The sequence below is a fragment of the Caulobacter sp. FWC26 genome, from assembly GCF_002742645.2.
Classification (GTDB): Bacteria; Pseudomonadota; Alphaproteobacteria; order Caulobacterales; family Caulobacteraceae; genus Caulobacter.
Genome location: NZ_CP033875.1, coordinates 3,485,047 through 3,540,998 on the forward strand (window position 1 = coordinate 3,485,047; position 55,952 = coordinate 3,540,998).

At 67.5% G+C, this 55,952-nt stretch carries 53 protein-coding genes, 2 tRNA genes and 1 pseudogene (2 of these 56 only partly in view); 26 read left to right on the forward strand and 30 right to left on the reverse strand.

Annotation, left to right across the window (positions count from 1 at the left end; genetic code table 11):
- Positions 1-42: the 3' portion of a tryptophan halogenase family protein gene (locus CSW63_RS18155; RefSeq protein WP_062093974.1), read on the forward strand. 1,470 nt of this gene lie to the left of the window's left edge; 42 of the gene's 1,512 nt are visible here — the last part of the coding sequence; its start codon lies off the left edge, out of view; it ends in the stop codon at positions 40-42.
- 154 nt (positions 43-196) lie between these two features.
- Here CSW63_RS18155 and CSW63_RS18160 read toward each other — a convergent pair whose 3' ends face one another.
- Together CSW63_RS18160 and CSW63_RS18165 are read right to left on the reverse strand one after the other, a co-directional pair.
- Positions 197-1,513, reverse strand: coding sequence for an amidohydrolase (locus tag CSW63_RS18160; RefSeq protein WP_062093975.1), 1,317 nt, complete (start codon positions 1,511-1,513; stop codon positions 197-199).
- A gap of 144 nt (positions 1,514-1,657) precedes the next feature.
- Entirely contained in the window at positions 1,658-2,947 is a 1,290-nt protein-coding gene (locus tag CSW63_RS18165) for a Xaa-Pro dipeptidase (protein ID WP_062093976.1), read from the reverse strand.
- 125 nt (positions 2,948-3,072) lie between these two features.
- Here CSW63_RS18165 and CSW63_RS18170 point away from each other — a divergent pair.
- Together CSW63_RS18170 and CSW63_RS18175 are read left to right on the forward strand one after the other, a co-directional pair.
- Positions 3,073-3,157, forward strand: a tRNA-Leu gene (locus CSW63_RS18170).
- A gap of 168 nt (positions 3,158-3,325) precedes the next feature.
- Entirely contained in the window at positions 3,326-3,724 is a 399-nt protein-coding gene (locus tag CSW63_RS18175) for a helix-turn-helix domain-containing protein (protein ID WP_082749346.1), read from the forward strand.
- Between the two features lie 2 nt (positions 3,725-3,726).
- On the opposite strand, the gene CSW63_RS18180 is transcribed toward CSW63_RS18175, so the two are convergent.
- On the reverse strand, positions 3,727-4,497 hold the full coding sequence (locus CSW63_RS18180; RefSeq protein ID WP_062093978.1) for a competence/damage-inducible protein A: 771 nt from the start codon (positions 4,495-4,497) through the stop codon (positions 3,727-3,729).
- Between the two features lie 53 nt (positions 4,498-4,550).
- Between CSW63_RS18180 and sfsA the strand changes: the two genes are divergently transcribed.
- From sfsA to CSW63_RS18210, 6 genes are all read left to right on the forward strand, one after another.
- A complete protein-coding gene (gene sfsA / locus CSW63_RS18185; RefSeq protein WP_062093979.1) occupies positions 4,551-5,270 on the forward strand; it encodes a DNA/RNA nuclease SfsA in 720 nt (239 codons plus the stop codon).
- Between the two features lie 71 nt (positions 5,271-5,341).
- Positions 5,342-5,731, forward strand: coding sequence for a hypothetical protein (locus CSW63_RS18190; RefSeq protein ID WP_062093980.1), 390 nt, complete (start codon positions 5,342-5,344; stop codon positions 5,729-5,731).
- 333 nt (positions 5,732-6,064) lie between these two features.
- A complete protein-coding gene (gene map / locus CSW63_RS18195; RefSeq protein WP_062093981.1) occupies positions 6,065-6,895 on the forward strand; it encodes a type I methionyl aminopeptidase in 831 nt (276 codons plus the stop codon).
- A 60-nt stretch (positions 6,896-6,955) separates the two neighbouring features.
- Positions 6,956-7,222 carry a hypothetical protein gene (locus CSW63_RS18200; RefSeq protein ID WP_062093982.1) on the forward strand — a complete coding sequence of 89 codons (267 nt, stop codon included), beginning with the start codon at positions 6,956-6,958 and terminating at the stop codon, positions 7,220-7,222.
- Positions 7,223-7,410: 188 nt separating this feature from the next.
- The gene (radC, locus tag CSW63_RS18205; RefSeq protein WP_099503109.1) at positions 7,411-8,184 is read left to right on the forward strand and encodes a DNA repair protein RadC; all 774 of its coding nucleotides are present in this window, start codon (positions 7,411-7,413) and stop codon (positions 8,182-8,184) included.
- Positions 8,185-8,257: 73 nt separating this feature from the next.
- Positions 8,258-9,505, forward strand: a complete 1,248-nt coding sequence (locus CSW63_RS18210; RefSeq protein ID WP_062093425.1) for a dipeptidase — start codon at positions 8,258-8,260, stop codon at positions 9,503-9,505.
- 102 nt (positions 9,506-9,607) lie between these two features.
- Here the strand turns inward: CSW63_RS18210 and msrQ are convergent, their stop codons facing one another.
- From msrQ to CSW63_RS18245, 7 genes are all read right to left on the reverse strand, one after another.
- Positions 9,608-10,240, reverse strand: coding sequence for a protein-methionine-sulfoxide reductase heme-binding subunit MsrQ (msrQ, locus tag CSW63_RS18215; protein WP_062093424.1), 633 nt, complete (start codon positions 10,238-10,240; stop codon positions 9,608-9,610).
- Between the two features lie 159 nt (positions 10,241-10,399).
- On the reverse strand, positions 10,400-11,320 hold the full coding sequence (gene msrP / locus CSW63_RS18220; protein WP_062093423.1) for a protein-methionine-sulfoxide reductase catalytic subunit MsrP: 921 nt from the start codon (positions 11,318-11,320) through the stop codon (positions 10,400-10,402).
- A 71-nt stretch (positions 11,321-11,391) separates the two neighbouring features.
- The gene (locus CSW63_RS18225; RefSeq protein ID WP_062093422.1) at positions 11,392-12,087 is read right to left on the reverse strand and encodes a periplasmic heavy metal sensor; all 696 of its coding nucleotides are present in this window, start codon (positions 12,085-12,087) and stop codon (positions 11,392-11,394) included.
- Positions 12,084-12,536 carry a hypothetical protein gene (locus CSW63_RS18230; protein ID WP_062093421.1) on the reverse strand — a complete coding sequence of 151 codons (453 nt, stop codon included), beginning with the start codon at positions 12,534-12,536 and terminating at the stop codon, positions 12,084-12,086. Before CSW63_RS18230 ends, CSW63_RS18225 begins: the two co-directional genes overlap by 4 nt.
- Positions 12,537-12,549: 13 nt before the next feature.
- Entirely contained in the window at positions 12,550-13,113 is a 564-nt protein-coding gene (locus CSW63_RS18235) for an RNA polymerase sigma factor (protein WP_062093420.1), read from the reverse strand.
- Positions 13,114-13,139: 26 nt separating this feature from the next.
- Positions 13,140-13,547 (reverse strand): EF-hand domain-containing protein, encoded by a 408-nt coding sequence (locus CSW63_RS18240; protein ID WP_062093419.1) that lies wholly within the window; start codon positions 13,545-13,547, stop codon positions 13,140-13,142.
- Between the two features lie 227 nt (positions 13,548-13,774).
- Positions 13,775-16,651, reverse strand: coding sequence for a bifunctional [glutamine synthetase] adenylyltransferase/[glutamine synthetase]-adenylyl-L-tyrosine phosphorylase (locus CSW63_RS18245; protein ID WP_168193689.1), 2,877 nt, complete (start codon positions 16,649-16,651; stop codon positions 13,775-13,777).
- 117 nt (positions 16,652-16,768) lie between these two features.
- On the opposite strand from CSW63_RS18245, the gene CSW63_RS18250 reads away from it, so the two are divergent.
- Complete coding sequence (locus CSW63_RS18250; protein WP_062093417.1) at positions 16,769-17,656, forward strand: M56 family metallopeptidase; 888 nt, start codon at positions 16,769-16,771, stop codon at positions 17,654-17,656.
- A gap of 9 nt (positions 17,657-17,665) precedes the next feature.
- Here the strand turns inward: CSW63_RS18250 and CSW63_RS18255 are convergent, their stop codons facing one another.
- The 5 genes from CSW63_RS18255 to CSW63_RS18275 form a co-directional block, all read right to left on the reverse strand.
- Positions 17,666-18,100 (reverse strand): nuclear transport factor 2 family protein, encoded by a 435-nt coding sequence (locus tag CSW63_RS18255; protein WP_082749285.1) that lies wholly within the window; start codon positions 18,098-18,100, stop codon positions 17,666-17,668.
- Positions 18,101-18,126: 26 nt separating this feature from the next.
- A complete protein-coding gene (locus tag CSW63_RS18260) occupies positions 18,127-18,513 on the reverse strand; it encodes a nuclear transport factor 2 family protein (protein WP_062093416.1) in 387 nt (128 codons plus the stop codon).
- A gap of 9 nt (positions 18,514-18,522) precedes the next feature.
- Positions 18,523-19,281, reverse strand: a complete 759-nt coding sequence (locus CSW63_RS18265) for an SDR family oxidoreductase (RefSeq protein ID WP_062093415.1) — start codon at positions 19,279-19,281, stop codon at positions 18,523-18,525.
- A gap of 180 nt (positions 19,282-19,461) precedes the next feature.
- Positions 19,462-21,411, reverse strand: coding sequence for an ATP-binding protein (locus tag CSW63_RS18270; RefSeq protein WP_062093414.1), 1,950 nt, complete (start codon positions 21,409-21,411; stop codon positions 19,462-19,464).
- 105 nt (positions 21,412-21,516) lie between these two features.
- The gene (locus CSW63_RS18275) at positions 21,517-23,061 is read right to left on the reverse strand and encodes a globin-coupled sensor protein (RefSeq protein ID WP_082749284.1); all 1,545 of its coding nucleotides are present in this window, start codon (positions 23,059-23,061) and stop codon (positions 21,517-21,519) included.
- Between the two features lie 226 nt (positions 23,062-23,287).
- On the opposite strand from CSW63_RS18275, the gene CSW63_RS18280 reads away from it, so the two are divergent.
- Positions 23,288-23,965: a response regulator transcription factor gene (locus CSW63_RS18280; protein WP_099503105.1), complete on the forward strand. Its 678-nt coding sequence runs from the start codon at positions 23,288-23,290 to the stop codon at positions 23,963-23,965.
- Between the two features lie 69 nt (positions 23,966-24,034).
- On the opposite strand, the gene CSW63_RS18285 is transcribed toward CSW63_RS18280, so the two are convergent.
- From CSW63_RS18285 to CSW63_RS18295, 3 genes are all read right to left on the reverse strand, one after another.
- The gene (locus CSW63_RS18285; RefSeq protein ID WP_062093411.1) at positions 24,035-25,585 is read right to left on the reverse strand and encodes a tryptophan halogenase family protein; all 1,551 of its coding nucleotides are present in this window, start codon (positions 25,583-25,585) and stop codon (positions 24,035-24,037) included.
- Positions 25,586-25,594: 9 nt separating this feature from the next.
- A complete protein-coding gene (locus tag CSW63_RS18290) occupies positions 25,595-27,127 on the reverse strand; it encodes a tryptophan halogenase family protein (protein WP_062093410.1) in 1,533 nt (510 codons plus the stop codon).
- 178 nt (positions 27,128-27,305) lie between these two features.
- Entirely contained in the window at positions 27,306-30,419 is a 3,114-nt protein-coding gene (locus CSW63_RS18295) for a TonB-dependent receptor (RefSeq protein WP_099503103.1), read from the reverse strand.
- A gap of 649 nt (positions 30,420-31,068) precedes the next feature.
- Here CSW63_RS18295 and CSW63_RS18300 point away from each other — a divergent pair.
- The 3 genes from CSW63_RS18300 to CSW63_RS18310 all read left to right on the forward strand — a co-directional run bounded on the left by CSW63_RS18300 (position 31,069) and on the right by CSW63_RS18310 (position 35,544).
- Positions 31,069-32,112: a LacI family DNA-binding transcriptional regulator gene (locus tag CSW63_RS18300; protein WP_062095845.1), complete on the forward strand. Its 1,044-nt coding sequence runs from the start codon at positions 31,069-31,071 to the stop codon at positions 32,110-32,112.
- Positions 32,113-32,172: 60 nt separating this feature from the next.
- On the forward strand, positions 32,173-34,449 hold the full coding sequence (locus tag CSW63_RS18305) for a glycoside hydrolase family 3 protein (RefSeq protein WP_062095843.1): 2,277 nt from the start codon (positions 32,173-32,175) through the stop codon (positions 34,447-34,449).
- Positions 34,450-34,620: 171 nt separating this feature from the next.
- Entirely contained in the window at positions 34,621-35,544 is a 924-nt protein-coding gene (locus CSW63_RS18310) for a Gfo/Idh/MocA family protein (protein WP_062095841.1), read from the forward strand.
- 132 nt (positions 35,545-35,676) lie between these two features.
- On the opposite strand, the gene CSW63_RS18315 is transcribed toward CSW63_RS18310, so the two are convergent.
- A complete protein-coding gene (locus CSW63_RS18315) occupies positions 35,677-37,269 on the reverse strand; it encodes a fatty acid--CoA ligase (RefSeq protein ID WP_062095075.1) in 1,593 nt (530 codons plus the stop codon).
- 120 nt (positions 37,270-37,389) lie between these two features.
- Between CSW63_RS18315 and CSW63_RS23875 the strand changes: the two are divergent.
- Positions 37,390-37,480 (forward strand): annotated as a pseudogene (locus tag CSW63_RS23875) (hypothetical protein); the annotation flags it as partial.
- Positions 37,481-37,545: 65 nt separating this feature from the next.
- Here CSW63_RS23875 and CSW63_RS18320 read toward each other — a convergent pair.
- Together CSW63_RS18320 and CSW63_RS18325 are read right to left on the reverse strand one after the other, a co-directional pair.
- Positions 37,546-38,484: a copper resistance protein B gene (locus CSW63_RS18320; protein WP_062095072.1), complete on the reverse strand. Its 939-nt coding sequence runs from the start codon at positions 38,482-38,484 to the stop codon at positions 37,546-37,548.
- Entirely contained in the window at positions 38,481-40,166 is a 1,686-nt protein-coding gene (locus CSW63_RS18325) for a copper resistance system multicopper oxidase (RefSeq protein ID WP_099503957.1), read from the reverse strand. Before CSW63_RS18325 ends, CSW63_RS18320 begins: the two co-directional genes overlap by 4 nt.
- Positions 40,167-40,211: 45 nt before the next feature.
- Between CSW63_RS18325 and ybaK the strand changes: the two genes are divergently transcribed.
- The 3 genes from ybaK to CSW63_RS18340 all read left to right on the forward strand — a co-directional run bounded on the left by ybaK (position 40,212) and on the right by CSW63_RS18340 (position 41,756).
- On the forward strand, positions 40,212-40,688 hold the full coding sequence (ybaK, locus tag CSW63_RS18330; RefSeq protein WP_062095077.1) for a Cys-tRNA(Pro) deacylase: 477 nt from the start codon (positions 40,212-40,214) through the stop codon (positions 40,686-40,688).
- 263 nt (positions 40,689-40,951) lie between these two features.
- A tRNA-Met gene (locus CSW63_RS18335) sits at positions 40,952-41,028 on the forward strand.
- A 242-nt stretch (positions 41,029-41,270) separates the two neighbouring features.
- Positions 41,271-41,756 carry a YbjN domain-containing protein gene (locus tag CSW63_RS18340; RefSeq protein ID WP_082749307.1) on the forward strand — a complete coding sequence of 162 codons (486 nt, stop codon included), beginning with the start codon at positions 41,271-41,273 and terminating at the stop codon, positions 41,754-41,756.
- Positions 41,757-41,903: 147 nt separating this feature from the next.
- Here CSW63_RS18340 and CSW63_RS18345 read toward each other — a convergent pair whose 3' ends face one another.
- The 3 genes from CSW63_RS18345 to CSW63_RS18355 all read right to left on the reverse strand — a co-directional run bounded on the left by CSW63_RS18345 (position 41,904) and on the right by CSW63_RS18355 (position 45,225).
- On the reverse strand, positions 41,904-43,010 hold the full coding sequence (locus tag CSW63_RS18345) for a hypothetical protein (RefSeq protein WP_062093587.1): 1,107 nt from the start codon (positions 43,008-43,010) through the stop codon (positions 41,904-41,906).
- 119 nt (positions 43,011-43,129) lie between these two features.
- On the reverse strand, positions 43,130-43,849 hold the full coding sequence (hutC, locus tag CSW63_RS18350) for a histidine utilization repressor (protein WP_062093586.1): 720 nt from the start codon (positions 43,847-43,849) through the stop codon (positions 43,130-43,132).
- Complete coding sequence (locus CSW63_RS18355) at positions 43,846-45,225, reverse strand: formimidoylglutamate deiminase (RefSeq protein WP_062093585.1); 1,380 nt, start codon at positions 45,223-45,225, stop codon at positions 43,846-43,848. The genes hutC and CSW63_RS18355 overlap by 4 nt, the downstream gene beginning before the upstream one ends.
- An 84-nt stretch (positions 45,226-45,309) precedes the next feature.
- Between CSW63_RS18355 and hutI the strand changes: the two genes are divergently transcribed.
- From hutI to CSW63_RS18380, 5 genes are all read left to right on the forward strand, one after another.
- Entirely contained in the window at positions 45,310-46,515 is a 1,206-nt protein-coding gene (gene hutI / locus CSW63_RS18360) for an imidazolonepropionase (RefSeq protein WP_062093584.1), read from the forward strand.
- Entirely contained in the window at positions 46,500-48,053 is a 1,554-nt protein-coding gene (hutH, locus tag CSW63_RS18365) for a histidine ammonia-lyase (RefSeq protein ID WP_082749306.1), read from the forward strand. The genes hutI and hutH overlap by 16 nt, the downstream gene beginning before the upstream one ends.
- Positions 48,054-48,206: 153 nt before the next feature.
- On the forward strand, positions 48,207-49,022 hold the full coding sequence (gene hutG / locus CSW63_RS18370; protein WP_062093582.1) for an N-formylglutamate deformylase: 816 nt from the start codon (positions 48,207-48,209) through the stop codon (positions 49,020-49,022).
- Positions 49,019-50,683, forward strand: a complete 1,665-nt coding sequence (gene hutU / locus CSW63_RS18375; protein ID WP_062093581.1) for a urocanate hydratase — start codon at positions 49,019-49,021, stop codon at positions 50,681-50,683. Before hutG ends, hutU begins: the two co-directional genes overlap by 4 nt.
- A 134-nt stretch (positions 50,684-50,817) precedes the next feature.
- The gene (locus CSW63_RS18380) at positions 50,818-50,985 is read left to right on the forward strand and encodes a hypothetical protein (protein WP_127846994.1); all 168 of its coding nucleotides are present in this window, start codon (positions 50,818-50,820) and stop codon (positions 50,983-50,985) included.
- 104 nt (positions 50,986-51,089) lie between these two features.
- On the opposite strand, the gene fliE is transcribed toward CSW63_RS18380, so the two are convergent.
- Genes fliE through flgB form a run of 3 tightly spaced genes read right to left on the reverse strand, consistent with a single transcriptional unit; the run spans position 51,090 to position 52,287 of the window.
- A complete protein-coding gene (fliE, locus tag CSW63_RS18385; RefSeq protein WP_062093579.1) occupies positions 51,090-51,401 on the reverse strand; it encodes a flagellar hook-basal body complex protein FliE in 312 nt (103 codons plus the stop codon).
- 10 nt (positions 51,402-51,411) lie between these two features.
- Positions 51,412-51,831, reverse strand: a complete 420-nt coding sequence (flgC, locus tag CSW63_RS18390) for a flagellar basal body rod protein FlgC (protein ID WP_062093578.1) — start codon at positions 51,829-51,831, stop codon at positions 51,412-51,414.
- A gap of 12 nt (positions 51,832-51,843) precedes the next feature.
- Entirely contained in the window at positions 51,844-52,287 is a 444-nt protein-coding gene (gene flgB / locus CSW63_RS18395) for a flagellar basal body rod protein FlgB (protein WP_062093577.1), read from the reverse strand.
- Positions 52,288-52,402: 115 nt separating this feature from the next.
- Between flgB and CSW63_RS18400 the strand changes: the two genes are divergently transcribed.
- The 3 genes from CSW63_RS18400 to CSW63_RS18410 are packed head-to-tail and all read left to right on the forward strand — an operon-like array spanning position 52,403 to position 54,457.
- A complete protein-coding gene (locus CSW63_RS18400; RefSeq protein WP_062093576.1) occupies positions 52,403-52,723 on the forward strand; it encodes a flagellar biosynthetic protein FliO in 321 nt (106 codons plus the stop codon).
- Entirely contained in the window at positions 52,723-53,523 is an 801-nt protein-coding gene (gene fliP, locus CSW63_RS18405) for a flagellar type III secretion system pore protein FliP (RefSeq protein WP_062093575.1), read from the forward strand. The genes CSW63_RS18400 and fliP overlap by 1 nt, the downstream gene beginning before the upstream one ends.
- Positions 53,524-53,545: 22 nt before the next feature.
- Positions 53,546-54,457: a ribokinase gene (locus tag CSW63_RS18410; protein WP_062093574.1), complete on the forward strand. Its 912-nt coding sequence runs from the start codon at positions 53,546-53,548 to the stop codon at positions 54,455-54,457.
- Positions 54,458-54,666: 209 nt separating this feature from the next.
- Here CSW63_RS18410 and CSW63_RS18420 read toward each other — a convergent pair whose 3' ends face one another.
- The 3 genes from CSW63_RS18420 to CSW63_RS18430 all read right to left on the reverse strand — a co-directional run.
- Positions 54,667-54,963, reverse strand: a complete 297-nt coding sequence (locus CSW63_RS18420; RefSeq protein WP_062093676.1) for a hypothetical protein — start codon at positions 54,961-54,963, stop codon at positions 54,667-54,669.
- A gap of 100 nt (positions 54,964-55,063) precedes the next feature.
- Positions 55,064-55,561 (reverse strand): PAS domain-containing protein, encoded by a 498-nt coding sequence (locus CSW63_RS18425; RefSeq protein WP_082749318.1) that lies wholly within the window; start codon positions 55,559-55,561, stop codon positions 55,064-55,066.
- A 197-nt stretch (positions 55,562-55,758) separates the two neighbouring features.
- Positions 55,759-55,952, reverse strand: partial view of a MucR family transcriptional regulator gene (locus tag CSW63_RS18430; RefSeq protein ID WP_062093674.1) — the final stretch only. It continues 226 nt past the right edge of the window; 194 of the gene's 420 nt are visible here — the last part of the coding sequence; its start codon lies beyond the right edge, outside the window; it ends in the stop codon at positions 55,759-55,761.

Sequence of the window (55,952 nt, forward strand, 5' to 3'; positions counted from 1 at the left end):
CACATGGATTTCATCCGGGAGAACTGTGCGGCGGAGGGGTGAGGGATAACCCCGTAGAAGGGTCCCAAAAAACCGTGTCATCCCGGACGGCCCGGAGGGCCGATCCGGGACCCAGGGGTGAAGAAACGCTGCGCCCGCCGCCCCTGGGTCCCGGCGCTCCGCGCGTCGCGCTCCGGCCGGGATGACAAATGGGTGGCTACTTCCCCACCACATTCAGCACCGCCAGGGTCATCGCCTCTACCCCCGTGCGGATCGTCGGCTCGGCCACCGGCGCGAAGTACGGCGAGTGGTTGACCGGCAGGGCGCGGCCCTCGGCCTTGGCCTTGGCGACCTCGGCGGGGTCGGCGCCGCCGATGGCGAAGTAGACCGACGGCACGCCCGCCAGCACGAATTCCGAATAGTCCTCGGACGCCGAGCCCGGCTTGTCCTGCGCCACGGCGCGGGCCCCGAAGGCGGCCTTGAACACCGCCGCCATGCGGTCGGTCAGGGCCTGGTCGTTGACCACCATCTTGCCGCCAGAGGTCAGTTTCAGGTCGGCGGGCGGCGCGCCGGCCATGTCGGTCACCGCCTTCACCGTGCGGCGCACGCCGTCGAGGATCTTCTCACGCACCGCGTTATCCTGAGTGCGGATCGTGCCGCGCACCCGGGCCTTGTCGGGGATGATGTTGCCGGCGCTGCCCGCCTGGATCGAGCCGACCGTCACCACGCCGAACGCGGACGGGTCCTTCTCGCGGCTGATCACGCTCTGAACGTCGACGGTGAAGCGGGCGGCCATCAGCACCGGATCGATGGTCGCGTTCGGCATCGAGCCGTGCCCGCCCCGGCCGTAGAAGGTGATGTCGAGGCCGTCCGAGGTCGAGGTCAGGACGCCGGCCTTGTAATAAACCTCGCCGGCCGGGCCCGAGCCGACGTGCAGCGCAAAGCCGTAGTCGGGCTTGCCGCCGATCTTGTCCCACAGGCCGTCGGCCAGCATCGCGCGGGCCCCGCTGACGGTTTCCTCCGAGGGCTGGGCCACGAAAACCAGCGTGCCCTTCCACCTGGACTTCATCGCCACCAGCTGCCGGGCCGCGCCGACCCAGGCGGCCATGTGGATGTCGTGGCCGCACGAATGGGCGACAAAGACCTTCTCGCCGTTCCAGGTGGCCGTCGCCTGGCTGGCCCAGGGCAGGCCCGACTTTTCCTGCATCGGCAGGCCGTCCAGCTCGGTGCGGATCAGCACCTTGGGGCCCTCGCCGTTCTTGAGCACCGCCACGACGCCGGTCTTGCCCACGCCCTCGGTGACGGTGAAGCCCAGGGCCCGCATCTGCGCGGCCAGCTTCTTGGCCGTCTCGACCTCCTGGAAGCCCAGTTCGGGGTGAGCGTGGATGTCCTTGTACAGCGCCTCCAGCGCCGGATAGTCGCGGTCGAGCTGGGCGCCGATCGCCTTCTGCGTGGCGGGCACGTTGAGCGGCCCCGCCTGGGCGGCGGCGGCGATCAGCAGGGCCAGGGCGGAGGCGGCGAACAGGGGCTTCATCGGGGATCTCGGCGTGTCAGGTCGCAGGTTCGACGCACGGCCGCCGACGATCCGCCAGCCGTGGTCGGAAAAACACCCGGGTCGTCCCGGCCCGCGCAAGGCGCGGCGCGCCGGGATGAACACAAGGTGCGGCGCGCCGCCGTCCTACGGCGTCTTCACCACCGCGCCGCCCTTCATCACGAAGACCGGCTTTTCCAGCGTGGTGACGTCCGCCAGCGGATCGCCGGCCACCGCGATCATGTCGCCATAGCGGCCCACCGCCACCTGACCGACATCCTTGCTGCGGCCCAGGGCCTCGGCAGCGGTCACGGTCGCCGCCTGGATCGCCTGCAGGGGCGTCGCGCCATAGCGGACCATGACGGCGAACTGCTTGGCGTTGTCGCCGTGCGGATAGATGCCGGCGTCGGTGCCGTAGACCATCTTGACCCCGGCCTTCAGCGCCTTGCGGAAGTTCTCGCGCTGGATCTCGCCGATGTCGCGGTCCTTGCGGAGGTTGTCCTCCAGCACGCCGTTCTTCTTGCCCTCGGCCTGGGTGTAGTCGGTGTTGTAGATGTCCATCGAGAAGTAGGCGCCCTTCTGGACCGCCAGCTTGATGCCCTCGTCGTCCACGAGGCTGGCGTGCTCGATCGTGTCGACCCCGGCCCGCACCGCCTCGCGGATGCCCGAGGCGCCGTGGGCGTGGGCGGCGACCTTGATGCCGGCCATGTGCGCCTCGTCGACGACCGCCTTCATCTCATCATAGGTCAGCTGCTGCTGGCCCGGCTCGTTGCCGCGCGAGAAGACGCCGCCCGTGGCGCAGATCTTGATCACCTGGGCGCCGTACTTCTTCAGCGTCCGCACCGCCTTGCGCGCCTCGTCGGGGCTGTCGCTGTTGAAGGGGCTCTTCTGGTCCATCGACGGCGGGAAGAAGGTCGAATCGCAGTGACCGCCCGTCGCGCCGAACGAGATGGCGGCGGTGACGATGCGCGGACCGGGCACATAGCCCGCGTCGATCGCCTCGCGCAGGCCTACGTCGTCAAAATCGGCCGCGCCAACGTTGCGCACGGTCGTAAAGCCCGCCTCGAGCGTCTTCTTGGCGTTGGCGGTCTGCACAACGCTCCAGAAGCGGTCGCTGTATTCCAGGCTGTTGTAGCCGCCGATCTCGGCCAGGCTGTCGAGGTGCACGTGCATGTCGATCAGACCCGGCAGCAGGGTCGCGCCGGGCAGGTCGACCACCTTGGCGCCGGCCGGAACCGCGTCGCCTTTCCTGCCAATGCTGGTGATCCGGCCATCGGTGACGATCACCAGGGGATTGTCGACATACTTGCCGCTGGCCACGTCCAGCAGGCGCGCGGCGCTGACCGCCTTGACCTCGGCCGCGCCGGCCGCCCCGGCCACCGCCAGCCCCACCGCCGCGCTCGCCATCAGCGTCGCGATCTTGATGCCCTTACCCATCTGACTAACCCCATGAAACTTGAGCGGCGGACGCTAGCACGCGGATCGGCGCCGTCGAGTCCCGTCGTCCGGACGCAAAGCCGGCCTCGACCCGATCGCGACGATCGCCTAAGGGATCAGGCTGCGGGGACGTGGCGGAATCGGTAGACGCGCCGGACTTAAAATCCGTTGGAGCAATCCGTGTGGGTTCGAGTCCCACCGTCCCTACCAGCCAACCCTCGGAGGAGCCCCAAGCTTGGGTTCTCGCCTTGGGTGAATAAGCACTGAAAATCCGAATATTCGTTTCGGCTCGACTCGACTCCGGTCAAGATGACGCTGGTGGAACCGCGCGCGACCACCAAGCTTCGCTTTCCCACTGTTGCGTATCGAGTCTCGAGCATGGCTGAAGACAAGTCTCCCGATCCCGTCGACATCCATGTCGGACGCCGCCTGCGCATGCGCCGCAAGGACCTCGGGCACTCGCAGCAGGCGCTCGCCGACGCCCTGGGCCTGACCTTTCAGCAGGTGCAGAAGTATGAGGGCGGCTCCAACCGGATCAGCGCCAGCAAGCTGCACGCCGCCGCCATGTTCCTGAAGACCCCGGTGGCCTTCTTCTTCGAAGGGCTGGAAGATCCGGGGAGCGTCGACACGACCGCCGCCGAGCTGGCCAACGAAATGGCCGCCTTCTGGTCACTGCCGGGCGGCCCGGATCTGGCCCGCGCCTTCGCGGCGATCGACTCGGCGGGCATGCGCAAGCATCTGCTGGACCTGGCCCGCGCCATCGCCGGCCAGGAATAGGGTCAGACCGCGTCGGCCAGCAGTTCGATGTTGTTGGCGCCGGCCTCGCCCAGCGCCGCCATCAGTTCGCCCACGGCCGCTTCCAGCTCGGCGGCGTCGCGGCCGCGCAGCACCAGGTTGGCGCCATAGACGTCCGGCGGGCTGAAGAACGGATAGCTGCCCAGCGACATGTCCGGATGGGCCTTGGCGACGGCTTCCAGCGGCGCGGCGATCACGCCCTCGCCCGTGCCGGTGACGCGCACCGTCTTGCTCAGCACCACCGCCCCGGTCCGCAGGCGCGGGCCCACGTCCTCGAGCATGCCGCGCATGATCGACGGGACCCCGGCCAGGACAAAGACGTTCTCCTTCTGGAAGCCGGGCGGGCCCTGCACAGGGTTCTTCACCAGGCTGCCGCCTTCGGGCACGTGGGCCATGCGGCGGCGGGCGGCGTTCGGTTCGCCCCAGCGCTCGCGCAGCATGGCCATGATCTCGGGATGCTCGGGCGCGGTCACGCCGAAGGCCTTGGCGATCGAGTCGGCGGTGATGTCGTCGTGGGTCGGACCGATGCCGCCGGTGGTGATGACATAGTCGTACTTGGTGCGCAGGGCGTTCACCGCGTCGATGATCTCCTGCTCGACGTCGGGCACCACCCGCGCCTCACACAGATCCACGCCATAGGTCGCCAGATACTTGGCGATCGCCGCGAGATTGGTGTCCTGGGTGCGACCCGACAAGATCTCGTCGCCGATGATCATCACCGCGGCCGTGACGCGCGCGCTTTTGGTGGCTGTCATCGCCTCGATCCCCTATCTGCCCTGCTGTTCTCACCTTCCGACTTAGGCCTCGCATGCTGCTGCCGCAACCGCTGATCCATGGCCGTCTGGTGAGCCGCTACAAGCGGTTCTTCGCCGACCTCGTACTGGACGACGGCCAGGTGATCACCGCCCACTGCCCCAATCCGGGGGCGATGCTGGGCGTGAAGGACGCAGGCCAAGGCGCCTGGGTGTCGTGGTCTGACGATCCCAAGCGCAAGCTGGCCTACACCCTGCAGCTGGTCGAGCAGGGAAACGCTCTGGTGGGAATCAACACCCTGCTGCCCAACCGGCTGGTCGCCGAGGCCCTGGCGGCCGACGCCATCCCCGAGCTTTCCGGCTATGCGACGATCAAGCCCGAGGTGAAGTACGCGCAGGCCAGCCGGGTCGACTTCCTGCTGACCCACTCGGACCGCCCGCCGTGCTGGCTGGAGGTGAAGAACTGCCACTTCTCCCGCACGCCGGGCCTGGCGGAGTTTCCCGACTGCAAGGCCGAGCGCTCGACCCGCCACCTGGAAGACCTCGCCGCCCAGGTCCGCGAGGGCCACCGGGCCGTGGTGCTGTTCGTGGTCCAGCGCGAGGACTGCGAGACCTTCAGCGCCTGCGCCGAGCTTGATCCGAAGTTCGCCGCGGGCCTCGACGCGGCGGCGCGGGCGGGGGTGGAGGTGCTGGTCTATGCCTGCGCGATGAGCACACAGGCGGTGGGGATCGATCGCCGCATCGTGTGGAGCAACGCCCGTCTAACAGCGATTTAAGCTGCATTCCCCGCGCCTTCGGCTACTTCTTCCCACGCTCGCGCGAGAGGGGCGCGAACATGGGGGAGCGTATGAAGCGGACCATCCTGGCGCCGGCCATCCTGGCCTTGGTTCTGTCGGGCTGCGGCCCGTCCGATCCGAAGAAGCCCGAGGGCGGGCTGATGCTGGGCCTGCGGGCGATCTTCGCGTTCAAGGCCTGCACCGACAAGCTGGAGGAGCGCTTCGGCCTGGCCAAGGTGGTGGGCGTCACCTCCAACGACATGAACCCCATCCAGGTCGGCCCGCCGGGCAATTGGGACGTCAAGTTCACCGCCGACGTCACCGAGGAAGAGAGCGGCCGGGTCACGCGCTACACCGGCGTCTGCCACGTCCGCCGCGACAAGCCCACGACCCTGGACGCCAGCTTCGTCAAGGAGATCAAGGCGGGGGGCGACGTCGTGCGGCGGATCCGCCCGGGCTGAGACGCCAGGCTCCGGACGCCATCAGATGGCGTCCTCTTCTCTTGTCATCCCGGCCGGAAGACCGCGTAGCGGGCTGTAGCGCCGGGACCCAGGGGCGACCGCAGCGCGCCGGCCCCTGGTCCCGGATAGCCCCTGCGAGGCTTCCGGGATGACGAGCATTTTTGACTTTGAAATCATCGGGGAAGCTCCTTCTCTCCGATTGACGCCGGCCTGCAGGCCGAAAGGTCGCGGCCAAGAGGCGACGGCTATTGAACTTTTGTGCTATGCTCGCGACATAACCCCTGACCGCAGACCCCTTCGCCGCCCCTGCGGCGGCGAGCCCCCGAGTAGAGCATGACCCTGGACACCGCCCTCGAAATCGAAGCCGAGACCCGCACGGGTCAGATCAAGATCCACCAGGCCGAGGACTTCGAGGGCATGCGCAAGGCCGGCAAGCTGGCCGCGGAGTGCCTGGACATGCTGGTTCCGCACGTGCAGCCGGGCGTGTCGTCCGACGAGCTGGACCGGCTGGCGCGCGAGTTCATCCTCGACCACGGCGCCCTGCCCGCCTGCCTCTATTATCGCGGCTATCCCAAGACGGTCTGCATCTCGCGCAACCACGTGGTCTGCCACGGCATTCCCGGCGACTGGAGCCTGAAGGAAGGCGACATCGTCAACATCGACGTGACCGCTATCGTCGACGGCTGGCACGGTGACACCTCGCGCATGTACGGCGTGGGCGAAGTGGGCCCGCGCGCGCGCCGCCTGGTCGAGATCACCTATGAGGGCATGCGGCGCGGCCTGGAAGCCGTGAAGCCGGGCGCCACGCTCGGCGACATCGGCCACGCCATCCAGTCCTATGTCGAGGCTCAGCGCTGCAGCGTCGTGCGAGACTTCTGCGGCCATGGCCTGGGCCGCGTGTTCCACGACGCCCCGAACATCCTGCACTTTGGCCGCCCCGGCCAGGGCGCGGTGCTGAAGCCCGGCATGTTCTTCACCGTCGAGCCGATGGTGAACCTGGGCAAACCCGCCGTGAAGGTGCTGAATGACGGCTGGACCGCCGTGACCCGCGACAAGTCGCTGTCGGCCCAGTGCGAGCACTCCATCGGTGTGACGGAAGACGGCTACGAGGCGTTCACCGCCTCTCCCGCCGGGCTGTTCCAGCCGACGATCCTGGGCGGCTAATCGCGTAAAACGCGTGTTTCTCCGGTAGACAATCGGGCTTTCGTTCGCGATCCTGCGGGCATGACTGAGGCCGAGAAGCGCAGACGGTTTCAACGTGTCATCGGGTGGTTCTACCTCCCGATGATGGCGGGCATGTACCTTGTTCATAACGCTCTGAAACTACGTGACGGCGAGATCGCCGAGGCTGAGTTTCTCTGGCGCGCCTCCATCTCCGCCCTGGTGATCATTGTGGGCGCTCTCATCCCTTGGGCGGAAGATCGTCGCCTTCGCCGTCTCGCCGAGGAACGGCGCAAGACGCGTCGGCTGCCGCTGAGCCTGGGCGGCTAGTTCCAGATCCTCCCCCGCGACGCGGGGGAGGTGGCCCGGAGGGCCGGAGGGGGCTAACGCGGCGTTCGCACAGCTCGTCCCCTCAGTCGGCTCCGCCGACAGCTCCCCTGCAACACAGGGGAGCATCTAAACCCTCTAGACAACTCTAGCGATAAACCGCCTACTGCTCGCGTAGAGTCGAGGGCGGCATGGTCAGTGTTTCTTCCCTGGCGATTTCCGACGGCGCGCCGGACGAGCCGCCCGCGCCTGCCCCAAAGCCGGTCCTGCCCAAGCCCGTCCGCAAGACCGCCCACGCCCATCACCTGGGCCACCGCGAGCGCCTGCGCGAGCGGGCGGCCAAGGGCGGGTTCGTGGCGCTGCCCGACTACGAGCTGATCGAGCTCTTCCTGTTCCGCACCTTCCCGCGCGGCGACGTCAAGCCGCTGGCCAAGGCGCTCTTGGCGCGTTTCGGCTCGCTGGACGGGGTGCTGGGCGCGACGGTCGAGGAGCTGCGCACCGTCCCCGGCGTCGGCGAGGCGGCGGCCATGGACCTGAAGCTGCTGCACGAGGTCTCGCTGCGCGCGGGCCGCGACAAGATCATCAAACGACCGGTGATCTCGTCCTGGAGCGCCCTGCTCGGCTATATCCGCGTGGCGTTGGCCAACGAGTCGCGAGAGCAGTTCCGCGTGCTGTTCCTCGACAAGAAGAACCAGCTGATCGCCGACGAGGTGATGAACCGCGGCACCGTCGACCACGCCCCGGTCTATCCGCGCGAGGTGATGCGCCGGGCGCTGGAGCTGTCCAGCAGCAACATCATCATCGTCCACAACCATCCCTCGGGGGATCCAACCCCCTCGCGCCCCGACATCGACATGACCAAGCAGATCGTCGAGGCCGGAAAAGCCCTGAAGATCGCCGTGCATGATCATTTGGTGGTCGGTCGCGAAGGCGTGGCCAGCTTCAAGGCGCTGGGGTTGATGTGAAGCCGTAAGATGGGTTGACGGCCGCAAATCCAGCGCTGAGCTTCACCGGGCGAAATCGTTCCGGAGTGCTTCCATGCGTCGCCTGCTCACCGTCCTCCTCGCCTCGACCGCCCTGCTGGGGGGCGTCGCCGACGCCCAGAACAAGGCCAAGAAGCCTGACGCGCCGCCGGCGGTGTCCAAGGCCGACAAGGCGCTGCATGACAAGTTCCTGATCCTCGACACCCACCTCGACACCCCGACCCACTTTGGTCGTCCGGGCTGGAACATCACCGACCGCCACGAGGTGGAGCACGACTTCAGCCAGGTCGACCTGCCGCGCATGAACGAGGGCGGCCTGGATGGCGGCTTCTTCGTGATCTACACCGGCCAGGGCGACCTGACCGCCGCCGGCTACGAGTACGCCCGCAACTACGCCCTGCACCGCGCGATCGAGATCCGCGAGATGCTGGCCGGGAACAAGACCGGCTTCGAGCTGGGCCTGACCTCGGACGACGCCCGCCGGATCAACAAGGCCGGCAAGAAGTTCGCCTTCGTCAGCATGGAAAACAGCTGGCCGCTAGGCGAGGACCTCACCCTGCTGACGACCTTCCACAAGGAGGGCCTGCGGATGGCGGGTCCCGTTCACTTCCGCAACAACCAGCTGGCCGACAGCTCGACCGATCCCAAAGGCAAGATCTGGAACGGCTACTCGCCGCTGGGCCTGCGTTGGCTGGCCGAGGCCAACCGCCTGGGCATCGTGATCGACGTCAGCCACGCCAGCGACGATGTCGTCGACCAGTCGCTGGCCCTGTCGAAGGCTCCGATCATCGCCTCGCACTCGGGTCCCAAGGCGGTCTACGACCACCCGCGCAACCTCGACGACGCGCGCATCAAGAAGATCGCCGACGCCGGCGGCGCGGTGTGCATCAACTCGATCTATCTGACCGACACCACGCCCAGCCCCGAGCGCAAGGCCGCGCTGGAAGCCCTGGGCCGTGCGCCGGACCCGAAGACCGCCACGCCCGAAATGGTCAAGGCCTATGGCGAAAAGCGCGCCGCCGTCGACAAGGCCTATCCGGCCCCGCGCGGCGACTTCGACCTCTACATGAAGAGCATGCTGCACGTGCTGAAGGTGGCCGGCCCCAAGGGCGTCTGTGTCGGCGCCGACTGGGACGGCGGCGGCGGCATGGACGGCTTCGAGGACATCACCGACCTGCCCAAGGTCACCGCCCGCCTGAAAGCCGCCGGCTATAGCGACGCCGACATCGAAGGCATCTGGAGCGGGAATGTGCTGCGCATCGTCGACGCCGCGCAGGCCTATGCGAAGACGGCGGCGAAGTAGGGTTACTGGCCCCCTCCGCGCTGACGCGCTCCTCTCCCGGAGGGGGAACAAGGGCGCGTGCACCTTCCGCCCCCTCCGGGGGCGGACGACCTGCGCAGCAGGTCAGGTGGGGGCCTGCCGCGCTGGCCGTCTCCCCTCCCAGACCCGCCAAGCCATCAACGCCACGAACACCACGCCGTAGATGATCGGCGGCCGGTGATCCGCCTTGACCAGCAGGTAGTAGTGGATCACCCCCAGCGGGACGATCAGATAGATCAGCCTGTGCAGCCGGCTCCACGCCGCCCGGCCCATCCGGACCACCCAGCTGTTGGTCGAGGTCACCGCCAGCGGGATCAGCAGCACAAAGCCCAGCATCCCCAGCGTGATGAACGGCCGCTTGAGGATGTCCTTCCACAGCTGGCTCCAGTCGAAATAGAGATCGACCCCGACATAGCTGAACAGGTGCAAGAGCACATAGGCGAAGGCGAACAGCCCCACCGTCCGGCGAAACCGCACCAGCCTCGGCATCTTCAGGATCCGCGCCGCCGGGGTGATGGCCAGGCCCACCAGCAGGAGCCGCAGGCCCCAGACGCCCAGCTCGCGGATCAGCTTCTCGATCGGATTGGCGCCGAGCTCGCCCGCATAGCCCCGCCAGGCCAGCCAGGCTAGCGGCGCGAAACAGGCCAGCCAGACGAGACCATAGACGAGGTTGTCCTGGAGCTTGGAGGGGCGTTTTTTGCGGGGGGGATTAGCCACGACGCCTCACCTCCCCGATTTCCCCGGCGAATGCCGGGGCCCAGATCGAAACCACGAGCGCCTTTGCCGACGGCCTTGCGATCAGGCGAACCCACCTCAAACGCCCAGAATGAATCTGGATCCCGGCATTCGCCGGGAAGGTCGGATTTTTGGTAGGCATCAATAAAACCGCTTCAAATCCATACCCCGGTACAGGTCCGCCACCCACTCGCCATAGCCGTTGAATGGCAGGGTCTCGCGGCGGCGGAACTCACCGATGCGACGCTCGGTGGCCTGGGACCAGCGGGGGTGGTCCACGGCCGGATTGACGTTCGAGTAGAAGCCGTACTCGCGCGGCGCCAGCACGTTCCAGGAGGTGACCGGCTGCTTCTCGACCAAGCTGATGCGGACGATCGACTTGATGCCCTTGAAGCCATATTTCCACGGCACGACCAGCCGCAGCGGCGCGCCGTTCTGGTTGGGCAGGACGTCGCCATAGAGCCCCACCGCCATCAGGGTCAGCGGGTGCATGGCCTCGTCGATCCGCAGGCCTTCGCGATACGGCCAGTCCAGCGTGTTCCAGGCCTGGCCCGGCATTTCGGAGGGTCGCATGACGGTCTCGAACGCCACGAACTTGGCCTTCGAGGTCGGCTTGACCGAGGCCAGCAGGTCCTTCAGCGGGAAGCCGACCCAGGGAATGACCATCGACCAGCCCTCGACGCAACGCATCCGGTAGATGCGCTCCTCCAGCTTGTTCTTGCCGATCAGGTCCTCGATGCCGACCGTGCGCGGCGCCTCGCAGGCGCCGTCGATGCGCACGGTCCAGGGGCGCGGCTTGAACTTGCCCGAGTTTTCGGCCGGATCGCCCTTGTCGACGCCGAACTCATAGAAGTTGTTGTAGGTGGTGATGTCCTCTTTCGAGGTCGGCTTCTCGGTGGTGGAAAAGCCCCGGCTGTAGCTGAGGCCCGCCTGCGCCTGACTGGCCGACGCGCCGGCCACGCCCAGACCGGCCAGACCAGCCATCAGGGTCCGACGCTTGAGATAAACGCCGTGATCGGTGACGTCGTTGTCGGTCAGGTCGGCGGCGTGGCGGATCAGCATGGGAACGCTCCGGAGCGGCTTACGTCACTGATACGCGGCGGCGCGGCGTTTGGTTACCTCACGGCGCGTGATTATTGTCGCGCCGGTCGCGCGCCCGTCTGGTCGCGCCCCTGGGCGGCGTAGACCTGCCGCAAGCCCTCGGCCAGGGCCGCACGCTCGGCCGGCGGCAAGGTCGCTGCGAATTCAGCCAGAGCGGCCTCGACATTGCTTCGCGCCTCCTGTTCCAGCGCACGGGCGTTGGCGAGACGACGCGCCACCTCGGCCGGATCGGCGCCCGGAGCCGACAACGCCTCCAAGGCAGAGCGTCGCTCAAGACGCGCCTGGCGGGTGATCGGCTGATTTCTCTGATTCACCGCCTTGAGAGTCTGGCGGAGGGCGACACGATTTTGCGGCGAAAGCTGCTCGCCCGCCGTCCAGATGGGAGAACGCGCCGGCCGGGGGTCCGGTGGGGCGTTGGTCGGGGTAGGCGTCGACACGGGGGCGGGTTTGCTCGCCGCAGGCGCGGCGCGTACCGGCTTATCGTTCGGCCGGTTTGGCGCAGGCGAGGCGCTCGGCGCGGCAGGCGAGCCCTGACCCGCCGCAGCGGCCGGCGTGGCCGGGACGGCGGCTGGCGGAGCAGCGACTGGCGTGGCTGGCGGCGGCGCGGGCGTCGCAGCCCGGGGGCTGGTGAGACGCACATAGGTCACCCCGACAACCCCGCCAATCAGGAAGACATTGAGGGTCGCCGATGCGATCAGGCCGATCAGCAGCGGGCGTGAAACACTCATAACTCGGATGGCTCCCGAAGGGCGTCCTGCAGGTCCTGATAAACCTCGGCGGCGGTCACAATCTCGTCGTGCGGGGCTGTCGACGGAAACGCCGGCGCATGGACGTATCCGCCAAGGCTAACGCCCGCCAGGATCCCGGCGAAGGCGGCGGCCGAGAGGCCCAGCGCCGCCGACAAACCCGCCACCCACCGCCGCGCCGTCGTCGGGGCCTTGGGCGCAGCGGTGATCAGACGGCCGAGCAGCGCGGCGTCGACCGCCTGGGCCGGCGCCAGGTCCAGGAGACGGTCAACCTGCGACGCCTCGGCCAGAACGGCCGCCAAGCGGGTCGGATCGGACGCCAGCCGCGCGCGCGCGGCCTCGCGCTCGCCCTCGGGCCAACGCGCGATCTCGCCGCCATAGCTTTCCGCCAGCGCCTCGAAGCGCGCGACGGACATCGCCGATGTCGTCATCCTCGAGCCTCCTTCATGCCGCGCCGTCCCGCGCCAGATCCGCCAGCGACGCCTTCAGCGCGCGACGCCCGCGCGAGAGCAGGCTTTCCAGCGCCTCGACGCTGATCTCCATCAACCCCGCCGCCTCGATATTGCCAAGTCCCTGGTGATGGCAAAGCACGATCGCCTCGCGTTGCCGCGCCGGCAGCGCCGCCAGGGCCGCATCGACCCGGCGCGAAAGATCGGCATGCAGCAGCCGCGCATCCGGTGCGGGACCCGTGTCCGCCTGTTCGGGCGGGGTGTCGGTCACGATTTCGCGCCGGCGACGGAGACGATCGTAGCAGAGGTTCAGCGCCACGCGGTGCAGCCAGGTGTCGAAGCGGGCGGCGCCCGGCTTCCAGGCCTTGGCCTGCTTCCAGGCGCGCAGGAAGGTCTCCTGCGCGACGTCCTCGGCCTCGCCGGAGTCGTTCAGCATCCGGCGGGCCAAGGCGAGAATGCGCGGCAGGCGCCGATCCAGCAGGGTTCGTACGGCGGACGGGTCGCCCCGTCCCACCCCCGCCAGCAAGGCTTCGTCGGGATCGTTCCCGTCGGAGACCAAACCTCAGCTCGCCGCGCACGTCGTCATCAGACACCGACCTTGGCCCTGCCGTCCTTGGCGCTCAACTCCTCAAGCGTCAGAACGCCGTCATTATTGGCGTCCATCCGCTTGAAGCGCATCGCCATCACGGCGTTGGCCTCGGTCCGCGATAGCGCGCCGTCCTTGTCGGCGTCGAAGCGCGCAAACATCCGCTGGCCGCGCTTGCCGGCCTTGGCCGCCTTGGCGTCGACCTCGGCGTTCTGCTTGCGCATGGCGGCGAACTCGTCGGGCGAGATCTTGCCGTCCTTGTTGGTGTCCAGCCGCGCGAACATCTTGTCGCCGTTCTTGGCCTGGAACTGCGCCAGCGTCATGCCCGTCGGCGCGGACGTCTGGGCCAGAGCCGGCGCGGCGACGGCCAGCACGGCGGCGGCGGCGATCAGGGTGCGTTTCATCATCAGACGCAGAGTCTCCAAAGGTTGGACAGCCCGTCCCATGGAGGTGAAACGCGGGGCGGCGGGGATTCCGTCGGGGGGGGTCCATAATTTTCCGACCTCCCCGGCGAATGCCGGGGCCCAGATTCATCCTGAGAGGTGAGCGTGTTCGCGCCCAACGTCTGTGGTCCGTCCAAAGAGACGAGGGTTCGATCTGGGCCCCGGCATTCGCCGGGGAGATCGGTTTGGAGCTACCCCCTCACCACCGCCTCATAGGCCGCCCGCGCCTCGGCCTTGGCCTTGGCGAGTTTGGGCCTCAGCGACTTGAACTGCGCGACGCCGCCGGCCTTGGCCAGCAGGGTCTTGAAGGCCTTGGGCTCGGCCTCGGGGTCGCCGCCGTCCTCCAGAGCGACCTTGATCAGTTGCGAGAGGTCCTGCTCCAGCCGCCAGGCCGCCTCCAGCCGAGACAGCGCCCCCTCATCGGCCAGGCCGGCCTCGCGCAGGGCCGCCAGCGCCTCGCCGGTGTTCTGGCGCAGCGGGCCGCCCGCCGCGGCGTGGGCCAGCTGCAGGAACTGCGCGGCGAACTCGATGTCCACGAGACCGCCGGGATCGAGCTTCAGGTCCCAGTCGCCCTTGCCGGGCCGCTCGCGCTCCATCAGCTGGCGCATCTCGACGACGTCAGCGGCGGTCTTCTTCGGATCGCGCGCCCGGCGCAGCGCCGCCGCGATCGCGCCCTCCGCCCGCTCACGGAATGCGTCGGTACTGGCCCAGACCACCCGCGCGCGGGTCAGTGCCAGCAGCTCCCAGGTCTCGGCCTCGCGCTCGTAATAGTCTTCGAAGGCCGCGAAGCTGACCGCCACCGGCCCCTTGGTTCCCGAGGGGCGCAGCTTCAGGTCGACCTCGTACAACGTCCCCTCGCCCGTCGGCGCCGACAAGGCCGAGGTCAGGCGCTGGGTGAAGCGGGCGTAGAAGACATCGGCGCTCCACTCCTTGACCGCCGACATCCCCGCGGGATCGTCGGCGGCGTAGAGGGTCATCAAATCCAGGTCCGACTTGGCGGTCATCTCGCGCGAGCCGGCCTTGCCCAGGGCCACGACGGCCACCTGACCCGGGAACGCGCCGCCGATCCGCTCGACCTCGGCCAAGGCGGCGGGCGCGAGGCCGCCGATGATCAGGTCGGCCAGCTCGGCGAAGGCCCTGCCGATATCGCGGGCGTCGGCGGTGCCGCTCATCACCCGAACCCCGATCCGGAAGCTCTGGTCGCGGAATAGCCGTCGGGCGGCGTCCATCGCGCCCTCGAAATCCTCCGGATCCCAGGGCGCGGCGGTGGGCGTCTCGATCGGGCCAAAGAAGCTGGGATCCAGCAGGGCGTCCAGCGCCGTCGGCCGCTTGGCCATGGTCGAGGCCAGGCGCGGGGCGAAGGCCATGACCTCGACGATCAGCTCGAACAGGCGCGGCTGGGCCAGGAACAGCGACTGGATCTGCACCCCTGACGACAGGCGCGAGAAGAAGTCGGAAAAGCGGTTGAACGCCTGGTCCGGCGCGCCAGTGGCGTTGGCGGCGTCCAACAGGCGCGGGGCCAGGCGCGTGAAGAGTTCGCGGCCCCGCTCGGTGCGGGTGGCGGCGATGTGGCCGTGGTGCCAGCCCCGGATGGCGGCGGCCACCCGCTCGGGACTGGAAAAGCCCATCCGCTTTAGCGTGGCGAGCGTCTCCGGATCATCCTCGACGCCGGTGAACACCAGGCTGCCGAAGCGCGACGACAGCGCCTCCTCGCCGGCGAACAGGCGGCCATAGCGCAGGTTCACGCCCTTCAGGATCTTGCCCACGGCGGCGTCGAAGACGCGGAGGTTTCCCTCGCCCCACAGAGCCGCGACCTTCTTGCGCTCGGCGTCGGACTCCGGGAGCTTGTGGGTCTGGTCGTCGGCGATCATCTGGGCGCGGTGCTCGAGCGCCCGCAGGTCCCTGTAGGCCTCCGTCAGCCAGGCGGCGTCCTCGGGCGTGACATGGCCGGCCTCGGAAAGCGCCTTCAGCGCGTCCAGGGTGCGCGGGCTGCGCAGGTCCGGCTGGCGGCCGCCCAGGATCAGCTGCTGGGTCTGGACGAAGAACTCGATCTCGCGGATGCCGCCGCGCCCCAGCTTCAGGTCCGCGCCCTTGGCGGTCAGGCGGTCGTCGACCTTGTAGGTATGGATCTGGCGCTTGATCGAGTGGATGTCGGCGATGGCCGCGAAATCCAGGTTACGCCGCCAGATGAACGGCTGCAGCCCCTCCAGGAACGCCGCGCCCTCGGCCGCATCGCCGGCCGCGATCCGGGCCTTGATGTGGGCCGCCCGCTCCCAGTTCTGGCCGACGCTCTCATAGTAGTCCATGGCCGCGTCGACCGGCATGGCCGGCGGGGTCGAGGACGGGTCGGGGCGCAGGCGCAGGTCGATGCGGAAGACATAGCCGTCGCCAGTGCGCTCCTGCAGGATCCGGCCCAGATGGTTTGCGATCCGCACCGCCACCGCCTGCGGCTCGTGCCCTTCGGCCACCGGCAGCTTCTCGGGCGCGTAGAAGATCGAGAAGTCGATGTCGCTGGAATAGTTCAGCTCGAACGCGCCGTGCTTGCCCATGGCCACGCAGAAGAGGCCCGGCGCGGGCCCTGGCGCGCCGTCGCCGACGTGCGTGAGGGCGCCGCGATCGACCTCCTGCCGCACGGCCTGTGCCAGGGCCGCGTGCAGCACCGCGTCGGCGAAGCGGGTCAGAGCGCCCGTCACCTGATCGAGATCCCAGACGCCGCCCAGGTCGCTGATCGCGGTCAGCAGGTGCAGGTCGGCCTTCAGCTCGCGCAAGGCGCGGCGCGCGGTCTCGAAGTCGGGCTCGGCGGCCACGGCCTCGGCGGCGGCCAAGATCTCGGCCAAGGTCTGGTCGGGATCACCGCCCAGGATCATGGGCAGACGCTTGCCGTCGCGTCGCGCCAGGCCCGCCAGATAGGGCGCGGCGGCGAAGATCGGCGCCAGGCTGTCCCAGGCCGCGTCGACGCTCGCCATCGCCTCGCCGGCCCGCTTGGCGATCGCCTCATGCGCGCGTTCGGCGGCCTTGGCGTCCAGAATGGGGCCGCAGGGGGCGAGGCGGTCGGCGAGCTTGGTCATGCGGCCACGGTGGCCTGCGTTGCGTTTTCCGACAAGCCGAGCCCAAGACTCGCGCTTGACGTTAGAAATTACAGTTGTAACCATTAGCGACGAGAAACGGTCAGGACCGCCGCCGACATGATCGAGCTCTTCGCCCTCGCCCTGATCCGGGCCCAGATCGCCGCCGCCGCCGCCGTGCTGCTGGTGTTGATCCTGCGGCCGTCCGCGCGCCGCCTGTTCGGACCGCGCCGCGCCTACGCTCTGTGGGGCGTGGTTCCGGCCGCCGCCGCCGCCGCCTTCATGCCCAGCCTGGCCGAGACTATGGACCTCGGCGCGCCAACCCAGCCGCTGGGCCCCTGGGCGCCGAAGCTGGTCATGCTGTGGCTGGCCGGCTGCGCGATCGCCACCGCCGTCCTGGTGCTGCGCGAGCATCTGTTCCGCCGCCGGGTCGCCCAGGGCCAGGCCGGACCGGCCGTCATGGGCGCCCTGTGGCCGCGCATCGTCCTGCCCGCCGACTTCACCCAGCGCTTCGAGGCCCGCGAGCGGGAACTGATCGTGCTGCACGAGCGCACCCACATCCAGCGCGGCGATCCGATCGCCAACCTGGTCATCGCCGGCGCCGGCGTGCTGGGCTGGTGCAACCCGATGATCGCCCTGGCCCAGCGCTTCATCCGCATCGATCAGGAGCTGGCCTGCGACGCCACCGTCGTGGCCCTGCGCTCGGACATTCGCGCCGACTACGCCCGCGCCCTGATGAAGGCCCAGATGAGCGCCAGCGTCTCGCCCCTGGCCTGCGGCTGGGCCACCCACCCGTTGATCCTGCGCGTCTCGCTGCTGAACCGCCGCGAGCCCAGCCTGCACCGCGACATCGCCGGCTTCCTGACCATGACCTTCCTGGCGCTGATGGCCATGGTCATCGTCTGGAGCGTCGCCCCCCGCGGACCGGACTACAGCGACCTGCGTCCAGGCCTGGCGCCGCAGATGGACCCGTACACGGGGGCGATCACGTGGGTGGAGGAGCGCTAAGCGGTTCGCTCAGCCGGATACGGCGGCCCGATCAAGCAGCGCCTCGACCTGCGGCGTAAACGGTTTTCCAGCCTTCTGATCGGCGAGCACGCCCAGGTCGACATAGTCGCGCCACGCGGCGATCTGGTCGCCACGGAACTCCAGCACGCCCGCATAGGGCAGAGCCATGCGCTTGCCATCGGCGTTGCGATACTCGTCGACGCCCTCGAGGAACAGCCGGTCGCCGGCCTCAGCATGGGCGAAGATCCGCCACTGGATGTCGTGCATGTCCGCCTGTAGCTTCCGGAGCAGCTTTTCAGCCGCCGCCTTGCCCCGCACTGGCGGCAGGCCCGGCGCGGCGTAGTGCCAGACGATATCGTCGGTCATATGCGCCAGGACCGAGGCGATATCCTGCGCCTGCCATGCGGCGATCACCCGCGAGAGAATAGGAAAGAGTCGGGACATGGGCGCCTGGGCGTGGTGATGGGGAGCTAGCGGGTCGCTGCGACCAACTGGGCGGTCTTGGCGGAGTCGAGATACTCGTCGAGGCGCGCGATCTTGTCGTTTTCGACGCGGACGACGACGCACGCGTCCATCGCCCAGCGCTCTCCGTTCGGCAGGGTCGCCTCCAGCACATGCTGCTGCAGGAAGCCGTCCGGCAGGGGCGCGATACGCAGCACGCGATAGGTCCGATCTGGCAGGGTTCTGACGAACCAGGCCAACGACTTCAGGTTCTGGTCGACAGTCTGTTCGACGTTATCGATGTTGTGCCAGATCTTGGCGTCTGGGGCGTAGAAGGCCCGGACGGCGTCGGCGTCGCCCGCCTGGATGGCGGCGACAAAGCGACGGGCGAGATCCACATAGTCGATCTGTGACACGCTCGCCTCCTATCGGCCGGTGCTGACGCGGTCGCTGGTCAGCGCGCGCCGCATGGCCATTTCCAGGCCCTTGGGGTCGCGCGCCAAATGAGCGCGCACGTCGATGGCCATGAAGTCGGTGTCGATCTCGTCGGCCTCGCGCTTCAGCGCTTTCAGACCCGCCTGGGCGATCGTGGCCGGCGCCTCCTTGAACCCTTCGACATGGCTGGCCATCCGGGTGTCGACCGAGCCAACGATCAGGGCCAGCACATGGGTGTTCTGCGGCGCCAGTTCGGCGCGCAGGCAGGTGGTCATGGCTCGCGCCGCGAACTTTGACGGACTGTAGCCGCCCATGCTGGGCACCGCCACGAGGCCGCCCGCCGACAACACATTGACGATGGCGCTCTTCGGGGCCTTGGCCAGGATCGGGGCGAAGGCCCGGCTCATGGCGAGCGGGCCGAAATAGTTGACCTCCATCTCCTGGCGCGCGGCGTCCATGTTAGGCGCCCCCATCAGGGTCTGCATGGTGAAGGCGCCGGCGTTGTTGACGAGGATGGTGACATCCGAGCACTGCGCCGCCGCCGCCGAGATCGTTGCGGCGTCGCTCACGTCCAGCCGCAGCGCCGTCACCCGGTCCGGGGCTTCCGCGACAAGGTGGGCGGCGCTGGCCGGATCACGCGCGGCGACATAGACCTTGGCCGCGCCCGCGGTCAGAAACGCGCGTACAAAGGCCTCGCCGATGCCGCGATTGCCGCCTGTGACCAGGACGATGCTGTCCTTGATGTCCATAAGCGCCGTCTCCTCCCTCTCGAATCTGGCGAGCGACCAGGATCTTTGTCCCGGTTCGCTGGCGACCTTTCCGAGAAGCCTAGCACCATGGTCTTGTTATGCAAGTGACGTGGGGTGCGGCAGGGGCGCGGCCCGCCGAAGATGGCGGCGGGCCGCGCCCCTAGGCCAGTTTTCGAGGCGTCATTCGCTCTCGTCGACGAGCACCTGATCGATCGTGCGAAAGAGATCAGCGACATTGATCGGCTTGGTCACCACCGCGTTCATGCCCCCGTCGAGATAGGCCGCGACCTGATGGGCCATGGCGTTGGCCGTCAGAGCGATGATCGGGACGGCCGGGCGTGAACGCGCGGATTCTTCACTCCGGATCACCCGCGTCGCAGCGGGGCCAGAAAGCTCCGGCATCTGGATATCCATCAGGATCAGATCGAAGGCCTCCGCGCGCCAGGCCTCCACGGCCTTTTGGCCGTTATCAACGACGACCGGATCAAGGCCCACCTGATGAAGCAGAGTCTTGAGAACGAGCTGGTTGGTGGGATTGTCTTCAGCGACGAGGATCCGGATTGGCCTTGACACAACAGCGCTGGCCCCCGCCGGCTGCGGGCTGTCCTCGCCGCGTACAGCCGCACTGTCGGAGACCCGCGTGAGCGGCAAGCGCACGGTGAATGTCGACCCGAAGCCCGGCTCGCTCTTGGCTGAGATTTCGCCCCCCATTCTCGCAGCCAGTTGGCGACTGATCGCCAGCCCAAGACCGGTGCCCCCGAAACGGCGAGTCATTGAGGAATCGGCTTGGCTAAAGGGCGCGAAGAGATGCGCCATGGTCTCCTTGGACATGCCGATTCCGGAGTCGATCACCTGGAGTTCCAGGTAGGCCCCGTCATAGGCGGCCTCAACGCGAACCTCACCTGTGTCGGTGAACTTCAGTGCATTTGAAAGAAGGTTATAGAGTATTTGTCGTACGCGCGTCGGATCGCCGACAAAAACACCTATTGCGGGATCTATATTCAGAGAAAAAGAAAGCCCTTTTTTATTCGCCAATGTCGTGAACGTCGCCTGGGCTCCTCGGACCAAATCGCCCAGATCGAAGGCAATCTCCTCAAGATCCAATCGACCCGCTTCAATCTTAGAGAGGTCGAGTACGTCATTGAGGATCGCAAGCAACGCCTCGCCAGACTGGCGGATGACGTCAAGCCGCTCCTGTTGCTGCGCAGACAAAGGCTCCCGCGCCATAGCCTGAGCCATGCCGAGAACACCATTCAGCGGGGTTCGGATTTCGTGGCTCATCGTCGCCAAAAACGTGCTCTTGGCTTCGTTCGCGGCTTCGGCGGCGGCAACCGCCTCGGCCATGGCCGTCGTGGCCGCCCGGCGTGCTGTGACGTCCTGAATAGCGCCTATCAGGCGCAGGGGGCGTCCATCTGGATCAGCGATCAGTTCCGCGGTGAACGCGGCCCACACCTCGCGCCCGTCTCTGCGCGCCACAGGACCTTCGAACCGGAAAGTCTCACCGGTGCGTCGGTGGCGCCGCCAAGCCGCCTTGGCGAGGGGACGATAGTCTGGTCGTACGCCGCACCAAATATTGCGCGCGACATCGTCGTACGTCAGCGGTCGCTCGAAGAACACATCCTCCGACCCAGCCTTGAAGATTGTCTCGTTGACGAAATCGACCTCGAAGACGTGCAGATCTGCGCTTTGAATGGCGATGTTGAGGCGCTCTTCCGAACGGACAATACGGTCCAACCTCTGGCGCCGCGAGGTCACGTCGCGAATGATCGTCGTGAAGAGCAACCCGTCAGGGGTCAAAACCTTCGAAAGCGAGGCCTCGACCAGAAACTCCTCGCCGCTCTTCCGCCGCCCGACGACCTGACCTCGCTCGCGCATGGGCATGCTCTGGCGCGGTTCTGCGGCGAACTGCGCCACATGACGTGGGTGTGCGGTGCGAAACCGTTCAGGCATCAGGCGCTCAACGGTTTGGCCGATCACCTCGTCGCTAGGATAGCCAAAGATCGCCTCGGCCCCGACGCTGAACATCAAGATACGACGGTGACTGTCGGTGACGACGATGGCTTCGGAAGAGATCGCAAAGACGCCGCGCAGCACTTCGGCGGGGAGAGAATCTAAAATGCCATGCGACATCGATACTCAAAGCTCTTTCAAGAACAGCGCTCCGCCCCGCGCAAAAATCACCGATGCACGCGCCCCCCCGGCCGCGTGGTTCGACAGGATGACCGCACTGGCGGCCTAGATCGTCCGCCGGACGCCCCCCGCTACGCGACGTGGGCCGGCGCCTGGCGCGACGTTGCCGCCGTCATGACCGACACCGTTCGTGGCGGCGCTCAGCTTGAAATGGGTGGTCAGTTCGGCAAGGGCTGTGACTTCGCGCTGCAGGCTCTGCGTGGCGACTGAAGACTGCTCGACCATTACAGCATTCTGCTGGACCCCCTGGTCCATGTGATTGATGGCCTGGTTGACCTGACCTAGGCTGATTGACTGCTCGTACGCCGACGCTGAAATCCCCGAGACAAGCGTGTCGATCTCGCCGATGCGCTCTGCGATCGATCGAAGGATGGTCCCCGTCTCCCCCACGAGACCAACACCCTCCTCGACCTGTTCGGATGAGGTCGAGATCAGGGACTTGATTTCCTTGGCCGCAGTCGCCGAGCGTTGGGCCAAGGCTCGAACTTCCTGAGCGACGACCGCAAAGCCCCGCCCCGCATCGCCGGCGCGAGCGGCCTCGACCCCGGCGTTCAGCGCCAGGAGATTGGTCTGGAAGGCGATCTCGTCAATGACCCCAATAATCTGCGCCACTTCCTTGGAGGAAGCCTCAATCGCGCCCACCGCCGTTACGGCGCGCGCCACGACATCTCCGGACCGCAGCGCTTCGGCCTTTGCCACAGCAACCACCTCGCTGACGGTCTTGGCGCCTGTCGCCGTCGCCTGGGCGGCCGAGGTGATCTGGTCCAAGGCCGCAGCGGTCTCTTCCAGGCTCGCGGACTGCTGTTCGGTGCGGCGAGCCAGATCGCCAGTGTCTCTGGCGATGTTGTCGCTGGTTTCGGCTATGCCGCTGACGCTTTGTGTCAGTACACTGATCACTTGGCAAAGGCGTTCGACGGCGCTGTTAAAGTCCGCCTGCAACCGGCTGTACTCGGGCGGCACGTCGCTTGACATCTGAAAGGACAGGTCGCCCGCAGCGAGCGCCGCCATCCCTTCCCCGACCCGGGCGACGACTTGCGCCCGCTCCGCCTCCAAGACCCGCGCCTCGGCGCGCTTTCGGTTCTCTTCCGCAGCTTGTAGATAAGCCGATATTCCATAATCAATGTCGAGCAGCGTCGCCTTGACCAAGGCGCCGATCTCCGCAGCGAGCCGCCGGCCATCCGCCTCTCGTCGAGCGCCGAACGCCGCCTGCGGCCACCGCTCCTCGATGATGCGCGTGATCAGGGCGTCCAGCAGCACCGCGTAGCCGCCAACGTACCATCGTGGCTCCAGCCCTATCCGAGCGTGCGTCTCTCCGACCTTCGAAACGGCGTCGACATAGCTGGCGTCAAATTCGGCGTTGGTGATCTTGTCCCAATGCGCGATCTGCAGGCTCCTGGCCGCTTCGATGCGACCTTCATCGGCGAAGAAGGATCTAGGGTGCTCAAAGGCGCGCACCTGCCGGTAAAAGCGATCCATTGCGGCAGGTAGATGCGCCAAGACAACGGGCTTGAGCCTGAAAAGACTTTGCTGGGTTTCTTGATCCAGCCCCACGAAGCTCAGCCGCTCTGCGATCATGTTTGATCCGGACATCAAACTCCCCAATCGATCGCTTACAGTCGCGATCCAGCGACCAACTAGTTCTCGACCAACGTAAAATTAGTTTAGATCGATACTTTATGGTGAATTTTCCGGTAAAATCTAACGCATAATTGACTTATCCATTTGGCTAGCCATCTGGATGGCAATATTATTGAGCTTACGTTAGGTAAAGATGTTGGTTAATTTATAGTAGAATGCGAAATGAACATTGTTAGAGATGGCGAAAATCACTAAGTGGGCGGAAAGAGAGGCGCTCAGCTTTATGCACGTTAAGATTGTAAGCAACCAGCTCTTGTGTCTCCAAGCGCTGGAGGCACAGATCACCGATGGACTGAAGGCGAACCTGGTGGAGACCGCCCCGGACATCGCAAGCCTTTCTCAGATGTCCTCTGCGGAGCCCGATCTGCTGTTGCTCGACCTACCAGCTTCAGCAGACCCGGCCACGTGGATCGCCGCCACGACCGCTTTGAAAGCCAAGCATCGCATTTTGATCGTCCCGGAGAAGAATACGACCCATGCGCGGCTGGCCTATCGCGCTGGATTTGCGGGACTGATCCCCAAGACCTCGTCGCCGGGGTTAGTCTTGGCGGCCTTGAAAGTTGTCCTGGAAGGCGGCGAATACTTCCCGTGCTTTGGGGATGTCGATCATGACCTGGGGTCCAAAGGGGCGGCGGCGCAGTCCCCGCTCACCCCCCGCCAGATCGAAGTTCTGCATGCGCTGGGCCAAGGGCTGACCAATAAAGAAATCTCCCGAAAGCTCGGGATGTCGCTGGCCAGCGTCAAGCTCGATGTTCGCGCCATCCTCAGCGCCGCAGGCGCCAAGAACCGGACGGAAGCCACGCGGAAACTGCGTAACCCGGAGATGGGGTCGCCCCTCAGTTCGAGCGATGGCTAGAGTCTCCGCCATGCGCCATCGCGCAGACGATTGAACGTCTGGCTTCTATCGCGACCGCAACGCCTCCGCCTACGCCACGGCCCCAAACGGCGCGACCACCGCCTCCGGCTTCGGCGCCGGGCAGTGCTTTTCCAGGAACTCGCCATGGCTGGGCAGGCCCGCCACCTGCGCGGCCAGGATCGGGGCGGACTGGTCCAGGGTCTGGGTGATGACCTCGTAGGGCACGGTGTCGACCAGTTGCTGATAGCGGCGCGGGCGCACGCCCATGCCCTCCATCACCGACTGCCACGACGGGTTGCGGAACATGTCGTCGACGCCCTCGCGCAGCACGCCTTGGGCCTGGAACAGGGCGATGCGGTCTCTCAGACTGTCCGGGATCGGAGCATTACGGACGTCGCGCCAGAACGGGGTGTCGGCGCGCTCCGTCGTGCAGTAGTGCAGCACGATAAAGTCGCGGATCTCCTCGTAGTCGGCGGTCATGCGGCGGTTGTACTCGGCCGCCAGGGCCGGGTCGAAATCGCGGTCGGGGAAGAACCGCAGCAGGAAGTCCATGCCGCGATAAATGAGGTGCAAGGCTGTGGACTCCAGCGGCTCGATGAAGCCTCCGGCCAGGCCCACGGCGACGACGTTCTTGTGCCACAGGCGCTGGCGCATGCCGGTCTTGAAGGCGATGAACATGGGGTTCATCAGCATCTGGCCTTCGACGTTCTTCACGAGGGTGGCGCGGGCCTCGTCGTCGCTGAGGTGGCGGGAGCTGAACACATAGCCGTTGCCGGCCCGGTGCTGCAGCGGGATGCGCCAGCGCCAGCCGGCGTCCTCGGCCTTGGACACGGTGTAGGGGTGCGGCGCGCCGACATTTTCGGTCTGGACGACGACGGCGCGGTCGCACAGCAGCATGTCCGACCAGTCGTTGAACGGCACATCCAGGGTCTTGCCGATCAGCAGCGACCGGAAGCCGGTGCAGTCGATGAAGAGATCGCCCTCGACCTCGCGGCCGTCCTTCATGACCACCTTGGCGACCGAGCCGTCGGGGTGGGTGACGACGTCGGTGACGATGCCCTCGGTGCGCTTGACGCCCCGCGCCTCGGCGTAGTCGCGCAGGAACTTGGCCACCAGGCGCGCGTCGACATGCAGGGCGTAGCTGGCCCCGGCGATCAGGGTGCGCTGGGCCTTGATGGGCGGGATGAACTTCCACTGGTCGGCCATCACCGTGCCGGGCGCGAAGTCCTGCAGGTTGGACGGGTGGCCGTTGGCCTTGGCGCGCAGCCAGCACTGGTAGAACTCGTGCGGGCCGATCGGGCCGCCGATGGCGCCGAACGGGTGGTAGTAGCGCTCCCCCTTCTGCTTCCAGTCCTCGAAGCGGATGCCCAGCTTGAAGCTGGCCTGGGTGGCCTGGATGAACTCGCGCTCGTCGACGCCCAGGCTGGCCAGCAGTTGCAGGAACGGCGGGATGGTCGACTCCCCCACCCCGATGGTGCCGATCTCCTCGGACTCGACCAGCTCGACCGCGCAGCCGCCGTTCTGGAAGTAGTGGCTGAGCATCGCCGCCGAGATCCAGCCGGCCGAGCCGCCGCCGACGATGACGATCTTGCGAAGCGCGTTGGGGTGGGTGGTGGTCATGGTCTTGTCCTACTCCGCCGCGCTGGGCGCCGAGACCGGCGCGGGCCGACAATACTGATCCAGGAAGGCCTGGTGCGGCGGCGCCGAGGCGACGACCTCGCGCACGGCCTTGCGCATTTCCGACAAGGGGGCGCTCAGCGCCTTGGGGTCGACGCCGTCCAGGCTGGGATCGACCGCCTGCGGCAGCATCTCAAAGCCCGCATAGATCGCCATCCAGCTGGGCGGGGCGAACATCTCCCAGCGGTAGCGCACGAAGTGGCCGCGCCCCAGGAAGAGGTCGATCTTGCGCTGGAGCGTGTCGGGCAGGGTCACGGCGTTGCAGTCGCGCCAGAAGGCGGCGTCGCCTCTCTTGTTGGCCCAGTAGTGCAGGATGATGAAGTCGCGCACGCGCTCCATCTCGCGGCGGGACCAGTCGTTGAACTCGTCCGCCAGCTCGGGCGCGCAGTCGCGGTCGGGGAACAGCGCCTTGATCTTCTCGATGCCCGTCTCGATCAGGGCGATCGAGGTGCTTTCCAGCGGCTCGAGGAAGCCCGACGCCAGGCCCAGCGCGATGACGTTCTTGTTCCAGACCTGCTTGCGCCGGCCGGGGTTGAAGCGGATCAGGCGCGGTTCGTGCAGCAGCGGATCGGGCACGGCGGCCTTCAACTCGGCCAGGGCGTCTTCGTCGCGGATGTGGCGCGAGGAGAAGACATAGCCGTTGCCATAGCGGTGCTGCAGCGGGATGCGCCAGCGCCAGCCGGCGCTGTGGGCGGTGACGTCGGTATAGGGCGGCGGGTTGTCGAGACCTTCGCTCTGCACGGCCCAGGCGCGGTCGCAGAACAAAAGGTCGCTCCACGACTCGTAGCCGGTCTGCAGGGCTTCCTCGATCAACAGGCCCCGGAAGCCTGAGCAGTCGATGAAGAGGTCGCCCTCGACGGTCTCGCCGTTCTCCAGGTCCAGCGAAGCGACGAAGCCGTCGTCAGGGCGGAGGTTGACCTTGGTGATCTTGCCCTCGATCCGGCGCACGCCGTTGTCCTCGGCCACCCGGCGCATCAGCTGGGCGAAGAGGCCGGCGTCGAAGTGCAGGGCCCAGTCGAAGATCGACAGGGTCGAGGTCGGGTTGCGCGGCGGGGCCATGAACTTGCCGGCGGCGGCCAGCGACGCGCCCAGCGAATAGTCGGCGATGTCGGTGGGCTCACCCGCCTGCGCCAGCTTGCGCCAGTAGTGATGGAACGGAACGCCCCGCAGATCCTGGCCGAAGTGGCCGAAGGGGTGGATGAAGGAGGCGCCCTCGCGCAGCCAGCCGTTGAAGCGGATGCCCAGCTTGCAGGTCGCTTGCGTGGCCCGCATCACCTCGATGTCGGACAGGCCCAGCTGCTGGTAGAAGCCGCGAATGGTGGGGATCGTCGCCTCGCCGACGCCGACCGTGCCGATCGCCTCGGACTCGACCAGCGTGATCTCCAGCGGACCGCCGTGGAAGTGCCGGCGCAGGGCCGCGGCCGCCATCCAGCCGGCTGTGCCGCCGCCGACAATCACCAGCTTGCGGATCCGATGGTCCTGCATGGTCGCTCCCGGTTCCGGCTCTGTGTCCGGCTTGTCTTCAGGCTAACGGTTGCCGCCCGAACCGGACAGGCGCCGTCTCCCTAAAAAATGGCCGCCGTGGAGAAACCACGGCGGCCGCAGGAGGTGAGAGGGGGACTTGAGCGTGGCCGCCACGCTCAAGAATGCTTCAAGGTCGAGCCTACCAGCGCGCCCGGACGCCCAGCGTGTAGCGGGGCTCGAACTCGTTCTGGTTGGCGTACTGGGTCTGACCCTTGGCGAAGCGGAGGTAGTAGTCCTCGATCTCGCCGGTGACGTTCGACCCGTTGAAGTAGACCGTGACGTTGTCGCGAACGTTGTAGCTGACGTTCACGTCCACATAGCCGGTGGCCTTCTGCATGATCGGGATGACGGCGTTGCCGCCGCCGCCCATCGTGCCCGACAGACGGTCGGTCCGGTAGTTGTAGGCCACGCGGGCCTGCAGCTTGTCGTCCTGGTACCAGCCCACCAGGTTGAACTGGTGCTTGGAGTTGTCGAAGAACGGGATCTCGTCGCCGGCCAGGTCCAGACGGCTCTCGTGGCTGGGCGAGTAGGTGTAGTTGGTGTCCACACCGAAGTTCGAGATCACGCCCATGTCGGGCAGGACGTCGCTGAAGGCGACCTTGGCGCCGACTTCCAGACCCTTCACCGAACCGCCGTCGCCCTGGACGGGCAGGCTGACATTGACGGTGCGGCGGATGACGCCGTCCTGGTCGGGGAAGCGGCCCGTGGTGGTGCCGCCGGTCACGAAGCTGTCGATCTTCAGCTTGAAGGCCGAGATGTTCAGCATCGAGGCGCGACCGAAGTAGTACTCGATGGCGCCGTCGAAGTTCGAGGCCCGCCACGGATCCAGGTTCGGGTTGCCCGAGGCGCTGGCGCCGGTGACGCAGCGGACGTTCGGCAGGGCCGCGCCGCAGTCGGCGGTGAAGATCGACAGGCCGCCGCCATAGTTGCCCAGATCCAGCGGTTGCATGGTCTTGGCGTAGGCGAAGCGGAACTTCCAGTTGTCGTTCAGGTCATAGACTGCGTTCAGCGACGGCAGCCAGTCGGTGTACTTGCGCTTGCTGACCGAGTCGCCCGCATCGGCGTTGGTGTCGCCGTAGTTGCGGGTGTCGCCCGTGAGGTTCTGCTTCACGTTCAGTTCGGTCTGGATCACGCGCAGACCGAAGTCGCCGTGCAGGTTGCCGATCTCGAAGTTGGCCGCGCCGTAGGCGCTCTGCTCCTTCATGGTGACGTCATAGGTCTGGCCCGGAACGGTCACGCGGATGGCGCCGCCGAACACCTTCTTGTGGAAGGCTTCCGCGTCGTCGAAATCGTGCGGATCGATGGCCCAGAAGCCCGGGATGCCCGAGGTGACGCCGCCCAGGTCGTCGACCCAGATGGTGTTGTTGTAGGTCGAGAGCTTGGTCGGACGGTTGACCGTGTAGCCCTGGAACACCGGCTTGCCGGTGATCGGATCGGGCACGAACTCGCCGGCCTGGCACTGGTTCTGACTCATGACGACGTCGATGGCCTTCCACTGGGCCTCGCAGCCGCCGGCCGGAACGGGCGAACCATTGGCCTGCACCGCGCCGGGAACGCCGCCGTAGAAGCCCGAGAACAGGTGGAATTGCTCGACGCTGACCGAACGGTCGCTCTGGCGAACGCCGGCGTCGATCTTGGTGATGAAGCCCAGGAACTTGTCGTCGAAGCGATAGTGACCCTCGGCGCGGAACACGTTCATGTCCGAGCTGACTTCGTTATTGCCCTCGGACGAGAACGCGCCGATCGCGTAGCTGTCCTTGTTGGCCATGTAGTCCTTGAGCGACTTGCCCGCGCCCAGGCCGCCGGTGATCGCACGGTCGAAGCCGCTCCACACCGGGTGATCGCCGCTGATGTTGTAGTGCAGCTGCGGGTTCTGGCCGTAGCCCAGCGGGTTCGGGTTCAGATAGCAGCCGCCGGCGCTGCCGACGACGGCGTTGCTGCGCTGCGCCGCCGGGTACTGGTCGCAGATGCCCTTCGGATAGAAGGTGCCGCGCGTGCGGTCGTTGGCGTCGCGGAACAGGTTGAAGCGGCCCGCGCCGTACTGCCAGTTCGACAGGTCGCCCTGCGCCTGGCCGTTCATGCTGAGACGGTCGCCGCTGGCGCGGATGGCGCGGACTTCCGAGGTGAACGGACCGCCGTTGTCGTACTTCAGTTCGAGGTTGTAGTTCTTCGATTCCGACTTGGTGGTGCGGTTGACGGTGAACGAGTTCACCCACCAAGCGTCGATGTCGTACTCGTCGACGGCGGCCCAGGGGCGACCGTTGGCCGGGCTGTTGACGCCGGTGTTCTGGAACACGGTGGGCTTGGTCCAGACGCCGAACGCGCCGCCGTCCCAGCGGTTGGAGATGTTGATGCCGGCGCCGCGATTGTACTCGTCGAGCTTGGCGTAGAAGCCTTCGGCGATCAGGGTGAAACCTTCGCCCAGGTCGGCCTGGAACGAGGCGTTGACGCCCAGGCGCTTACGCTCGACCACGCGGTTGAAGCTCTCGAAGCCGTGCGGCGAAACGAAGTTGGTCGAGGCCGAACCGCCCCAGTCGTTGTTGCCCGACAAGCCAACGACGCCCGAGGAGTTGTTGCCGAGGTTCGACTTGCTGCCGGCGGCCGACAGCATCAGGCCGACGCGATCGTTGCGCCAGTTCAGCACGCCGTTCAGCAGGTAGTCGTCCTTCTTGGTCCGCTCGCCGCGCTGGGCTTCGGCCGCGCCGGTGACCGTAAAGCCGTTCTTGAAGTCGAACGGACGACGGGTCTTCAGATCGAGCGTGCCCGAGATGCCCGACAGGGCGTTGCGCGGGTTGGTCGACTTGTAGACCAGCACCTGGTTCATCAGCTGCGAGGGCACGTCCAGCAGGTTCGGCTGGGCCGAGCCCATGTTGCCGGCGCTGAGATACTGTTCGCCGTTCAGCAGGGTGATGACCTGGGCCAGGCCACGGATGTTGACGGTGGCGCCTTCACCGGCGTTGCGCTGGATCTGCACGCCCGAGATGCGCTGCAGCGAGTCGGCGATGGTGACGTCGGGCAGCTTGCCGATGTCTTCGGCCGAGATCGCGTCGACGATCGCGGCTTCCTTGCGCTTCAGATCAACCGATTTCAGTTGCGAGCCGCGGACGCCGGTGACGACGATTTCCTCGACTTGCGTGTCGCCGGCCGCCTGCTGGGCGAAGGCCCCGCTGGTCAGGGCCAGTTGCGACGCGCCGGCGACCAGCGCCAGCGTCAGTCCGCGCTTGAGCACGGATTTCCTTGCTTCCTGTGACAATTGCTCGCTCCCCAGAGTAGATCGTTCTTATTGGCCGCTCGACCGCGCCTCGGGCCGCCGCTCTGTTGGCGGCTGACGAGACCCGGCGAGGCTTGGCTGGCTTGTCCAGGCGCTTGTCTTGCGACTGTCCAAAATCCTTCGGCGGCCCCGGCGCCCGGTCGTCCGATTCCGGCCCCGCGCCCTCCTCGAACGGCGTCACAATCCGTAAATGTCCCGGGCAAGTCAACAAGAATGTCAACGTTGTCATTCCCGGCCCACAAGGGTTTCCAGCAGGCGCGGCGGGCCGATAGGCCTTAGCCGTCAACGATGATAACGCTACCACTAATAGCGGAGCTTAGAGGACAATCACTGTTTTTATTGTCCTTTTTTCTGCCGGCTTGTAGGCGCGACGCGCCTCCCCAGCGGGCCGGAACGCAGGGCGCGGACGCGACGCCCCATCCCCCTCGAAGCGCTCGGAAACGATCTTATGGACAGCGTTAGATGTCCTGAAAATTGTCCTACTGACCGTCCATTTTGACCCATTTTTGTCCCGAGCTCATGACAGGCCAGACAACATCAACTATGACTTCAGTCTATCGTCGTCTTGCGAGCGCCGCCTTTCGCTGGTGGGGTGCGCAGAGAAACGGGCGGCGAGCGGGCATGGAAACCAATGACGACGATCACTGACGTGGCCGAGCGGGCGGGCGTTTCGCCCAAGACCGTCTCCCGCGTCCTCAACGATCATGAGAGCGTCAGCGCCAAGACGCGCGATCGCGTCCGCGTGGCCATGCAGGATCTCGGCTACCAGCCCAGCGCCGTCGCCCGCAGCCTCCGCTCGCAGGGCTCAGGATCGGTCGGCGTGCTGATGGGCGACCCGTCGGGCGGCTATCATACCCGCGTGCATCACGCCTTGCTGGTGGCCTGCGTCGAGACCGGCCGCCACCTGTCGGTGGACCTGTCCGAAGGGCCGATCCCCGGATGGCAGGACCGGGTCCGCGCCTTCGTGCAGGACGGCGGCATCCGCGAAATGATCCTGCTGCCGCCGGAATGCGATTTCGGCCCGATGAAGGAGCTGATGCGCGAGCTGGACGTGCGCTGCGTGCTGATCACGCCCACCACGCCGGACCCGCAGTTCCCCGCCATCGGCATGGACGATCGCGCCGCCGCGCGCGAGGTGGTCGAGCATCTGTTCTCGCTCGGCCATGTCCGTATCGGCCACATCGCCGGCCACCCCGACCACGCCGCCAGCACCCATCGCCGCAACGGCTTCCTGGAGGCCTACGCCGCGCGTGGCCTGCCCCGCCCGCCGGCGGAGCTGATCGTGCAGGGCGAGTTCACCTTCAAGACCGGGCTCGAGGCGGCCAAGGCGCTGCTGGACATCGACAACCCGCCGACGGCGATCTTCGCGGCCAATGACGACATGGCCGCCGCCACCTGCATGGAGGCCCAGCGGCGCGGCCTGCGGATCCCCGACGACCTGTCGGTGGTCGGCTTCGACGACGCGCCGATCGCCGGCGTGATCTGGCCCAGCCTGACCACCATTCGCCAACCCTTCGACCAGATGGCCCTGCGCGCGATGCAGACCTTCGCGGCGTGGAACGCCAACGAGGGCGCGGGAAAGACCAACACCCCCTTCCTCGCGCAGCACAGCCTGGTGGTGCGCGAATCCACCGGTCCGGTCCGGACCGACGCCCCGCCCCGGCGCAAGACCTGACACCCCTGCCCGCCGCAGCCTGAACGCCGCGCGGGCCAAGAAGACCACGACGGAGGAAACATGACTCGGACGACCTTGCGGGGCCTCTCCCTCGCCCTGCTGATCGGCGCCTCGGCCTCGGCGCTGACGGTCGCCCCCGCCGTGGCGGACAGCGCCAAACCCGTCGCCGCGCCCGCGCATCCGTGGATGGACAAGCGCCTCGACGCTGACAAGCGCGCCGATCTCGTGCTCAAGGCCATGACCAACGATGAGAAGTTCACGCTGATCTTTGGCTATTTCGGCGCCGACATGAAGCCGAAGTACACCCGCATCCCCGACTCCCTGCCGGGCTCGGCTGGCTATGTCGCCGGCGTGCCGCGCCTGGGCATTCCGGCCCAGTTCCAGACCGACGCCGGCGTCGGGGTCGCCACCCAGGGCAGCGCCAAGGACTTCCGCGAGCGCACAGCCCTGCCCTCGGGCATGGCCACTACCGCGACCTGGAACCCCGAGCTGGCCTTCAAGGGCGGCGCGATGATCGGCAAGGAAGCCCGCGACTCCGGCTTCAACGTGCAACTGGCCGGCGGCGTGAACCTGGTCCGCGAGCCGCGCAACGGCCGCAACTTCGAATATGGCGGCGAAGACCCCCTGCTGGCCGGCGTGATGGTCGCGGCGCAGATCCGGGGCATCCAGTCCAACAACATCATCTCGACCATCAAGCACTATGCGCTGAACGCTCAGGAGACCGGGCGCTTCGTGGTCAGCTCGAACATCGACGACGCCGCCGCGCGGATGTCCGACCTCCTGGCGTTCCAGTTCGCCATCGAGCAGTCCGACCCGCACTCGGTGATGTGCGCCTATAACCGCGTCAATGGCGACTATGCCTGCGAGAACGACTGGCTGCTGAACACGGTCCTCAAGAAGGACTGGGGCTACAAGGGCTATGTCATGTCCGACTGGGGCGCGGCCCATTCGTCGGCCAAGGCCGCCAATGCCGGCCTGGACCAGGAGTCGGCCGGCGACGCCTTCGACAAGCAGCCCTTCTTCGCCGCCCCGCTGAAGGCCGATCTGGCCTCAGGCGCCGTCAGCCAGGCCCGCATCGACGACATGGCCCGCCGCGTGCTGCGCGCGATGTTCGCCAGCGGGGTGGTCGACCACCCGCTGAAGGGCGCGCCGATGGCTCTGCCGGCCGAGACCCTGGCCGCCCACGCCAAGATCACCCAGGCCGACGCCGAGGAGGGCATCGTCCTCCTGAAGAACGACGGCGACCTGCTGCCGCTGGCCAAGACCGCCAAGACGATCGCCGTGATCGGCGCCCATGCGAATGTGGGCGTGCTGTCGGGCGGCGGCTCCTCGCAGGTCTATCCGGTCGGCGGCCGCGCCGTGCAGGGCCTGGAGCCCAAGACCTGGCCGGGTCCGGTGATCTACTATCCCTCGTCGCCGCTGAAGGCGATCGCCGCCCGCTATCCCGGCGCCAAGGTTGTCTATGACGACGGGACCGACCCGGCCCGCGCCGCCAGCCTGGCGGCGTCCAGCGATCTGGCCCTGGTCTTCGCCGACCAGTGGACGACCGAGTCCGTTGACGTCCAGACCCTGAACCTGCCCAAGAACCAGGACGCCACAATCGACGCCGTGGCCTCGGCCAACAAGAAGACCGTCGTGGTGCTGCTGACTGGCGGCCCCGTCGCCATGCCGTGGCTCGACAAGGTCGGCGCCGTGGTCGAGGCCTGGTTCCCCGGCACGGCCGGCGGCGAGGCCATCGCCCGCGTCCTGACCGGCGAGGTCGACGCCTCGGGGCGCCTGCCGGTGACCTTCCCCAAGAGCGTCGCCGAACTGCCGCGTCCCAAGCTGGATGGCCTGGGCAAGCCGGACGGTGAGATGTTCGACGTCGACTACACGCTGGAAGGCGCCGCCGTCGGCTACAAGTGGTACGACCTGAAGAAGATCGAGCCGCTGTTCGCCTTCGGCCACGGCCTGTCCTACACCAAGTTCGCCTATTCGAACCTCACGGCCAGCGCCGCCGGCGACAAGCTGACGGTCAGCTTCGACGTCAAGAACGTCGGCCAGCGTCCCGGCAAGGACGTGCCGCAGGTCTATGTCGGCCCCAAGGCGGGAGGCTGGGAAGCGCCCAAACGCCTGGCCGGCTTCCAGAAGGTTTCCCTCGCCCCCGGCGCCAGCCAGCGCGTGACGGTCACGGTCGACCCGCGCCTGCTGGCCGTCTGGGACAGCAAGGCGCACGGCTGGGCGATCGCGGCCGGCCAGTACGACATCGCCCTGGGCGCTTCGTCCCGGGCCATCTCCTCCACCGCCCAGGTCACCCTGGCGGCCCGGAGCCTGCCGGTTTCACCGGCGGCGAAGTAGCGAGCGGGCGGGAAGCGGCTGCACGCCTCCCGCTGTTCCCTGCGTTCTTCCCCCCCTCCAGGAGCGCCGCCCCCACGCGGCGCTCCCTTTTTTTGGCTGTTGGTTTGCCTCCTGGCATTTGTCGCATAATCAGGGCCACCGCCCTGTCGCGGCGAAGGGGAGACAAACAGCGTGATCCGGATCGGCCTCGTGGGCCTGGGCAAGATCGCCCACGACCAGCACCTTCCCGCCCTCGCCGAGGACTCGCGATTTTCGCTGGTCGCCGCCGCCAGCCACGGCCGCCCGACCCATGGCGAGCTGCCAGTGTTTCACGACCTCGAGGAGCTTCTGGCGAAGGGTCCGGCGGTGGACGCCGTGGCGCTGTGCACCCCACCTCAGGTTCGGCGCGAGACGGCGCTGACGGCGCTGCGCGCGGGCAAGCACGTCTTCCTCGAAAAGCCGCCCGGCGTCACCGTCGGCGAGGTCAAGGAACTGGCCGCCGTGGCGCGCGACCAGGGCGTCGTCCTGTTCACCAGTTGGCACTCGCGCTTCGCCGCCGGGGTCCCCAAGGCCAAGGCCTGGCTGGCGGAGCGCAAGCTCCAGAAGCTGGCTATAGAATGGCGCGAGGACGTGCGGCGCTGGCATCCGGGCCAGACCTGGATCTGGCAGGCCGGCGGCATGGGCGTCTTCGATCCGGCCATCAACGCCCTGTCGATCCTGACCGAGATCATGCCCGCCGAGGTGTTCGTCACCGGCGCGACGCTGCAGGTCCCCGAGAACGTTCAGGCGCCAATCGCCGGCCATGTCGACATGACTACGCTGGCCGGCGCGCCAATCACCGCCGATCTCGACTTCCTGCAGACCGGTCCGCAGACCTGGGACATCACCGCCTGGACCGATGAGGGCGTACTGAAGCTGTCGCTGGGCGGGGCCGAGCTGACGATCGACGGCCAGGCCGTCGAGGTCGGCGACAATCGCGAGTATTCCGGCCTCTACGACCGCTTCGCGACCCTGATCGCCGAGGGGCGTTCGGAGGTCGATATCCGGCCGCTGTCACTGGTGGCGGACGCGTTCCTGGTCGGGGATCGGGAGAGCGTTGAGGCGTTTATAGAATAGGCGAGCGCCCCCTCCGGGCCTTCGGCCCTCCTCCCCCAGAGGGGGAAGAAGGCGCTGCGATCCTTCCGCCCCCTCTGGGGGCGGACGACCTCGCGAAGCGAGGTCAGGTGGGGGCCTTGCTGAGCAAGCCGCTCAATTCACCTGCCGCTCACGCCCCTCCCAGTACGGCGCGCGGAGCTCCCGCCGCAGGATCTTGCCCGATGCATTCCTCGGCAGGGCCGGGATGAAATCCACGCTCTTGGGCGCCTTGAAGTGGGCGATGCGGGTGCGGGCGAAGGCGATGATGTCGTCGGCGTCGGGCGTGACGCCCGGCTTGGGCGCGACCACCGCCTTGACCGCCTCGCCCCACTTGTCGTCGGGCACGCCGATCACCGCCACTTCGGCGACATGCGGGTGGCCATAGACCGCGCTCTCGACCTCGGCGGGATAGATGTTCTCGCCGCCCGAGATGATCATGTCCTTCACCCGGTCGTGGATGAAGAGATAGCCGTCCTCATCGAGATAGCCGGCGTCGCCGGTGCGCAGCCAGCCGTCGGCGTCCATGGTCTTGGCCGTGGCCTCGTCCAGTTTCCAGTAACCGGCCATGTTGGCGCTGGAGCGCACGGCGACCTCGCCCACCGTGTTGGGCGGCAGGCTCCCGCCGGCCTCGTCGATGATCTTCAGCTCCACGCCCGGCATGGGCAGGCCGGCGGCGCGCATGCGCTTGTTGCCGGCCGGATCGTGATCCTCCGGCGGGAGGTAGACCACCGTGCCCGTCGTTTCGGTCATGCCGTACTGCTGGACGAAACCGCAGCCGAACACCTCCATGCACTCACGCAGCAAGTCGAGCGGGATGGGCGCGGCGCCATAAAGGATATGGGTCAGGCGCGAGTAGTCGACCTCGCGCGCCCGGGGCAACCGCACCACGATCTGCAGCGCCGCCGGCACCATGAACATCTTGGAGATCCTGTCCTTCTCGATGAAGTCGAGGACCTTGGTCGGGTCGAACTCGCGGGCGACCACGCCCTTGGCGCCGTTGATCAGGCCCACCAGGCCCCAGCCGGTGCCGCCGATATGGGCCACCGGCATGGCCACCAGGCTGACGTCGCTGGGGCCCCACTGGTTCCATTCCAGCGGGTTCTTGGCGGCCTCGCGCCGCATGCCGAGCAGGTTGTGATGGGTCAGCATCGCGCCCTTGGGCCGCCCGGTGGTGCCCGAGGTATAGAGCTGGATGGCGATGTCCGAGGTCTGGATCGGCTTGTGCGGATCAACGTCGCTGGCCGCGTCGCGCCAGGCTTCAAAGGTCGGATAGTCGCCGGCGTCCTCGGGCTCCATGGCGATCACCACAGGACGATGGGTCAGCTCGGCGGCGACCGCGTCGACATGGCCGATCAGCTCGCGACCGACAAAGACCAGCTTGGCCTCGCTGTCGGCGACGATATAGGCGATCTCAGGCGCGGCCAGGCGCCAGCCGATCGGTGTGGTGACGACGCCAGCCTTGGCCGCCCCGAGCAGGAGCTCGAAATAGTGGTCGCTGTTCTTGCCGACATAGGCGATGCGGTCGCCGGTCGACAGGCCCGCCGCCAGAAGCGCGTTGGCCACCTGGTTCGCATGGCGATCCAGCTGCGCGAAGGTCGTCTCGCGCCCCTCGAAGCTGAAGGCCACCGCGTCGGGCCGCGCCTCGGCGTGATAGCGCGGCACATCGCCCAGGGCGTTCATGCGGTCGAAGTCGATCGCGTCGGACATCCAGCCTGTCTCCCTCGTTCGCCGGCTCTGCGTCCGGTCAAACAGATGTTGGGACAGGTTTACCCTCGCGACAAGCGCTCCGTTACGAGAGGGGGAAACTCTGACAACGGCGCGTCGTCCTTGGCCCCAAAAGCATGTCATCCCGGCCGCAGCGCAGCGGAGAGCCGGGACCCAGGGGCCGCCGCACTGCGCTTGGCCCCTGGGTCCCGGATAAGCCCTCCGGGCTTTCCGGGATGACACCCAAGATGGAACGTTTCGCCGGAAGCGCCTCGTCGCCTACCGCCAGGCGCTGACGCCGATCACCACCGCCGTGGCGCCCGCGCGTTCGCCAACCTCTCGGGCCGGACCGAACGCCCGCTCGCGCACGACGCCGACATAGGGCGCGAACTCGCGCTTGATCTCGTAGCGCAGGCGCAAACCGCCCTCGAGCCGCGCCGCGCCCGCTTCGGCGAGATCCGCCTCCAGTCGCGGCTGCAGGATCAGCTTCTGGGTCAGGCGCAGGTCGTAGGACGCCTCGGCCCGCGCCGACACATCCCCGCGATCCGAGACATAGGCCGCGCCCTGCAGCTCGAACCAATAGGGCGCGAGACCCTCGAAGCCGACCGTCGCGTAGCTGCGCCCCTTGGGCGAAAGGTCGTAACGGAGGCCGGCCTGAAGGTCGAAATAGGGACCGATCGGCCAGGCTTTCAGGCCCTCCAGCTCGGCCTTTTCCCAGCCGTGGCCGTCAACGTGCTCGCCGCGCGCCTTGACCACCCATTTGCCGGCGTCGTTGCCCCACCAGGCCTCGCCTTCGAAGGCCTGGGCGTCGTCGCCCTTGCGAAACCGTTGCTCGGCCACGTCGGCGCGGATGATCCAGGCGCTCCCGCCACCGTGCTCCTTCATCAGCTGGGCGCGGGCGGCGGCGATCACCGCCGGGCTGTAGAAGCGCTCGGCGGCGTGGTCGGTCGGGATCGGCGGCGGCGCGGCCGTTGCGGCGGACGCCGTCGGCGCGGCGGCGCGCATGTGGTGTCCGGCGTGCGGATCGGCCGGCGGGGCGGCCCGTTCAGGTCCAGGCATGGTGTGACCCGCATGCGGATCCGCCGGCGCGAGCGCGGGCGGGGGCGCCTGCGCCGGGGTCTTGTGGTGGGCGTGCGGGTCCGCGGCTCGGGGCGCGGGCGCGCTGACGGCTGCGGCCGGCGCCGGGTGGTGATGCTCGTGCTGCAGGTCGACGATCACGCGGCGGCTCCGTCCAGGGGCCGCACGGTGACGACGTTGAACATCCCCGCGTGCATGTGCAGCAGCAGGTGGCAGTGGAACGCCCAGTCGCCAGGCTCGTCGGCCGTCAGGTCAAAGGCGACCTTGCCGCCCGGCGCGACATTGACCGTGTGCTTCAGGGGCTGGCGCTCCTGGCCGTTGACCAGCTCGAAGAAGTGGCCGTGCAGGTGGATCGGGTGGGCCATCATGGTGTCGTTGATCAGCACCACGCGGACACGCTCGTCGCGCTGGAAGGCGATGGGCTTCTTGATGGGCCCAAACGCCTCGCCGTCGAACGCCCACATGAAGCGCTCCATGTTGCCGGTCAGATGGATCTCGATCGTCCGCCCCGGCGGCCTAGGATCCTTGGGCGGATAGAGGCTGGCCAGGTCCGCATAGGTCAGCACGCGATGACCTGCGTCCTCCAGGCCCTGGGGCGGCTCGGCCATGCGATCCATCGGCATCGGCGAGATGGTCTGCACGCCCGGCGTCAGCGGCACGTTCGGCGCGTTGGACTGAGCCCGCATCGGCATGTCCATGCCCGGCATGTCCATCCCATGGTGCATGTTCCCCATGCCCATGTCCTTCATTGACGCCAGCGGCCGCTTGCGCAGCGGGGGGACGACGGCGGTCATGCCCCGGCGCGGCGCCAGGGTCCCGCGGGCCATGCCCGAACGGTCCGAAGCCTCGGCCACCAGGGTGAAGGCCTTGTCTTCGGTGGGCCGCACGATGACGTCGAAGGTCTCGGCGGGGGCGATCTGGAACTCGTCGACGCTCACCGGCGACACCAGCTGGCCGTCGGTTCCCACCACCTCCAGCGACAGGCCCGGAATGCGGACGTTGAAGATGGTCATGGCCCCGGCGTTGATAAACCGCAGCCGCACCCGCTCGCCGGGCGCGAACAGCCCGGTCCAGTTGTCGCCCGGCCCATGGCCGTTCATCAGGTAGGTGTAGACCGAGCCCGTCACGTCGGCGATGTCGGTGGGGTCCATCCGCATCTTGCCCCACTCCAGCCGGTCCTTCAGCGACTGGTCCTGGCCCTTGAGCAGCCCGGCGACGGTCTGCTTCTGCATGTTGAAGTGGCCAGGGCTGACCTTCAGCTTCCGGAACAGCTCGTGCGGATGCAGGAAGCTCCAGTCCGACAGCACGACCACATGTTCGCGGTCATAGGCGACCGGGTCCTCGCCCGCCGGGTCGATGATCATCGGCCCGTAGTGGCCCATCTGCTCCTGCAGGCCCGAATGGCTGTGCCACCAGTAGGTGCCTGACTGGCGGAGGGGGAATTCATAGGTGAAGGTCTCGCCCGGCTTGATGCCGGGAAAGCTGACGCCGGGCACGCCGTCCATCTGGAACGGCACCAAAAGGCCATGCCAGTGGATCGAGGTGTCCTCGTCCAGGGTGTTGGTCACCGACAGGCGAACGCTCGTGCCTTCCTTCAGCCGGATCAGCGGCCCCGGAATGGCCCCGTTGACGGTCACCGCGTGGCCGGCCTTGCCGTCGATCTTCGCCATCGTATGGCCGACCGTCAGCTTGATCTCCTCGCCCGACAGGGCGGGCGGCGAGCGCTGGCCGCTGGCGGCCGTCGCCCAGCCTGGAAGCAGCCCCGCCGCGCCCAAGGACAGGGCGCCTTGCAGCAAAGTGCGTCGATCAAAAGCCGTCATCACCGATCCGTATTCCAACACCCGAACCACTTGGGTATCACGCAGGTCATGTCCAAGAGCACCCCCGCCACGATCGCCCTGACCAAGGCCGGAGTCGTCTTCGATCTCTATACGTACGACTACGATCCTGGATCAGAGCGCGTGGGCCTGCAGGCCGCCGAGGCCCTGGGCGAAGACCCCCGCCGGGTGCTCAAGACCCTGATCGTGATGCTGGACGGCAAGCCCGCCTGCGCCATCCTGCCCTCGGACCAGGAGGTCAGCATGAAGAAGCTGGCCGCCGCCCTGAAGGGCAAGTCCGCCACCATGGCCCCCGTGCCCGACGCCGAGCGGATCACCGGCTACAAGGTCGGCGGCGTCAGCCCGTTCGGCCAGAAGAAGCGCCTGCCGACGGTCATGGAAGCGGCCGCCCTGGCCGAGCCCTACGTGTTCCTCAACGGCGGCCAGAGGGGCCTGCAGGTGAAGCTCGCGCCAGCGGATGCGGTCAAGGCGTTGGGGGCGGCGACGGCGGCGATCGTGGCGGAATAGCGCAGGCGCACGCCTTTCGTCCGCCGGATACCAGCAAGACTCAGAAAACGTAGAACCCGCGTCATCCCGGCCGCAGCGCGAAGCGCGGAGAGCCGGGACCCAGGGGCGGCTGGCACAGCGATCCTTCACCCCCTGGGTCCCGGCTCTACGCTGCGCTTCGGCCGGGATGACACGCCAGAGAAGCGGACGATTGTCATTGAAGGCCAAGCGCAGGCGCTTGAAATCCTGCCCGCACTTCGCCTATAAGCCGCGCCTCCTGGTCTGGCTGGGTAGCTCAGATGGTTAGAGCGGTGGATTCATAACCCACAGGTCGGCGGTTCGATCCCGCCCCCCGCCACCAGGACGACCAACCCAAGGCTCTGGGGTTGTTAGGTAGGCTACTGCCTTCGCCACGCGGCTGGCGCGATCGTCACATCAGACCAATTAGCTTTCCGGTCGGCCGGGCTTCGGACGAATTCCCGAGGTCAGCCGCGGCGCCAAGCCAAGCCTGGCCGTTGAAAAAGACCTCACTTGTGCAATTCTGAACCGAAGTGTGGTCTTGAACCGCCCTTATCTTCCCTGCGCCATGACCTGGAATTCCTCATGTACGGAAAAAAAATGGCCTCTGCAGCATTTGCATTGGCAATCCTCTACTCAAGCGTCGCGAATGCCGCCAACGTAACTTCGGTTAGACCTGAGAGCATCGTCCAGGCGCTTCAAAACAACGGCTATAAGGCGAAGCTGGAAAAGACCAATGACGGCGAACCGCTCATCACGACCGGTGTCGACGGGAACAACATTATTATCGTCATGACTGATTGTAAAAACGGCAAAAACTGCACAACGACAGAGTTCGTGGGCGTTTGGGATTGTTCTGAATCGGTGGAAAAATGCAGGAAGGCAGCCAACCAGTTCAACAATCAGGAAAGCCCCGTTCACGTCCTTCTTTCGGATGGCGGAAAGACAGCTACCACCTATTCGTACCTCTTGTTCGATGAAGTCGGCATCTCTGAAGAACTGTACATAAAAAATCTGACGACATTCAGCCACTATAACAATGAATTCAGCGCGGCAGTTTCGGAAAAATAAAGCCCAGCGCCATCGACTTGCAGCCTCTGTCGCGACTTCGATCGAATATCGCCCTTGATGCGGCGCTGACGGGACGGGAGGGCTCGTCGGCTCGCCTCGGGTCGACCAGCCCTCCCGCCCCGTCCAGCGCTTTGAGACGATGCCGGACTAGAACGGCATCCCCGGATCGTAGTGGTCGGCGGACTGGCCAATGAGTGCGATTTCCATCGGCGCCTTGGCGGGGCTGAGCAGCTCGCCGCCATAGACCGCCGTGCCGTCATAGGCCTTGCCGAGGAACGCCTTGACCGCCTCGGCGTAGACGCCCACGCCCGCTTCCAGACCCTTGGACATCAGGAAGCCCGCGACGGCGGCCTTGGCGCCCAGCGCGGTGTGTCCGTAGGCCTCGAAATACTTCTGCTGGCCGACGATGTAGTCGATGGCCGCCGAGATATTGACGCCGGCGGCTGCGGCTTTGGAATTGCCGATGATGGCGTCGTACATCTTGGTGACCGCCTCGCGGAAGCCCAGGCTGTCATAGGCGGCCTTGAACGTGGCCGCGCCGGTTCCGCTCATGGCCTGGTTCACCGCGAACTCGATGTACTTGTTCTCGGTGTTGTAGATCGCATAGGCGAAGTCGGTCAGGTCGCTGGTGTTGGTGGCGCTGTCGATCAGCTCGTTCAGCGCCGCCTGGGTGGGCGTACGGCCGGTGAAGAAGTTCACGGCCTGCAGAGCCAAAGCCGACGTGTCGGCCGAGAAGCTGACCAGCTTGTCGAGGAACACCGCCTTGGTGATCTTGCCGGCCGCCACGTCGACCTGCAGCTGGGCGAGCAGCTTCATCTCGCTGTAGAGGGTGTTGAGCACCTTCTCGCCATTGGGTCCGGTCAGATACTCCGACAGGGCCTTCGACGAGGTGGCGGCGACGCCCGACAGCGCCTTGTAGATCTCCTCGACCTTGTCCTTGGTCAGGACCAGCGGCGTGACCTCGCCGCCCGTCCCCGTTCCGCCGGTGTTTCCGCCGCTGCCCCCGCCGAACACCACGCTGAGCGGCGTATCCAACGGATACTTGCTGATCGCATCGCGGAACGTCTGCACGCCGATATTGATCAACGTGGGATTGGCCTCGACGATCGCCAGCGCCGCGTCGACCTGGGGCGTCAGCACGCCCAGGGTCTTGAACAGCACCCGCAGCTCCCCGAACTTGAAGCTGGCCTGGATCAGGCCCGCATCCGCCAGTTGGATGATGAACTGAAAGTCGCGAAGTGTCGGCTCAGCCATGTGGGAATCCCCTCGGGTCCCCGCCGCCGCACCACGCGCCACGCCCGGTCCCTGACCGATGTTCTAGGATTTCGACGGGGGCGCCCGACATCCCCGGAACGGGGGATGTTCAAAGGGACTCAACCTCTGGATGGCGAACTCGGTCCGAACCGCGCCACCAAGTCGTAGGCCTCGCCGGGGAAGATCTGCCGCACCCTAGTGACGTGCTGGCCCTCGCGCCAGGTGCGGCGGTCGACGACGAGGCAGGCGGCGCCCTCGTCCAAGGCCAGCAGGCGGGCGTCGTCGGCGTCGGCGTTGACGGCGCTGATGCGGCTCTCGGCCTCGGTCCAGGCGACGCGCTCCAGGAGCCAGGCGCCGGGGGGATGGGTTGCGAAGTCGGCTTTGGCGATCTCGGGAACCGCCTTCAGCGAGACAAGGCGGCGTTCCAGCGCGAAAGGCCGGCCGCCCGCGTCATGCACCCCGTCCAGCGCCAGCAGCTTGCCGCCCGCCGCCAGTTCGACCTCCTCGGGGCTGTCGCGATCGGCGAGGCGCACCGTTCGCGACAGCAGGCGAAAGGCGTAGGCCTCGCCGCGCGCGACGATCTCGGACTGGATGTCGGGAATGTTGAGAACCGGCGCATGCACCTTGGGCCGCGCCACGAACGAGCCGGCGCGCTTGCGCCGCACGATCAGGCCCGCCTCGACCAGGGCGATCATCGCCTTGTTCACGGTCATCCGCGAGCAGCCATAAGCCTCCATCAGCTCAGCTTCGGTGGGAGCGCGGTGTCCCGGCGCCCATTCGCCGGAGCGGATGCGCGCCTCGAGGTCGGCGCGGATGCGCTGGTGCAGCGGTCCGGTCACGCCAGCAGGGCCTTCAGGGTCTCGACATAGCGGGTGGTGATCGCCTCGCGGGCGTGGTGACGGCCGCCCGACACCAGCTGTCGGCCATGACGCCAGACGGTGTCGATCCCGCCGCCGGCGAAGACCAGGCTGTCGATCAGGGTGTCGCCCGCGCGGCCGACGAGGTTCGGGTGGTTCGGATCGAGGGTGACGAAGTCGGCCGGCGCGCCGCGCCGCAGCTCACCTCGTCCCGCGCCCAGGGCCCGGGCGCCGCCAAGAGCCGCTGCACGCCAGAGGTCGCCGCCGGTCGCACGGCGCGGACCGCCGGCCAGCACGTTGCGGGCCCGGCGGGTCAGGCGCTGGGCGTATTCCAAGGTCCGAAGCTCCTGAGCGGCGTCGATCACGATGTTGGAGTCCGTGCCGATTCCGAAGCTTCCGCCAGCGGCCAGATAGTCCGGGGTCGGGAAGATCCCGTCGCCCAGATTGGCCTCCGTAACGGGGCACAGGCCCGCCACGGCGCCGCTCTTGGCCAGGCGCTCGGTCTCGGTGGCGTTGATGTGGGTGGCGTGGATCAGGCACCAGCGCTGGTCGACCTCGGTGTGGTTCATCAGCCAGCGCACCGGGCGCTGGCCGGTGGCGGCCAGACAGTCGTCGACCTCTTTCGTCTGCTCGGCCACGTGCATGTGGACCGGGCCGCCGGCGGCCAGCGGCAGGATGGCGTCCAGCTCCTCGCCCGTCACCGCGCGCAGACTGTGCGGCGCGATCCCGACCACCGCCTCGGGCAGGCCCGCGACGATCCCCCGGCACGCCTCGACCAGCCGGGCAAAGCCGTCGACGTCGTGGATGAAACGCTTCTGGCCGTCGGTCGGCGGCAAGCCGCCGAAATTGCTGTGGGCGTAGAACACCGGCAGCAGGGTGAGACCAATCCCGGTCTCTTCCGCCGCCGCCGCCATCCGCGCGGCCATCTCGGCGGGGTTGTCGTACGATCCGCCGTCGGGCGCGTGGTGCAGATAGTGGAACTCGCCCACGCGGGTGAAGCCGCCCTCCAGCATCTCGACCTGGCCCATGGCGGCGATGGCCTGGGCCATGTCGGGGTCGAGCCGCGCGAGGAAGTGGTACATCACCTCGCGCCAGGTCCAGAAGTTGTCGCCCGTCTCGCCGCGCGTCTCGGCCAGGCCCGCCATGGCGCGCTGGAAGGCGTGGCTGTGGACGTTGCCGAGACCCGGCAGCGCGGGACCCAGACGCTGCGCGTCGCCGGCCGGGGCGTCGGTGTCGATCCGCGCGATACGGCCGTCGGTGATCGTGAACTTGACGCCCCGAGCCCAGCCGTCCGCCAGAAGCGCGCTCTCGCACCAGACCACGGTCGAAACGGACTCGGGAATTTGCGTGTCGGTCACTGGACAAGCCTCATCGTTCGCAAATATGTCTATACATATTGAAGCGCGCCGCAAGGGCCGCGCGGCGTTGGCGGAGGCAGGCTCATGCGCTGTGATCGGGTGTGGATCAACGCCCGTCTCGCCACCCTGGCGCCAGGCCGCGAGGGGCTGGGGATTGTCGAGGACGGCGTCGTCGCCAGCCTGGACGGCCGCATCGTCTATGCGGGCTCGGCCGCCGACGCGCCGACCTTCGAGACCGCCGAGACGATCGATGTCGACGGCCGCTGGATCACCCCCGGCCTGATCGATCCGCACACCCACCTCGTCTTCGCCGGCGACCGCGCCCACGAGTTCGAGCTGCGCCTGGCCGGCGCCTCGTACGAGGAGATCGCCCGCGCCGGCGGCGGCATCGTCTCGACCATGCGCGCCACCCGCGCCGCATCCGAGGCGGAGCTGGTCCAGGCCGCCCTGCCGCGCCTCGACGCCCTGCTGGCCGAGGGCGTCACCACGGTCGAGATCAAGTCCGGCTACGGCCTGTCGCTGGACGACGAGCTCAAGAGCCTGCGCGCCGCCCGCGCGCTGGCCGACATCCGCCGGGTGGGCGTCACCACCACCTTCCTGGGCGCCCACGCCCTGCCGCCCGAATATCGCGACGACAAGGATGGCTATGTCGATCTGGTCTGCCAGACCATGATCCCCGCCGTCGCCGCCCGTGGCCTGGCCGACGCGGTGGACGGCTTCTGCGAAGGCATCGGCTTCTCGCCCGACCAGATCCGCCGGGTGTTCGACGCGGCCAAGGCCCACGGCCTGCCGGTCAAGCTGCACGCCGAGCAGTTGTCGAACCTTTCGGGCGCGGCGCTAGCGGCCGAATACAACGCCCTCTCGGCCGACCATCTGGAGCACCTGGACGAGGCCGGCGTCGCCGCCATGGCCGCCTCAGGCACGGTCGCGACCCTGCTGCCGGGCGCCTACTACTTCACCCGCGAGCACAAGGCGCCGCCGATCGCGGCCCTGCGCGCGGCGGGCGTGCCGATGGCCCTGGCCACCGACTGCAACCCCGGCACCTCGCCCCTGACCTCGCCGCTCTTGGTCATGAACATGGCCGCGACCCTGTTCCGGATGACCGTCGAGGAGTGCCTGGCCGGCGTCACGCGCGAGGCGGCGCGGGCGCTGGGTCTGCTGTCCGACCGGGGCACGCTGGAGGCCAGCAAGGCCTGCGATCTCGCCATCTGGGACGTCGAGCGTCCCGCCGAACTTGTCTATCGCATGGGCTTCAATCCGCTCCATGCGCGCGTGTGGAGAGGCCTGTGACCGAGCTTGTTCTGAACCCCGGCGCGGTGTCGCTGGCCGCGTGGAAGGCGATCTACCGAGGCGCGTCGGCGCGGCTGGCCGAGACGGCTTGGCCGGTGATCGCGGAAAGCGCGGCGGCCGTGCAGCGCATCCTGGCCAAGGGCGAGCCGGTCTACGGCATCAACACCGGCTTTGGGAAACTGGCCAGCGTCCGGATCGGGGACGCCGACCTTGAGACCCTGCAGCGCAACATCGTCCTGTCGCATGCGGCGGGCGTCGGCGAGCCCTCGCCGGTTCCGGTGATCCGCCTGATGATGGCCCTGAAGCTGGCCAGCCTGGCGCAGGGGGCCTCGGGCGTGCGCGTCGAGACGGTGCGGATGCTCGAAGAGATGCTGGTCGAGGGCCTGACGCCGGTGGTGCCTTGCCAGGGCTCGGTCGGCGCCTCGGGCGATCTGGCGCCGCTGTCGCACATGGCGGCGACCATGATCGGGGTCGGTGAGATCTTCGTCGACGGCCAACGCCTCCCGGCCGCATTGGCCCTGGCGCAGGCGGGTCTTGAGCCCCTGACTCTGGGTCCGAAGGAGGGCCTGGCCCTGCTGAACGGCACCCAGTTCTCGACCGCCAACGCCCTGGCCGGCCTGTTCGAGGCCGAGCGCCTGTTCCAGTCGGCCCTGGTCACCGGCGCCCTGTCGACCGAGGCCGCCAAGGGCTCGGACACGCCGTTCGACCCGCGCATCCACGCCCTGCGCCGTCACGCCGGCCAGATCGAGACGGCTGCGGCGCTGCGCGCGCTGATGAGCGCCTCAGAGATCCGCGCCTCGCACCTGAAGGAGGACGAGCGGGTCCAGGACCCCTACTGCCTGCGCTGCCAGCCCCAGGTGATGGGCGCGGCGCTGGACGTGCTGCGCCAGGCCGCCGCGACGCTGGAGACAGAGGCCAACGGCGTCTCGGACAATCCGCTGATCTTCCCAAGCAACACAAACAATGGAGCCGACGAGGCCCTGTCCGGCGGCAACTTCCACGCCGAACCGGTGGCCTTCGCCGCCGACATGATCGCCCTGGCGGTCTGCGAGATCGGCTCGATCGCCGAGCGCCGTATCGCCATGCTGGTCGACCCGGCGCTGTCGGGCCTGCCGGCCTTCCTGACGCCGAAGCCGGGGCTGAACTCAGGCTTCATGATCCCGCAGGTCACCGCCGCCGCCCTGGTGTCGGAGAACAAGCAGCGCGCCTATCCCGCCAGCGTCGACTCGATCCCGACCTCGGCCAACCAGGAAGACCACGTCTCGATGGCCGCCCACGGCGCGCGGCGCCTCTTGGCCATGGTCGAGAACGCCGACGCAGTGCTGGGCATCGAACTGCTGGCCGCCGCGCAAGGCTGCGACTTCCACGCCCCGCTGCGCTCCAGCGCCGCGCTGGAGGCCGTGCGGGCGCTGACTCGCAGCCAGGTTCCGCACCTGTCGGACGACCGCCACTTCCACCCGGACATGGAGGCGGCCAACGCGCTGGTGCGGAGCGGGGCGGTGATTGGCGCGGTGGGTGATCTGCCGGGGATCGGTTGATGCGCGCTTCCCCCCGACCTCCCCGGCGAATGCCGGGGCCCAGATCGAACCCACGAGTGTCCAGGTATTGTCCGAGACCGTAGGCGCGAACACCCAAGTCTCTCCGAATGCATCTGGGCCCCGGCATTCGCCGGGGAAGTCGGAGGTTGGGGCATGAGCTGGCTGCAGATAACCCAGGGCCAGTCCCCCCTCATCATCTCCCTCCCCCACACCGGCACGGACATCCCGCCCGACATCGAGGCGCGGCTCGTCTCGCCCTGGCTGGCCCGCAAGGACGCCGACTGGTGGGTCGACCGCCTCTACGCCTTCGCCGAGGGGATGGGCGCGACGATCATCCGCACCGCGATCTCGCGCACGGTCATCGACGTCAATCGCGACCCGTCCGGCGCCTCGCTCTATCCCGGCCAGGCGACGACCGGGCTTTGCCCGACCACCACCTTCGACGGCGAGCCGCTGTATCGTGACGGCGGACCGGACGCAGCGGAAATCGATGACCGCCGGACCACCTGGTTCGCGCCTTATCACGCCGCCCTGCGCGCCGAGATCGACCGCCTGCGCGCCATCCATCCGACGGTCGTGCTCTACGAAGCCCACTCGATCCGCTCGCGCGTGCCGCGCCTGTTCGAGGGCGAGCTGCCGCAGTTCAATCTCGGGACCAACAGCGGCCAAAGCTGCGCCGACGCCCTGGCCACCGCCGTCGAGGCCGCCTGCGAAGCCTCCGGCCTGAGCCGCGTCACCAACGGCCGCTTCAAGGGCGGCTGGACGACGCGCCACTACGGCCAGCCGGAGAGCGGCGTCCATGCGATCCAGATGGAGCTGGCCTGCCGGGGCTACATGGACGATCCGGCCGAGCCGCCGACGCCCGACACCTGGCCTACGCCCTTCCACGCCGACCGCGCCGCGCCGCTGCGCGCGGTGCTGGAGGATGTTCTCACCGCCTGCCTCCAGTTTGCGAGAGCCCAAGCATGACCCGCCGCGACACTTCCCGCGTCATCCGCCCCGCCACGGGCCCTGAGCGCTCCGCCAAGTCCTGGCTGACCGAAGCCGCCCTGCGGATGCTGATGAACAACCTGCACCCCGACGTCGCCGAGCGTCCGGAGGAGCTGGTGGTCTATGGCGGCATCGGCCGGGCGGCCCGCGACTGGGAGAGCTTCGACAAGATCATCGAGACCCTGCGCCGGCTCGAGGACGATGAGACCCTGCTGGTGCAGTCGGGCAAGCCGGTCGGCGTGTTCCGCACCCACGCCGACGCCCCGCGCGTGCTGATCGCCAACTCCAACCTGGTGCCACGCTGGGCCAGCTGGGAGCACTTCAACGAGCTGGATCGCAAGGGCCTGGCCATGTACGGCCAGATGACCGCCGGCTCGTGGATCTATATCGGCGCCCAGGGCATCGTGCAGGGCACCTATGAGACCTTCGTCGAGATGGGCCGCCAGCATTATGGCGGCGACCTCTCGGGACGCTGGCTGCTGACGGCGGGCCTGGGCGGCATGGGCGGCGCCCAGCCGCTGGCGGCGGTGATGGCCGGCGCCTCGTGCCTGGCGATCGAGTGCCAGCCCTCGTCGATCGAGATGCGCCTGCGCACCGGCTATCTGGATCGCTCGACCGAAAGCGTCGACGAGGCCCTGGCCTGGATCGCGGAGTCCTGCGCGGCCAAGACGCCGATCTCGGTGGGCCTGCTCGGCAACGCCGCCGAGCTGCTGCCCGAGCTCTTCAAGCGGGGCGTGCGCCCCGACCTGCTGACCGACCAGACCAGCGCCCATGACCCGGTCAACGGCTACCTGCCCGCCGGCTGGAGCCTGGAGCGCTGGCATGCGATGCGCGACCAGGATCCGCCGCAGGTCGCCGAGGCGGCCAAGGCCTCGATGGCCACGCATGTGAAGGCCATGCTGGACTTCCAGGCCGCCGGCGTGCCGACCGTCGACTACGGCAACAACATCCGCCAGATGGCGCTGGAGGAAGGCGTGACCAACGCCTTCGACTTCCCCGGCTTCGTGCCGGCCTATATCCGCCCGCTGTTCTGCCGCGGGATCGGCCCGTTCCGCTGGGCGGCCTTGTCGGGTGATCCCGAAGACATCGCCAAGACCGACGCCAAGGTCAAAGAGCTGATCCCCGACAATCCGCACCTGCACAACTGGCTCGACATGGCCGGCAAGAAGATCAAGTTCCAGGGCCTGCCGGCGCGCATCTGCTGGGTGGGGCTGGGTGATCGCCACCGCCTGGGTCTGGCCTTCAACGAGATGGTCGCCAAAGGCGAACTGAAGGCGCCGATCGTCATCGGCCGCGATCATCTCGACAGCGGCTCGGTGGCCTCGCCCAACCGCGAGACCGAGGCCATGCGTGACGGCTCGGACGCGGTGTCGGACTGGCCACTGCTGAACGCCCTGCTCAACACCGCTTCGGGGGCCACCTGGGTGTCGCTGCATCACGGCGGCGGGGTCGGCATGGGCTTCTCCCAGCACGCCGGCATGGTCATCGTCTGCGACGGCACCGAGGCCGCCGCCCGGCGCGTCGCGCGCGTGCTGTGGAACGACCCGGCCACCGGCGTCATGCGCCACGCCGACGCCGGCTACGACATCGCGGTCGCCTGCGCGCGGGAGAAGGGTCTGGATCTGCCGGGGATCTTGTAGGCGCGAATCTCAACCAAACGCTCGTCCAAGCGTTTCGGCCCCGTCAGGGTGCGACAAGGCGGCGCGCGACAGGTCGTCCCGTTCGCAGGGGCCGAGTCAATCTCGACCATGGGGTCATGGTTAAGGAGCGTTGCATGACCGTCGCCTCGCAGAGCCGTTTGTTCGACCCGCGCCCCCGGCGCGCCCCCCGTCGTGAAGCCCGCCAGTGGCCGCTCGGCCTCGCCGTGCTGGTAGCCTCGGTGCTCAACGCCGTGGTCTGGGGCGGCCTCTTCGCGGTGGCGAAGGTGTTCCTGAATTTGTGAGCGTAAGCGTTTCGTATTTCTCCCCCGAAAGCGACTTGGGCCGCGTCTGATCAGGACGCGGCCCTTTTTTTTCGGAATGTGTCGAACCTGGCCGGCCGACGCCGTCAGATCGGCATCCGCATGATTTCCTGATAGGCCGAGATCACCTGGTCGCGGATCGACATCACCGTCTCCAGGCTGGCTTCGGCCGAGCTGATGGCGGTGACCACGTCGACCAGTTCGGCCTTGCCGGCCACCTGGGCGGCGATCTGGTGCTCGGCGACCTTCGAGGCCTTGGTCGCCCCGTCCATGGCCGACTTCAGGAGGTCGCCGAAGTCGACGCCCTTGTTCTGAGAGCCGCCGATCGACCCGATGGAGCCGACCGACATGGCGCCGGAATTGGCGTAGGCCTTGGCGGCGGCGAGCGCGGTGATCATGGCCTAGCCCCTACTTCTTGAGGATGTCGAGGGTGCGCGATTCCATGGCGCGCGCGGTCTCGATGACATTCAGGTTGGCTTCGTAGGCGCGCTGCGCCTCCTTCATGTCCAGCGCCTCGACCATGGTGTTGACGTTGGGCAGCTTGACGTAGCCCTTGGCGTCGGCGGCCGGGTTGCCGGGGTCGTACTCGGTCTTGAAGTCGCTCTGGTCGGGGTCGACGCGCAGCATCTGCACGCCCTCGGCGCCCTGCACCTTGGTCGGCTTGAACACCGGCACCTGACGGCGATAGGGATCGCCGCCCGCCGTGCGCGCGGTCGAGTTGGCGTTGGCGATGTTTTCGGCGATGACCCGCATGCGCCCTTGCTGGGCGCGCAGGGCCGACGAGGCCACGGCCATGGTCGCGAGGGATTGGGACTTGATCTCGGGCATCGCCTAGAGTCCTCAGCCGGAAGGCTTGCGAGCGGCCATGCGGAGCATGGTCATCGATTTCTGGTAGAAGCTGATCGCCGCGTCGTAGTTCATCCGCGCGTCGGTCATCTTCAGCATCTGGTCTTCGAGCGACACCGCGTTGCCGTCGAGCGTGGTCTCGGAGTCCGCGCCCGCCGTCGCCCGCCAGGCGCTGGGGGCGTTGGGCCGCCCCTGGTGCGTCGGGGCCGTGGCCATCATGGTGACGCCCGAGGTCGGCGCCGCGCGGCCGCCGCGATAGACCGGTCCGGCCGCGTGGTTCATCAGCGAGGCCTGGAAGCTGAACGGCTTCAGGTCGCTGGGGCGATAGCCGGGGGTGTCGGCGTTGGCCACGTTCTGGGCGACAAGCTTCTGGCGCTCGGTCAGATAACCGAGGCGGCTCTTGAGCATGCCGAACAGAGGGATGTCATCGGGACCCATGCGAACATGGTGAAGAAACAGGGTTAATCCGGCATTAAGAAGCCTCAGGCACACCAGGGTCCGTAGGGGCGTTTCCCTGCGCTAAGTTGTCTCGCCAAGAGCGGCCCCGAGCCTCATGGACGTCATCGAATTCATCCGCGCCCTGGCGGCCCTGGCGTTCACCCTGGGCCTGATCGGCCTGGCCGCGTGGGCGCTGCGCAAGTACGGCCCCGACGCCATCGGCCGCGCCATCGCCGCGCGCCAGGATCGCCGCCTGAAGGTCGTCGAGACCCTGGCGCTCGACCCGACCCGGCGCCTGGTGGTGGTCAGCCTGGACGGCGAGGAACGGCTGGTGCTGCTGGGCGACGGCAAGCTGCTGGACTGGACGCCCAAGGGCGCCGCCGCCCCCTCCCCCGTCGCCCCTTCTTCCGTCGCCGAACCGGAGCCCGTGGCCTGATGATCCGCGACCTCGTCAAATCCGTCACCGGCGCCAGGCCCGAGGACCTGCGGCGCGCGGCGCTGATTTCGCTGCTGGCGGCCATCGCCTGCGCGATCATGCCGGCCGCGGCCATGGCCCAGTCGGCGGTGAACATCAACCTGGGCACGGGCGCGGGCCTGACCGAGCGGGTCGTCCAGCTGGTCGGCCTGATGACGGTGCTGTCGCTGGCGCCGTCGATCGTGATCATGACCACCTCGTTCGTGCGGATCGTGGTGGTGCTGGGCCTCCTGCGAACCGCCATCGGCGTGCAGCAGAGCCCGCCCAACCCCGTGCTGATCAGCCTGGCCCTGTTCCTGACCGCGATCGTGATGGGTCCGACCTTCGAGCGCTCCTACGACGCGGGGATCAAGCCGCTGCTGGACCAGCAGATGGAGCTGCCCGAGGCGGTCGAGGCCGCCGGCGGGCCGGTCAAGCAGTTCATGCTCAGCCAGGTGGACCGCGATGACCTGGCCCTGTTCGTGCGCCTGTCCAAGATCCCGCCGCCCAAGACCGCTCAGGAAACGCCCCTGAAGGTGGTGACGCCCGCCTTCATGATCTCGGAGCTGAAGCGCGCCTTCGAGATCGGCTTTTTGCTGTTCATCCCGTTCCTGGTCATCGACCTCGTCGTGGCCAGCGTCCTGATGAGCATGGGCATGATGATGCTGCCGCCCGCCTCGATCAGTCTGCCGTTCAAGCTGATCTTCTTCGTGCTAGTGGATGGCTGGCGACTCGTGGCCGGCAGTCTTGTCGAAAGCTTCCAGCGCGGCGGCGGCGGATAAATCCCTTTAGAAGACCAAGACCATGACCGTTTTCGTTCTCGGCTCGATCAATCTGGACGCCGTGGCGCGGGTCGATGACCTGCCGCGCCCCGGCGAGACGGTCGCCGGCAAATCGCTGGAGCTGTTCCTGGGCGGCAAGGGCGCGAACCAGGCGGTGGCCGCCGCCCGCATGGGCGTGGCCACCCGTCTGATGGGCGCCGTCGGCGGCGACGACAGCGGCGTCGGGCTCAAGACCAAGCTGGCCGGCTATGGCGTCCAGGTCGCCGACATCGCCGAACTTCAGGGCGTGCCCACCGGCCAGGCGCATGTCTGGGTCGCCGACAGCGCCGAGAACATGATCGTGGTCACCGCAGGCGCCAACGCTATGGTTACGCCCCAGCAGGTGGCCGCCACGCCGATCGAGGGCCAGCGTGTCCTGCTCTGCCAACTGGAGACCCCGGCGGTGGCGATCGAGGCCCTGTTCCGCGCGGGGTCGGCCAAGGGCGCCCTGCGGATCCTGAACGCGGCCCCGGCCCTGCCCCAGGGCGCGGCGCTGTTTCCGCTGACCGACATCCTGATCGTCAACCAGACTGAGCTGGCCTCTTACGCCAAGCTCGACCGCGAGCCGGTCAAGCTGGAGGAGGTCTCGGTGGCGTCGCGTCGGCTGATGAGCCGCCCCGACCAGACGATCATCGTCACCCTCGGCGCGGCCGGCGCGGCGGTGGTGCGTCGCGACGAGGCGTTCCTGGTCGAGGGCAAGAAGGTCAAGGCGATCGACACCGTCGGCGCTGGCGACTGCTTCTGCGGCGCCCTGGCCGCGACCCTGTCCCAGGGCATGGATCTGGCCGAGGCCGTCGAAATGGCCAACGCCGCCGCCGCCCTCTCGGTCCAGAAAGCCGGCGCCGCCCCGTCGATGCCCAGCCGCCGCGAGGTCGAGGCGTTCCTAGCGGCATGAGGCGAAGGCAGACGTTGCGTGGTCGGACAGATCCTCCCCCGCGATGCGGGGGAGGTGGCCCAGAGGGCCGGAGGGGGCTAACGCGGGGCCTGCCCGGCTCGCCCCCTCAGTCGCTTCGCGCCAGCTCCCCCGCGACGCGGGGGAGCATCTAATGTCCCGCCTCCACCCATCCATCCAGGACAACTAGAACGCCGACCGAGAAGACCTTCCTAGGCGCTTGGTTTCCTTATCGCCACCCATCCGTCGCGCAGGGTTACCACGAGCCAAATGAGCATCGTGAGCACCATAATACCGGTCTCCCAATCGCTGCCGGCGCCGACCAGCCTGGCCGCGATGCCCGAGATTGGAACGAGCAAAAGAAGCGCCGTTCTAGGAAGCGCGACTAACCCGAACCTCGCTTGGACCGTCTCGACGTCTACCGGAGCGGTAGAGTACCTGAGGAAGGTGAGCAGAACCGATCTTTCGGTGAAAAACAGAATGGGGACGAAAAGGACGTAGATGAGCATAACGCCTCCTTCCGTCAGGCTATCACGAGGCAGGTCCCCACCACCGATTCCAGACTTCAGATCCGCCCGCACCCGCGACGCCGAGCCGGCGAACGCGCCCTCAGGCCGCGCGGATGCCCGAGACGCCTTCGGCGGCCGCGCCGACCACGGCGTCGTAGCCGAGGATCATGTCGACGTCCTTGCCGTTGCTGGCCAGCGGCAGGCGCAGCCACAGGATCGACATGTGCGGCGCACCGCGCCAGGCCAGGCTGTGGACGCCCACGCCCGGACGACGCTCGTCCACGACCTTGTCCAGTTCCTTGCGCCAGTATTCACCGGCGGGGCCCTGATAGATGTCGCCCAGCATCCGGCCGGTGATCTCGCGGCCATAGACGCCATAGAGACCGGTCCCCGCCAGGCGCAGGCGATAGTCGCGGGACACACCGCCGACGACGTCGATCAGGCTGACGGTCGGCAGCAACCGCTTCATGCTCGCAGGATGCACGTCGACGCGCGCGGGGAGGTTCGCCCCCCGACGGAGGGACGCCCAGTAGGCGAACATCTCCTGATGAGCGCGGGCCGCCGTAGCGGATGCGCTCAGTTGCGCGGACATCTTCAGAGTCCTTAACAAGCTATTGGAATCACTTCGATTCACTATCGCTTAAGGAACGAATCGGCGGCAAGTGAAAAACATGCCGCGCGACAAGATTCCCGGGGAGAGTCAACCATCAACGACAACGCCCGCCGTCCGGATGCGGACGACGGGCGCTGATATTTGCAGAGGCCGCGAACGACCAAGCTTTTGTTCCGACTCGTCTATTTCGCCTTGCGCGCGGGTTTGCGACCGCCCTGGCCCAGCCCCATCTGCTTGGCGAGGTTCGAACGCGCCTCCGCGTAGTTCGGCGCCACCATTGGGTAATCCTTGGGCAGACCCCATTTGGCGCGATAGTCCTCAGGCGTCATGTCGTACTTGGTGCGCAGGTGGCGCTTCAGCGATTTGAACTTCCGGC

What these genes read in the sequence shown, in the direction of transcription:
- CSW63_RS18160 (WP_062093975.1), bottom strand. Translation starts at nt 1,513, where the DNA reads ATGAAGCCCCTGTTCGCCGCCTCCGCCCTGGCCCTGCTGATCGCCGCC.
- CSW63_RS18165 (WP_062093976.1), bottom strand. Translation starts at nt 2,947, where the DNA reads ATGGGTAAGGGCATCAAGATCGCGACGCTGATGGCGAGCGCGGCGGTG.
- CSW63_RS18175 (WP_082749346.1), top strand. Translation starts at nt 3,326, where the DNA reads ATGGCTGAAGACAAGTCTCCCGATCCCGTCGACATCCATGTCGGACGC.
- CSW63_RS18180 (WP_062093978.1), bottom strand. Translation starts at nt 4,497, where the DNA reads ATGACAGCCACCAAAAGCGCGCGCGTCACGGCCGCGGTGATGATCATC.
- sfsA (WP_062093979.1), top strand. Translation starts at nt 4,551, where the DNA reads ATGCTGCTGCCGCAACCGCTGATCCATGGCCGTCTGGTGAGCCGCTAC.
- CSW63_RS18190 (WP_062093980.1), top strand. Translation starts at nt 5,342, where the DNA reads ATGAAGCGGACCATCCTGGCGCCGGCCATCCTGGCCTTGGTTCTGTCG.
- map (WP_062093981.1), top strand. Translation starts at nt 6,065, where the DNA reads ATGACCCTGGACACCGCCCTCGAAATCGAAGCCGAGACCCGCACGGGT.
- CSW63_RS18200 (WP_062093982.1), top strand. Translation starts at nt 6,956, where the DNA reads ATGACTGAGGCCGAGAAGCGCAGACGGTTTCAACGTGTCATCGGGTGG.
- radC (WP_099503109.1), top strand. Translation starts at nt 7,411, where the DNA reads ATGGTCAGTGTTTCTTCCCTGGCGATTTCCGACGGCGCGCCGGACGAG.
- CSW63_RS18210 (WP_062093425.1), top strand. Translation starts at nt 8,258, where the DNA reads ATGCGTCGCCTGCTCACCGTCCTCCTCGCCTCGACCGCCCTGCTGGGG.
- msrP (WP_062093423.1), bottom strand. Translation starts at nt 11,320, where the DNA reads ATGCTGATCCGCCACGCCGCCGACCTGACCGACAACGACGTCACCGAT.
- CSW63_RS18225 (WP_062093422.1), bottom strand. Translation starts at nt 12,087, where the DNA reads ATGAGTGTTTCACGCCCGCTGCTGATCGGCCTGATCGCATCGGCGACC.
- CSW63_RS18230 (WP_062093421.1), bottom strand. Translation starts at nt 12,536, where the DNA reads ATGACGACATCGGCGATGTCCGTCGCGCGCTTCGAGGCGCTGGCGGAA.
- CSW63_RS18240 (WP_062093419.1), bottom strand. Translation starts at nt 13,547, where the DNA reads ATGATGAAACGCACCCTGATCGCCGCCGCCGCCGTGCTGGCCGTCGCC.
- CSW63_RS18245 (WP_168193689.1), bottom strand. Translation starts at nt 16,651, where the DNA reads ATGACCAAGCTCGCCGACCGCCTCGCCCCCTGCGGCCCCATTCTGGAC.
- CSW63_RS18250 (WP_062093417.1), top strand. Translation starts at nt 16,769, where the DNA reads ATGATCGAGCTCTTCGCCCTCGCCCTGATCCGGGCCCAGATCGCCGCC.
- CSW63_RS18255 (WP_082749285.1), bottom strand. Translation starts at nt 18,100, where the DNA reads ATGTCCCGACTCTTTCCTATTCTCTCGCGGGTGATCGCCGCATGGCAG.
- CSW63_RS18265 (WP_062093415.1), bottom strand. Translation starts at nt 19,281, where the DNA reads ATGGACATCAAGGACAGCATCGTCCTGGTCACAGGCGGCAATCGCGGC.
- CSW63_RS18270 (WP_062093414.1), bottom strand. Translation starts at nt 21,411, where the DNA reads ATGTCGCATGGCATTTTAGATTCTCTCCCCGCCGAAGTGCTGCGCGGC.
- CSW63_RS18275 (WP_082749284.1), bottom strand. Translation starts at nt 23,061, where the DNA reads ATGTCCGGATCAAACATGATCGCAGAGCGGCTGAGCTTCGTGGGGCTG.
- CSW63_RS18280 (WP_099503105.1), top strand. Translation starts at nt 23,288, where the DNA reads ATGGCGAAAATCACTAAGTGGGCGGAAAGAGAGGCGCTCAGCTTTATG.
- CSW63_RS18285 (WP_062093411.1), bottom strand. Translation starts at nt 25,585, where the DNA reads ATGACCACCACCCACCCCAACGCGCTTCGCAAGATCGTCATCGTCGGC.
- CSW63_RS18290 (WP_062093410.1), bottom strand. Translation starts at nt 27,127, where the DNA reads ATGCAGGACCATCGGATCCGCAAGCTGGTGATTGTCGGCGGCGGCACA.
- CSW63_RS18300 (WP_062095845.1), top strand. Translation starts at nt 31,069, where the DNA reads ATGACGACGATCACTGACGTGGCCGAGCGGGCGGGCGTTTCGCCCAAG.
- CSW63_RS18305 (WP_062095843.1), top strand. Translation starts at nt 32,173, where the DNA reads ATGACTCGGACGACCTTGCGGGGCCTCTCCCTCGCCCTGCTGATCGGC.
- CSW63_RS18315 (WP_062095075.1), bottom strand. Translation starts at nt 37,269, where the DNA reads ATGTCCGACGCGATCGACTTCGACCGCATGAACGCCCTGGGCGATGTG.
- ybaK (WP_062095077.1), top strand. Translation starts at nt 40,212, where the DNA reads ATGTCCAAGAGCACCCCCGCCACGATCGCCCTGACCAAGGCCGGAGTC.
- CSW63_RS18340 (WP_082749307.1), top strand. Translation starts at nt 41,271, where the DNA reads ATGTACGGAAAAAAAATGGCCTCTGCAGCATTTGCATTGGCAATCCTC.
- CSW63_RS18345 (WP_062093587.1), bottom strand. Translation starts at nt 43,010, where the DNA reads ATGGCTGAGCCGACACTTCGCGACTTTCAGTTCATCATCCAACTGGCG.
- hutI (WP_062093584.1), top strand. Translation starts at nt 45,310, where the DNA reads ATGCGCTGTGATCGGGTGTGGATCAACGCCCGTCTCGCCACCCTGGCG.
- hutG (WP_062093582.1), top strand. Translation starts at nt 48,207, where the DNA reads ATGAGCTGGCTGCAGATAACCCAGGGCCAGTCCCCCCTCATCATCTCC.
- hutU (WP_062093581.1), top strand. Translation starts at nt 49,019, where the DNA reads ATGACCCGCCGCGACACTTCCCGCGTCATCCGCCCCGCCACGGGCCCT.
- CSW63_RS18380 (WP_127846994.1), top strand. Translation starts at nt 50,818, where the DNA reads ATGACCGTCGCCTCGCAGAGCCGTTTGTTCGACCCGCGCCCCCGGCGC.
- fliE (WP_062093579.1), bottom strand. Translation starts at nt 51,401, where the DNA reads ATGATCACCGCGCTCGCCGCCGCCAAGGCCTACGCCAATTCCGGCGCC.
- flgC (WP_062093578.1), bottom strand. Translation starts at nt 51,831, where the DNA reads ATGCCCGAGATCAAGTCCCAATCCCTCGCGACCATGGCCGTGGCCTCG.
- flgB (WP_062093577.1), bottom strand. Translation starts at nt 52,287, where the DNA reads ATGGGTCCCGATGACATCCCTCTGTTCGGCATGCTCAAGAGCCGCCTC.
- CSW63_RS18400 (WP_062093576.1), top strand. Translation starts at nt 52,403, where the DNA reads ATGGACGTCATCGAATTCATCCGCGCCCTGGCGGCCCTGGCGTTCACC.
- fliP (WP_062093575.1), top strand. Translation starts at nt 52,723, where the DNA reads ATGATCCGCGACCTCGTCAAATCCGTCACCGGCGCCAGGCCCGAGGAC.
- CSW63_RS18410 (WP_062093574.1), top strand. Translation starts at nt 53,546, where the DNA reads ATGACCGTTTTCGTTCTCGGCTCGATCAATCTGGACGCCGTGGCGCGG.
- CSW63_RS18420 (WP_062093676.1), bottom strand. Translation starts at nt 54,963, where the DNA reads ATGCTCATCTACGTCCTTTTCGTCCCCATTCTGTTTTTCACCGAAAGA.